This is a genomic window from Brachybacterium timonense (genome assembly GCF_900258505.1).
GTDB lineage: Bacteria > Actinomycetota > Actinomycetes > Actinomycetales > Dermabacteraceae > Brachybacterium > Brachybacterium timonense.
In genome coordinates, this window is record NZ_LT984895.1 from 748,031 (window position 1) to 805,526 (window position 57,496).

52 protein-coding genes and 1 tRNA gene (2 of these 53 cut by a window edge) are annotated in these 57,496 nt (G+C 68.4%); 22 read left to right on the plus strand and 31 right to left on the minus strand.

From position 1 onward, the window contains the following. Positions 1-203: the 5' portion of a maltose alpha-D-glucosyltransferase gene (treS, locus tag C8271_RS03180; RefSeq protein ID WP_106506084.1), read on the minus strand. Its footprint begins 1,579 nt before the window's first position; 203 of the gene's 1,782 nt are visible here — the first part of the coding sequence; the start codon lies at positions 201-203; the stop codon falls past the left edge of the window. Between the two features lie 135 nt (positions 204-338). On the opposite strand from treS, the gene C8271_RS03185 reads away from it, so the two are divergent. Together C8271_RS03185 and C8271_RS03190 are read left to right on the plus strand one after the other, a co-directional pair. Then, a complete protein-coding gene (locus C8271_RS03185; protein ID WP_245920823.1) occupies positions 339-1,679 on the plus strand; it encodes a TrkH family potassium uptake protein in 1,341 nt (446 codons plus the stop codon). Position 1,680: 1 nt separating this feature from the next. Beyond that, a complete protein-coding gene (locus tag C8271_RS03190; protein WP_106506085.1) occupies positions 1,681-2,397 on the plus strand; it encodes a potassium channel family protein in 717 nt (238 codons plus the stop codon). 37 nt (positions 2,398-2,434) lie between these two features. Here the strand turns inward: C8271_RS03190 and C8271_RS03195 are convergent, their stop codons facing one another. Beyond that, on the minus strand, positions 2,435-3,112 hold the full coding sequence (locus C8271_RS03195; RefSeq protein WP_106506086.1) for a uracil-DNA glycosylase: 678 nt from the start codon (positions 3,110-3,112) through the stop codon (positions 2,435-2,437). A gap of 184 nt (positions 3,113-3,296) precedes the next feature. Here C8271_RS03195 and C8271_RS03200 point away from each other — a divergent pair, with 184 nt between their 5' ends. The 4 genes from C8271_RS03200 (at position 3,297) to C8271_RS03215 (ending at position 6,929) form a co-directional block, all read left to right on the plus strand. Then, positions 3,297-3,542, plus strand: coding sequence for a DUF3263 domain-containing protein (locus C8271_RS03200; RefSeq protein ID WP_106506087.1), 246 nt, complete (start codon positions 3,297-3,299; stop codon positions 3,540-3,542). 59 nt (positions 3,543-3,601) lie between these two features. Beyond that, the gene (locus C8271_RS03205) at positions 3,602-4,225 is read left to right on the plus strand and encodes a LytR C-terminal domain-containing protein (protein ID WP_106507844.1); all 624 of its coding nucleotides are present in this window, start codon (positions 3,602-3,604) and stop codon (positions 4,223-4,225) included. Positions 4,226-4,533: 308 nt separating this feature from the next. Then, a complete protein-coding gene (gene groL, locus C8271_RS03210) occupies positions 4,534-6,171 on the plus strand; it encodes a chaperonin GroEL (RefSeq protein ID WP_106506088.1) in 1,638 nt (545 codons plus the stop codon). A gap of 89 nt (positions 6,172-6,260) precedes the next feature. Then, positions 6,261-6,929, plus strand: coding sequence for a hypothetical protein (locus tag C8271_RS03215; protein ID WP_138774509.1), 669 nt, complete (start codon positions 6,261-6,263; stop codon positions 6,927-6,929). Between the two features lie 72 nt (positions 6,930-7,001). On the opposite strand, the gene C8271_RS03220 is transcribed toward C8271_RS03215, so the two are convergent. The 4 genes from C8271_RS03220 to C8271_RS03235 form a co-directional block, all read right to left on the minus strand. After that, a complete protein-coding gene (locus C8271_RS03220; RefSeq protein ID WP_106506090.1) occupies positions 7,002-7,835 on the minus strand; it encodes an energy-coupling factor transporter transmembrane component T family protein in 834 nt (277 codons plus the stop codon). Further along, positions 7,832-9,646 (minus strand): ABC transporter ATP-binding protein, encoded by a 1,815-nt coding sequence (locus C8271_RS03225; protein WP_106506091.1) that lies wholly within the window; start codon positions 9,644-9,646, stop codon positions 7,832-7,834. The genes C8271_RS03220 and C8271_RS03225 overlap by 4 nt, the downstream gene beginning before the upstream one ends. Positions 9,647-9,659: 13 nt before the next feature. Then, positions 9,660-10,211, minus strand: a complete 552-nt coding sequence (locus C8271_RS03230; RefSeq protein ID WP_106506092.1) for an ECF-type riboflavin transporter substrate-binding protein — start codon at positions 10,209-10,211, stop codon at positions 9,660-9,662. A 76-nt stretch (positions 10,212-10,287) separates the two neighbouring features. Continuing rightward, positions 10,288-11,133: an SAM hydrolase/SAM-dependent halogenase family protein gene (locus tag C8271_RS03235; RefSeq protein WP_106506093.1), complete on the minus strand. Its 846-nt coding sequence runs from the start codon at positions 11,131-11,133 to the stop codon at positions 10,288-10,290. A gap of 121 nt (positions 11,134-11,254) precedes the next feature. Here C8271_RS03235 and C8271_RS03240 point away from each other — a divergent pair, with 121 nt between their 5' ends. Further along, the gene (locus C8271_RS03240; protein WP_106506094.1) at positions 11,255-12,064 is read left to right on the plus strand and encodes an endonuclease/exonuclease/phosphatase family protein; all 810 of its coding nucleotides are present in this window, start codon (positions 11,255-11,257) and stop codon (positions 12,062-12,064) included. A 58-nt stretch (positions 12,065-12,122) separates the two neighbouring features. On the opposite strand, the gene C8271_RS03245 is transcribed toward C8271_RS03240, so the two are convergent. From C8271_RS03245 to C8271_RS03265, 5 genes are all read right to left on the minus strand, one after another. After that, positions 12,123-13,133, minus strand: coding sequence for an LLM class flavin-dependent oxidoreductase (locus C8271_RS03245; RefSeq protein ID WP_106506095.1), 1,011 nt, complete (start codon positions 13,131-13,133; stop codon positions 12,123-12,125). Between the two features lie 28 nt (positions 13,134-13,161). Next, a complete protein-coding gene (locus C8271_RS03250) occupies positions 13,162-14,142 on the minus strand; it encodes a cation diffusion facilitator family transporter (RefSeq protein WP_106506096.1) in 981 nt (326 codons plus the stop codon). A gap of 67 nt (positions 14,143-14,209) precedes the next feature. Next, complete coding sequence (locus C8271_RS03255; protein WP_106506097.1) at positions 14,210-15,085, minus strand: carbohydrate ABC transporter permease; 876 nt, start codon at positions 15,083-15,085, stop codon at positions 14,210-14,212. Position 15,086: 1 nt separating this feature from the next. Then, a complete protein-coding gene (locus C8271_RS03260; RefSeq protein WP_106506098.1) occupies positions 15,087-15,968 on the minus strand; it encodes a carbohydrate ABC transporter permease in 882 nt (293 codons plus the stop codon). A 13-nt stretch (positions 15,969-15,981) separates the two neighbouring features. Next, positions 15,982-17,289 carry an ABC transporter substrate-binding protein gene (locus C8271_RS03265; RefSeq protein ID WP_170957784.1) on the minus strand — a complete coding sequence of 436 codons (1,308 nt, stop codon included), beginning with the start codon at positions 17,287-17,289 and terminating at the stop codon, positions 15,982-15,984. 298 nt (positions 17,290-17,587) lie between these two features. Here C8271_RS03265 and C8271_RS03270 point away from each other — a divergent pair, with 298 nt between their 5' ends. The 4 genes from C8271_RS03270 to C8271_RS03285 all read left to right on the plus strand — a co-directional run bounded on the left by C8271_RS03270 (position 17,588) and on the right by C8271_RS03285 (position 22,366). Next, entirely contained in the window at positions 17,588-18,658 is a 1,071-nt protein-coding gene (locus C8271_RS03270) for a LacI family DNA-binding transcriptional regulator (RefSeq protein WP_170957785.1), read from the plus strand. Between the two features lie 70 nt (positions 18,659-18,728). Continuing rightward, positions 18,729-20,714, plus strand: coding sequence for a glycoside hydrolase family 2 protein (locus C8271_RS03275; protein ID WP_170957739.1), 1,986 nt, complete (start codon positions 18,729-18,731; stop codon positions 20,712-20,714). Between the two features lie 78 nt (positions 20,715-20,792). Next, entirely contained in the window at positions 20,793-21,815 is a 1,023-nt protein-coding gene (locus tag C8271_RS03280) for a ribonuclease HI family protein (RefSeq protein ID WP_106506101.1), read from the plus strand. Continuing rightward, positions 21,812-22,366, plus strand: coding sequence for a DUF4031 domain-containing protein (locus C8271_RS03285; RefSeq protein WP_106506102.1), 555 nt, complete (start codon positions 21,812-21,814; stop codon positions 22,364-22,366). Before C8271_RS03280 ends, C8271_RS03285 begins: the two co-directional genes overlap by 4 nt. Here C8271_RS03285 and C8271_RS03290 read toward each other — a convergent pair. From C8271_RS03290 to C8271_RS03325, 8 genes are all read right to left on the minus strand, one after another. Further along, the gene (locus tag C8271_RS03290; protein ID WP_106506103.1) at positions 22,333-23,880 is read right to left on the minus strand and encodes a sensor histidine kinase; all 1,548 of its coding nucleotides are present in this window, start codon (positions 23,878-23,880) and stop codon (positions 22,333-22,335) included. The two genes, C8271_RS03285 and C8271_RS03290, sit on opposite strands and share 34 nt — an antisense overlap. Before the next feature lie 29 nt (positions 23,881-23,909). Further along, positions 23,910-24,629 (minus strand): response regulator transcription factor, encoded by a 720-nt coding sequence (locus tag C8271_RS03295; protein ID WP_106506104.1) that lies wholly within the window; start codon positions 24,627-24,629, stop codon positions 23,910-23,912. 184 nt (positions 24,630-24,813) lie between these two features. Next, positions 24,814-25,365 carry a LapA family protein gene (locus C8271_RS03300; RefSeq protein ID WP_106506105.1) on the minus strand — a complete coding sequence of 184 codons (552 nt, stop codon included), beginning with the start codon at positions 25,363-25,365 and terminating at the stop codon, positions 24,814-24,816. Between the two features lie 147 nt (positions 25,366-25,512). After that, positions 25,513-27,210 carry an HNH endonuclease signature motif containing protein gene (locus tag C8271_RS03305; RefSeq protein WP_106506106.1) on the minus strand — a complete coding sequence of 566 codons (1,698 nt, stop codon included), beginning with the start codon at positions 27,208-27,210 and terminating at the stop codon, positions 25,513-25,515. Positions 27,211-27,642: 432 nt separating this feature from the next. Continuing rightward, entirely contained in the window at positions 27,643-29,319 is a 1,677-nt protein-coding gene (locus C8271_RS03310) for a DNA repair helicase XPB (protein WP_106506107.1), read from the minus strand. 160 nt (positions 29,320-29,479) lie between these two features. Then, complete coding sequence (locus C8271_RS03315) at positions 29,480-30,589, minus strand: hypothetical protein (protein ID WP_106506108.1); 1,110 nt, start codon at positions 30,587-30,589, stop codon at positions 29,480-29,482. Positions 30,590-30,734: 145 nt separating this feature from the next. Continuing rightward, complete coding sequence (locus C8271_RS03320; RefSeq protein WP_106506109.1) at positions 30,735-31,526, minus strand: ABC transporter permease subunit; 792 nt, start codon at positions 31,524-31,526, stop codon at positions 30,735-30,737. Between the two features lies 1 nt (position 31,527). After that, positions 31,528-32,505 carry an ABC transporter ATP-binding protein gene (locus C8271_RS03325; protein ID WP_106506110.1) on the minus strand — a complete coding sequence of 326 codons (978 nt, stop codon included), beginning with the start codon at positions 32,503-32,505 and terminating at the stop codon, positions 31,528-31,530. A gap of 174 nt (positions 32,506-32,679) precedes the next feature. Between C8271_RS03325 and gndA the strand changes: the two genes are divergently transcribed. After that, positions 32,680-34,143 (plus strand): NADP-dependent phosphogluconate dehydrogenase, encoded by a 1,464-nt coding sequence (gene gndA, locus C8271_RS03330; protein WP_106506111.1) that lies wholly within the window; start codon positions 32,680-32,682, stop codon positions 34,141-34,143. Between the two features lie 169 nt (positions 34,144-34,312). Here the strand turns inward: gndA and C8271_RS03335 are convergent, their stop codons facing one another. Then, positions 34,313-34,609, minus strand: a complete 297-nt coding sequence (locus C8271_RS03335) for a hypothetical protein (RefSeq protein ID WP_106506112.1) — start codon at positions 34,607-34,609, stop codon at positions 34,313-34,315. A gap of 214 nt (positions 34,610-34,823) precedes the next feature. Further along, positions 34,824-36,770 carry a helicase-associated domain-containing protein gene (locus C8271_RS03340; protein WP_106506113.1) on the minus strand — a complete coding sequence of 649 codons (1,947 nt, stop codon included), beginning with the start codon at positions 36,768-36,770 and terminating at the stop codon, positions 34,824-34,826. Between the two features lie 38 nt (positions 36,771-36,808). On the opposite strand from C8271_RS03340, the gene C8271_RS03345 reads away from it, so the two are divergent. The 5 genes from C8271_RS03345 (at position 36,809) to cls (ending at position 41,758) form a co-directional block, all read left to right on the plus strand. Beyond that, positions 36,809-36,882, plus strand: a tRNA-Leu gene (locus C8271_RS03345). Between the two features lie 53 nt (positions 36,883-36,935). Further along, positions 36,936-37,685, plus strand: coding sequence for a YggS family pyridoxal phosphate-dependent enzyme (locus tag C8271_RS03350; RefSeq protein ID WP_106506114.1), 750 nt, complete (start codon positions 36,936-36,938; stop codon positions 37,683-37,685). Positions 37,686-37,853: 168 nt separating this feature from the next. Next, complete coding sequence (locus C8271_RS03355; RefSeq protein WP_245920826.1) at positions 37,854-39,134, plus strand: MFS transporter; 1,281 nt, start codon at positions 37,854-37,856, stop codon at positions 39,132-39,134. A gap of 94 nt (positions 39,135-39,228) precedes the next feature. Beyond that, entirely contained in the window at positions 39,229-40,155 is a 927-nt protein-coding gene (locus C8271_RS03360) for a Bax inhibitor-1/YccA family protein (protein ID WP_106506115.1), read from the plus strand. A gap of 115 nt (positions 40,156-40,270) precedes the next feature. Further along, entirely contained in the window at positions 40,271-41,758 is a 1,488-nt protein-coding gene (gene cls, locus C8271_RS03365) for a cardiolipin synthase (RefSeq protein WP_106506116.1), read from the plus strand. Positions 41,759-41,763: 5 nt separating this feature from the next. Here the strand turns inward: cls and C8271_RS03370 are convergent, their stop codons facing one another. Beyond that, positions 41,764-42,603 carry a hypothetical protein gene (locus tag C8271_RS03370; RefSeq protein ID WP_170957786.1) on the minus strand — a complete coding sequence of 280 codons (840 nt, stop codon included), beginning with the start codon at positions 42,601-42,603 and terminating at the stop codon, positions 41,764-41,766. A 49-nt stretch (positions 42,604-42,652) separates the two neighbouring features. Then, positions 42,653-43,633 (minus strand): hypothetical protein, encoded by a 981-nt coding sequence (locus C8271_RS03375; protein WP_245920830.1) that lies wholly within the window; start codon positions 43,631-43,633, stop codon positions 42,653-42,655. A gap of 126 nt (positions 43,634-43,759) precedes the next feature. Between C8271_RS03375 and thiD the strand changes: the two genes are divergently transcribed. After that, positions 43,760-44,638 carry a bifunctional hydroxymethylpyrimidine kinase/phosphomethylpyrimidine kinase gene (gene thiD, locus C8271_RS03380; protein WP_106506117.1) on the plus strand — a complete coding sequence of 293 codons (879 nt, stop codon included), beginning with the start codon at positions 43,760-43,762 and terminating at the stop codon, positions 44,636-44,638. Here the strand turns inward: thiD and C8271_RS03385 are convergent. Beyond that, the gene (locus C8271_RS03385; RefSeq protein WP_106506118.1) at positions 44,619-45,878 is read right to left on the minus strand and encodes a glycoside hydrolase family 3 N-terminal domain-containing protein; all 1,260 of its coding nucleotides are present in this window, start codon (positions 45,876-45,878) and stop codon (positions 44,619-44,621) included. The two genes, thiD and C8271_RS03385, sit on opposite strands and share 20 nt — an antisense overlap. Positions 45,879-46,059: 181 nt before the next feature. Here C8271_RS03385 and C8271_RS03390 point away from each other — a divergent pair, with 181 nt between their 5' ends. From C8271_RS03390 to C8271_RS03400, 3 genes are all read left to right on the plus strand, one after another. Beyond that, positions 46,060-48,267: a prolyl oligopeptidase family serine peptidase gene (locus tag C8271_RS03390; protein WP_106506119.1), complete on the plus strand. Its 2,208-nt coding sequence runs from the start codon at positions 46,060-46,062 to the stop codon at positions 48,265-48,267. Continuing rightward, positions 48,264-49,604, plus strand: a complete 1,341-nt coding sequence (locus C8271_RS03395; RefSeq protein WP_106506120.1) for an alpha/beta hydrolase — start codon at positions 48,264-48,266, stop codon at positions 49,602-49,604. Before C8271_RS03390 ends, C8271_RS03395 begins: the two co-directional genes overlap by 4 nt. Before the next feature lie 195 nt (positions 49,605-49,799). Beyond that, positions 49,800-50,594: a hypothetical protein gene (locus C8271_RS03400; RefSeq protein ID WP_106506121.1), complete on the plus strand. Its 795-nt coding sequence runs from the start codon at positions 49,800-49,802 to the stop codon at positions 50,592-50,594. Positions 50,595-50,727: 133 nt separating this feature from the next. On the opposite strand, the gene C8271_RS03405 is transcribed toward C8271_RS03400, so the two are convergent. After that, positions 50,728-52,140, minus strand: coding sequence for a DUF2079 domain-containing protein (locus C8271_RS03405; RefSeq protein ID WP_106506122.1), 1,413 nt, complete (start codon positions 52,138-52,140; stop codon positions 50,728-50,730). Positions 52,141-52,206: 66 nt separating this feature from the next. Between C8271_RS03405 and C8271_RS03410 the strand changes: the two genes are divergently transcribed. Next, positions 52,207-53,160, plus strand: a complete 954-nt coding sequence (locus C8271_RS03410) for a hypothetical protein (protein ID WP_138774511.1) — start codon at positions 52,207-52,209, stop codon at positions 53,158-53,160. Here the strand turns inward: C8271_RS03410 and msrA are convergent. The 6 genes in view from msrA to C8271_RS03440 are tightly spaced (at most 22 nt apart) and all read right to left on the minus strand, a layout consistent with a single transcriptional unit that may run on beyond the window. Next, a complete protein-coding gene (msrA, locus tag C8271_RS03415; protein WP_106507848.1) occupies positions 53,135-53,827 on the minus strand; it encodes a peptide-methionine (S)-S-oxide reductase MsrA in 693 nt (230 codons plus the stop codon). The two genes, C8271_RS03410 and msrA, sit on opposite strands and share 26 nt — an antisense overlap. 22 nt (positions 53,828-53,849) lie before the next feature. Next, positions 53,850-54,407 carry a hypothetical protein gene (locus C8271_RS13820; protein WP_170957787.1) on the minus strand — a complete coding sequence of 186 codons (558 nt, stop codon included), beginning with the start codon at positions 54,405-54,407 and terminating at the stop codon, positions 53,850-53,852. Further along, a complete protein-coding gene (locus C8271_RS03425; protein ID WP_106507849.1) occupies positions 54,407-55,771 on the minus strand; it encodes a DUF58 domain-containing protein in 1,365 nt (454 codons plus the stop codon). Before C8271_RS03425 ends, C8271_RS13820 begins: the two co-directional genes overlap by 1 nt. Next, positions 55,771-56,793 (minus strand): AAA family ATPase, encoded by a 1,023-nt coding sequence (locus tag C8271_RS03430; protein WP_170957788.1) that lies wholly within the window; start codon positions 56,791-56,793, stop codon positions 55,771-55,773. Before C8271_RS03430 ends, C8271_RS03425 begins: the two co-directional genes overlap by 1 nt. Beyond that, complete coding sequence (locus C8271_RS03435; protein WP_106506125.1) at positions 56,790-57,296, minus strand: hypothetical protein; 507 nt, start codon at positions 57,294-57,296, stop codon at positions 56,790-56,792. The genes C8271_RS03430 and C8271_RS03435 overlap by 4 nt, the downstream gene beginning before the upstream one ends. Beyond that, on the minus strand, positions 57,293-57,496 hold the final stretch of the coding sequence (locus C8271_RS03440; RefSeq protein ID WP_106506126.1) for a DUF4129 domain-containing protein. Its footprint extends 510 nt past the window's final position; 204 of the gene's 714 nt are visible here — the last part of the coding sequence; its start codon lies off the right edge, out of view; it ends in the stop codon at positions 57,293-57,295. Before C8271_RS03440 ends, C8271_RS03435 begins: the two co-directional genes overlap by 4 nt.

Consider the following 57,496-nt stretch of genomic DNA (forward strand, 5'->3'; position numbering starts at 1 on the left):
GGCGGCAGCCACAGGCAGTCGATGCCCAACCACTGCAGGTAGTCGAGGCGTTCGATGAGACCTGTGAAATCGCCGGTGCCGTCGCCGTTGCCATCGGCGAAAGCACGCACGAGCACTTCGTAGAAAACGGCCTTGCGATACCAGTGTGGGTCGTAATCGACGCCTGGACCCTGCAGGGCGAACTGTCCGCTGTTCAGGGGCATGTGGGACTCCGTCCGTGCGTGGCCTGGGCGTTCGCGCGCGCCCATGAACGCCACCACAGTAGTGCAGACGGCGCCGAGTGGTGACCCTGATCGCAGAGCATTCACGCGCCCCGCGGTAGGGGTAGGCTCCCCGCCGTGAAGCGTCCCCGCCGCACTTATAGCGGTGCTGATTCGGCGCGTCGGATCGCCCTCGCGGTGGCCGGCGTGCTGCTGGTGGGCACCATGGCGCTGCTCGCACCCGGCTCCTGGACAACGCACCGCCCGTCAGTGGTGGATGCCCTGTTCACTGCGGTTTCCGCACTGTGCGTAACGGGCCTGGCCGTTGTGGATACGCCGAGTGCCTGGACCGTCCAAGGGCAGGTCGTGATCGCGGTGCTGATCCAGATCGGCGGCACCGGCGTGATGACGCTTGCAACGCTGCTAGCGATGATGGCGGCGCACCGATTGGGATTGCGCCGCCGCATGGCGGCGAGCACCGAGACACGTGGCGGCCTCGCCGAGACGGCAGCGGTGGTGCGGGGCATCATCCTCACCAGTGCGGTGGTGGAGACACTCGTGGCGCTGATGCTTTTCGCACGGCTGCGTCTGCACTACGGGATGGGCACTGCGGAGGCAGCGGGCACAGCCGTGTTCCACGCGGTCTCCTCGTTCAACAACGCTGGCTTCGCGCTGTTCCAGGGCAATCTCACCGAAGTGCAGACCGACGCGTTCATCCTGCTGCCGCTGGCTGCGGCAGTGATTGTGGGCGGTCTAGGGTTTCCGGTGCTGGCGGAGCTGCGTAAACGCTATCGGGCACCGGCGCGCTGGTCGCTGACGACGAAAATGGTGCTTGCGGGCACGCCCGCTTTACTGGTGGGCGGTGCTGCGACCACGCTGCTGCTCGAGCATGCGAATCCGGGCACGCTCGGGCCACTGGGCTGGCCCCACAAGGTATTGAATGCCTTCTTCCACGCCACTGTTTCTCGCACGGCCGGTTTCAACGCGGTGGACGTCGGCGCCATGCATCCGGAAACCTGGCTGTTCACGGACCTGATGATGGTGGTGGGTGGCGGGCCTGCGGGCACCGCCGGCGGGCTGAAAATCACGACGGTTTTCGTGCTGCTTGCCGTGGTGCGCTCCGAGCTGCGAGGCGACCCGTACGTGCTCGTGTTCGGTAAACGCCTCTCGCGCGCTCAGCATCGAGAAGTGATCACCATCGTGGTGCTCATGGTCGGTGCGATCATCGTCGCGACCGTGGCGATCATGCTGCTGGAGAGCGCGAGCTTGGACCGCGTGCTGCTGGAGACCACCTCGGCGATCTCCACCACCGGCCTGTCCACAGGCATCACGTCTGGCCTGAGTGATGCATCGAAGCTAGTGCTGTGCACACTGATGTTCACGGGCCGCGTGGGGCCCATGACCCTGGGTACGGCGTTGGCGCTTCGGCGCCGGCCGCTGCTGTTCGAACCGGCGAAGGAGAGAGCCCTCATTGGCTGACATGACACGACCGTCGGGCCACGCGCCCTGGCGTCTTCGAGCCCGTTCCCGCCCCGACGAGGCACTGGTGCGCGGTGCTGCCGTTCTGGGGCTGGGCCGTTTCGGCTCAGCGCTCGCAACCGAGCTGGAACGCCTGGGTGTGGAAGTGCTGGGGATCGACGCCGACGAGGACACCGTCCAGCGTCATGACCCGTTGCTCACCGCAGCTGTGCGCGCGGACGTCTCCCGCGCCGAGGTGTTGGACCAGCTCGGGGTCACGCAGGCCGACCGGGTGGTGGTGGCCGTGGGCGGGCGTCTCGAGACGAGTGTGCTGGCCTGTTCGCATCTGTTGCGCGCGGGGGTTGAAGACCTGTGGGCGAAAGCGGAGTCCGCGGAGCACGCGCAGATCCTTGAGCAGCTCGGGGTGCGGCACGTGATCATGACCCAGCGTGCGATGGGTGTGCGCATCGCACACCGCTTGGTGGATCGCGCGGAGGACTGGGTGGATTACGGGCATGGCCTGCAGATGGGCCGCTTCGCGGTGCCGGTGCGGATGCTGCATCAGACTGTGGCTGCCTCCCGCGTTACCGAAGAGTGGGCGTTGCGCGTCATCGCCCGCCGCAGCGGCGATGCGCCGTGGGAGTACGTGACGGCGCAGACGGTGCTGCAGCCGGGCGATGAGTTGATCGTGGCCGGCTCCGCGGAGGAACTGGCCGCTTTTGGACGGCTTGACAGTTGATCCGATCGTGCGTGGGGCGTGGCGTCGTGGCGCACAGTCAGCGCTCGATGCGCCAGTCGATCGGCGGTGCTCCCTGTTCCTGAAGCAGTGCATCGGCCTGACTGAAGGGCCGCGACCCGAAGAAGCCGCGCGAGGCCGACAGCGGGCTTGGATGCGCGCTTGCGATCACTGGCACGGAGCCGAGCAGCGGTGTGAGGGACTGCGCGTCGCGGCCCCACAGGATCGCGACGAGTGGCCCGCCGCGAGCAGCGAGGGTGCGTACGGCAAGCTCCGTGACCTCCTCCCAGCCGCGCCGACGGTGCGATCCCGGTGCTCCCGGGCGGACGCTCAGCACCCGGTTCATCAGCATCACGCCCTGCTCCTGCCAGGCGGTGAGGTCGCCGTGGGATGCCGGGGGAATGCCCAGGTCTGCTTCGAGCTCGGCGTAGATGTTCGCCAAGGAGCGTGGCAGTGGGTGCACGTGCCGTTCGACCGCGAAGCTCAGGCCGATGGGATGCCCCGGGGTGGGGTAGGGATCCTGGCCGACGATCAGCACACGCACCTGCGCGAGCGGTCGCGTGAACACGCGTAGCACCTGGTCACCGGCGGGCAGGTAGCCAGCACCACTGTGTGCCTCCTCGCGCAGGAACGAGCCGAGTTCGTGGATGCGGCTCTCGACCGGGGCGAGCGCTTCCGCCCAGTCCGGGGCGATCAGGTCAGCGAGCGGTGCGGGCATAGGGGCAGTCTTCCACGGGTCCGGTCTGGCAGCGATCCACGGCGCTGGCAATGCTCCATAGTGTCGGCCGGGCAGTATCCCGCGGACGAGGTGGGCCGTTCTCTACCAGGCCAGCCGGTGGCAGTGAGGCGAGCCGTCGGCGCGGCGCCGACGGATCGGCGGCGCGTGAGCCTAGAGTCGATCTATGCCCGCTGATGACCCGACCTCGTTGAGTGACCTGGAACGCCGCATCCTGGAACTCGAGGCCCGGCCATTCCGTCACCTGGGCGTGAAGGAGCGGCGAATTCGTGAGGAGCTGGGGCTTTCCCCGGTGAGCTATCACGTACGGCTGAACCGCTTGCTTGATGACCCGGCCGCCCTCGCCGCAGCGCCTGCTGTGGTGAACAGGTTGCGTGCCCGCCGCGTCTCGGCCGAGGACCGCGTGGCCTGATCCGCACCCGCGGGCGTGTGCTGACCGTCTGGCTGCATCGCGCCTTGTTTAATGGGGCCGTGGCTGATTCCTCGTATCCTTTCGAGCCGGACCGCTTCGATGAGGAGGCAGATGCTGTCTCCTTCCATGGCGCTCACCGCGCCGAGGAGCCGTTCTGGCGGCAGAACCTGATCTACATCGTCATCATCGCTGCAGCGTTCATCACGCTGCTCGTGTTGCTGTTCCTGATCGGCGGCATGGGCAAGGGCGGCGACGGCGACGATCGGGCCGCGGACCCCACCGGCGAGCAGAGTCAGAGCGCGTCGCCGGAGCCCTCCGAGGAGGAGCCCACCGACGAGGCACCCGCAGAGCCGGATCGCTCCGTGCAGGTCGAGGTGATCAATGCCGCCGGCATCAACAAGCTCGCCGGCGCCTGGCGCGACACCCTGAAGGAGTCGGGCTGGCAGGACGTCACGGTCTCCACCGCCGACAACCGGCAGGAGCAGGCCGTCGTGTACTACCGCGACGAGGCCGATAAGGCCACCGCGCAGGCGCTCGCGGATGAGGTCGGCGCTGGGGAAGCTGTGCAGAGCGACGAGTACGACTCGCCGATCACCTTCCTTGCCGTGCAGCGTCCCGGTGAGCAGGGCGGCGACAACGGTGGCGATGGCGGCGAGGACAACGGCGAGGACCAGGACGGCTGAGCCTCCTTCTGAGCCTCCTTCTCTGCGCCGTCGGCGGAATTGACCCGTCGGCCCCTCCGGGAGTTAGCACTCTCCCCGGCAGAGTGCTTATGATGATCTGGCACTCGGGGTTCGAGAGTGACAGCCCAGCGGGTCTGCCGCACACGTACCCTGGATGCCTGATCGAGCGGCGAGAAGCGCCGCTGCGACCATGAACATTCCGGCCCCGTGAGGGACCCGTCGGCGTGGGACAGGAACACGTCGGCGCGCCCCGTCCGTCGCGGGCACTGGGTCGGGTGGACACCACACCACACGGGAGAGATTCCACAATGGCCAAGCTCATCTCTTACGACGAGGAGGCGCGGCGCGGACTCGAGCGGGGTATGAACCAGCTCGCCGACGCCGTGAAGGTCACCCTCGGCCCCAAGGGCCGCAACGTTGTGCTCGAGAAGTCCTGGGGCGCTCCGACGATCACCAATGACGGCGTCTCGATCGCCAAGGAGATCGAACTCGACGATCCGTACGAGAAGATCGGCGCGGAGCTCGTCAAGGAGGTCGCCAAGAAGACCGACGACATCGCGGGCGACGGCACCACCACCGCCACCGTCCTGGCTCAGGCCCTCGTGAAGGAGGGTCTGCGCAACGTCGCCGCAGGCGCCAACCCGATCGCGCTCAAGCGCGGCATCGACAAGGCCGTGGCGAAGGTCGCTGAGACCCTCCTCGCTCAGGCGAAGGAGATCGAGACCAAGGACCAGATCGCCAACACCGCTGCTATCTCCGCGGCCGACCCGGCCATCGGCGAGCTCATCGCCGAGGCGCTGGACAAGGTCGGCAAGGAGGGTGTGATCACGGTCGAGGAGTCCAACACCATGGGCCTCGAGCTGGAGCTCACCGAGGGCATGCGGTTCGACAAGGGCTTCATCTCGCCCTACTTCGTGACCGACGCTGAGCGTCAGGAGACGGTCCTCGAGGATCCGTACATCCTGCTCATGAACTCGAAGATCTCCTCGGTCAAGGACCTGCTGCCGCTGCTGGAGAAGGTCATCCAGTCCGGCAAGCCGCTCGCCATCATCTCCGAGGACGTCGAGGGTGAGGCTCTCGCGGTGCTTGTGGTGAACAAGCTGCGTGGCTCCTTCAAGTCCGTGGCCGTGAAGGCCCCCGGCTTCGGTGACCGCCGCAAGGCGATGCTCGAGGACATGGCCATCCTCACCGGTGGCCAGGTCATCTCCGAGGAGGTCGGCCTCAAGCTGGAGACCGCCGGTCTCGAGCTGCTGGGCCAGGCCCGCAAGGTCGTCGTCACCAAGGACGAGACCACCATCGTTGAGGGCGCGGGCGACGCCGACCGCATCGCTGGTCGCGTCAAGCAGATCCGCACCGAGATCGAGAACTCGGACTCGGACTACGACCGCGAGAAGCTGCAGGAGCGCCTCGCGAAGCTCGCCGGCGGCGTGGCCGTCATCAAGGCTGGTGCCGCTACCGAGGTGGAGCTCAAGGAGCGCAAGCACCGCATCGAGGACGCGGTGCGCAACGCGAAGGCCGCTGTGGAGGAGGGGGTCGTCGCCGGTGGTGGCGTGGCCCTGCTGCAGGCCGGCAAGGACACCTTCAGCACCCTCTCCCTCGAGGACGACGAGGCCACCGGTGCCAACATCGTGAAGGTCGCCATCGAGGCTCCGCTCAAGCAGATCGCTGTCAACGCTGGCCTCGAGGGTGGCGTCGTGGCGGAGAAGGTGAAGTCCCTGCCTGTGGGCCAGGGCCTGAACGCTGCCACCGGCGAGTACGAGGACCTGCTGGCCGCCGGCATCATCGACCCGGTGAAGGTTACCCGTTCCGCGCTGCAGAACGCCGCGTCCATCGCTGGCCTGTTCCTCACCACCGAGGCCGTCGTGGCCGACAAGCCGGAGCCGAAGGCCCCGGCCGCAGGTGGCGACGACATGGGCGGCATGGGAGGCATGGGCGGCATGATGTGATCCGCCACTGAGGCGATCGCATCGGCCACAGCCGAGCATCCACAGCGCCCCGTTTCGGATAGCCGAAACGGGGCGCTGTGCATGTCAGGATGAGGAAGAAGAACCACAGCGCATCGGGGGCGACGATGAGGGAACGACGCGAGGCGCGCGCCGGTCGAGGGCGCCATGAGGGCTCACCCTGGACCGTGCGTCGGCGCGCGGCGATTCTGCTGCGGACGATGCCCGTGCTGGCACTGGCTGCGTTGCTGACCGGCTGTGGAGCATGGCCCGGCAGCGCCCCCGAATCGCCCCTCGATGAGGAGGCGGTCACCTGGCAGTACGACGAGGCCTCCAGACGTTGGTACGTGCCGGCCAGCGTGATGACGCAGCAGGAGACGGTCCACGAGGCCCTGCCCACGATCGAGCCGACGCTGGGTGTGTGGACTGAGGGACGCTTCTCCGACCCGGGGGAGCGCATCGCCATGCCTGCGCCCGACGACTACTGGATCCAGCTCGTCGTGCAGCTCGATCCGCAGGCGACGCAGAGTCTGATCGCTGACAGTGTCGGCGAGACAGTGCCCGCCGACGATGTGGCAGCTGAGCTCGTCCCCACCATGGAGCACGCTGCCGCCACATGTGAGGGCGGCTGGATCGATGCTGTCGAGGCGTTGCGCATGAGCGACAGCTCTGCCCCGCACCTGGGAACGGGCGCCATGATCAGCCTGGCCGCGATCTGCCCGTCCACGGGCGTGCTGGTCGTCTCAGCCGTCGACAGCTGAGCGTCAACGGCGCCCTCTGCGCACTCGGTCATTGCGCAGGCCGTAGCTGATGATGTCCGGCGACGATGCCCCTCAGCCCGCGAACGGGTTCCAGAAACGCCCGCCGTTCACCCACAGGAGGGCGACGGGCACGAGGGCCAGCAGCACAGCCGCGGCGATCACCAGCCAGTCCGCTGCCCGCAGTGGCGTGCTCACCGCCCAGGTGCGTCGGCGTCCGCGGCCGAAGCCGCGCAGCTCCATCGCCGCGGAGACCTGCTCGATCCGGTCGAAGGTGCCCAGCAGCAGCGGCATGAGCACCGCGACCGTGTTCCGCACCCGCGTGCCGATGCCGACCTTGCGTGAGACGTCCAGCCCCCGGGCCTGCTGCGCCTGCGAGATGACCCGAAACTCGCGTTGCACATCGGGGATATAGCGCATAGTGAGCGAGACCGCGTAGGCAGCGCGGTACGGCACGCCGATCCGGTTCAGGCTCGAGGCGAACTCCGGCGGCCGGGTGGTGGTGATGAACAGCAGCACGGCCGGGAGCACCGCGAAGTATTTCGCGGTGACGTTCGCCTGGTAGAAGAGCTGCTCACCGGTCAGGTCCCAGTGCCAGGGGCCGTCGATCAGCAGGTGGTGGGTGCCGAACAGTTCCGTTCCGTACCCGGGGGCGAACAGGAAGATGCCGATGTTGTTCAGCACCATGAAGATCCCGATCATCCACAGCACGAAGGCGAGGTCCCGCAGCCGCACACGGGAGAGCGCCCACAGGATCGCGGACAGCACGCTCACCGCGAGCAGGTAGCGCAGATCGAAGCCGACCATGGCGCCGACCACCACGCCGATGGCGAGCGCGAGCTTGGAGACGCCGCTGAGGCGGTGCAGGAGACCGGGCCGGTCGACGTAGCCGAGGATGGGGCTGCTCATCGCTCCTCCTCGCCGGTGCTCGTGCCGGGCGCCTCGGCGGAGGCAGCGTCAGCTCGCCGCTGGGCTTTTTCGGTTCGTCGGCGAGCACGCTCGGCCCGGTCGACCTCGACGAAACGCCGCACGAGGGCGTGGGCGTCAGCGATCCCGCACCGCTGCGCGAGGGTGTGCAGGCCCGTGGTGACGAGGTCTGCTCGATCGCACACGTCCTGATCGGTGAGCACGCGGGCCGGGTCGTCGTCGGCGATGAGCCGGCCATCGGACATGACAAGCACCCTGTCGGTGTATTCGAGTGCGAGATGCATATCGTGGGTGATGAGCAGGACGGTGGTGCCGCGGGCGTTGATGCGGTGCAGGAAGTCCATGAACTCGGTGTAGTGAGCGAAGTCCTGCCCGGCAGTGGGCTCGTCCAGGATGAGCACGTCCGGGTCGAGGGCGAGCACGCAGGCGATGCTGACGCGTTTCTTCTGGCCGTGGCTCAGTGCGGAGATCGGCCAGGAGCGGAACGGGGCGAGGCCGCAGACATCGAGCATCTCGGCGGTGCGTTCCGCGATGCGGTGCTCATCCCAGCCGCGGGCCCGCATGCCCAGGGCTATCTCCTCAGCGATCAGGGGGCGCGAGAGCATCTGCCCGGGTTCCTGCAGCACGAAGCCCACCTGTTCGCCGCGCTCGGCAATGGACCACTGTGCGGCATCGGCCGACCCGATCCGCACCACCCCGTCGGTGGTCTGCTCGAAGCCGCAGATCACGCGGGCCAGGGTGGATTTGCCGGCGCCGTTGGAGCCGAGCACGCCGATCATCTCGCCGCGGTCCACGCGCGCGGTGATGCCGTCAAGGATGCGCACGCTGTGTTCAGGTCCGGGGCGCAGCGTGCAGCCGACGTCTGTCAGCGTGAGGGCGGGAGGTCGAGCGTCGGCCCGTGGGGGAGCGCTGCGATCAGCGCGCGCGACCCACGTACGCATGGCCTCGACCTGCTGCGGAGTCAGCTCGATCCGCTCGGCGCTGCCGGGGTGCTGCGCGGCCGTGACGGGTGCGCCTGCGTACCGCAGTGCCGCCACATGCAGCGGCGGCCGGATGCCGTGCTGTTCCAGCAGGCCGGAGGCGATGATCTGATCCGGGGCGTCGTCGGCGATGATCCGGCCCGCGTCCATGAGCACGATCCGGTCGAGATCGCGGTGGAGCACGTCCTCGAGGCGGTGCTCGACGATGATGACGGTGGCTCCCAGGTCGCGGTGCAGCGTGTCGATCAGCTCGACAGCGCTTCGCCCGGAGGCCGGGTCGAGGTTCGCCAGCGGCTCATCGAACAGCAACACCTCGACCTCGTCGACGAGCACCCCGGCGATCGCCACCCGCTGTTTCTGCCCGCCGGACAGGTTATGCGGGGAGGCGTCAAGGCGATGCTCAATGTGGGCGAGCTCGGCGGCGCGGCGCACACGCGGCGCCATCTGCTCGTGGGGGACTTGCTGATTCTCCAGGCTGAAGGCGATGTCCTCCGCGACAGTGAGGCCGACGAACTGGCCGTTGGAGTCCTGCAGCACGGTGCCGACGTGCCGCGCGGTCTCCACGAGCCCGGCCTGCGCCGGGTCGGCGCCCGCCACGCGGATGGTGCCGGTGGCAGTACCCGCGTAGCGGTGGGGGATCAAGCCGTTCAGGGCATGGATCAGCGTGGACTTGCCCGATCCGGAGGCGCCGACGATCGCCACCTTCTGCCCGGCCTCGATCCGCAGATCGATGTCGCGCAGGGTGGGTTCGGACTGGGTCCGGTACTGGAAGGAGTACCCGATCAGCTCGATCGGCGGCGCAGCAGGAGTCACAGCAGCGGGCAGGTCACTTCTCGACGGTCAGCGAACCGGTGCGCGTGCGGGTGCGGGAGTACACCAGCAGAATGAGCGTGCCGATCACGCAGGTGAGCACCGAGTTTGCGGCGAAAGCGAAGACGCCCTGCACGAACACCTTCGAGGCCGGCTCGGAGTAGATGAGGACGTCACCGAGCGGCGCGACCAGCAGCCACGCGACCGCGTGCGCGATCACCACGCCGATGGTGAACCGGGCGATCGTGCGGCCACCGAACTCGCCCTCGTGGATGAGGTGGCGCAGCATCACGAGGCCGACGATCAGGCCGAACACGGCGCTGGCGAGCTCCCAACTGAACCAGATGCCATATCCGGTGGCGTCGGTGAGCACGTGCCCGATGAGACCCGCGAGGGCGCCGACGACCGGGCCGTACAGCACAGCGAACACGGCGAGCACTGCGTACTGCAGCGCGATCGCGGTGTTCGGAATCGGGGAGGGAATCGCCACGAAGCGGGCGAGTACGAAGAACAGCGCGGCACCGATGCCGGTGGCGACGACCTGGGTGACGGGGGACGTGCGATGCACGGGAACTCCTGTTCGTGGGGTGGGGGAGTGGGGCGGCGCCTCAATGCCGGGCTGGCCGCGAGGGCGGGAGAGCTGGTCAGCTCGGCGTGACGGGGGTGATGCTCACGCGCCAGGATTCCCCGGTGCCCAGGGAGAAAGCGCGTGCATAGTGCCCGCGGTTGATGGCGATCGCGGCACGGTCGAGCGAGTTGATGTAGAGCAGGGATTCGCCGACCTCGACGTCAGCGAAGCTGCGGGCGTAGCTCATCTGTGCGGAGTGCACGGCGGACCCATTGTGGTGCACGCGCAGCTGCACCCGGTCGCCGTGGCCGATGCCGAGTTCGGTGAGCAGGGCGCGGGGAATGGAGGTCCACAGGGAGCCGTAGCGCACGTCCAGGGTGTCGATGCAGCCGTGCACGCTGCCGCCGGTGATCTCTGGCTCGGTGACCGGGAGCGTCACCAGGTGTGAGAGATCCACGGCTGGCCCGACCTGCTCGTAGCTGATCACGCCGGCGGCGAGTCGCGCCCCGGTGTAGGCGTAGATGTCGCGGCCGTGGAACGTGTAGGACTCTTCGGATCCGGCACGGCGGTTGACGGTCTCGTCGATCTGCCGCAGCTCGGTGATGCCGACGAAATGATGCAGGTGGGTGAGGGTGCCGTTGTCGGGCGTGACCACCAGATGTCCGGTTGCCGTGCGTGCCACGACGGAAAGCCGGTCGGAGCCGACGCCCGGATCCACGACGGACACGAACACGGTTCCCTCTGGCCAGTACGCGGCCACCTGAGCGAGGCGATAGGAGCCCTCCCAGATGTCGTACGGCGGGATGTTGTGGGTCAGATCCGTGATGCGCAGCGAGGGAGCGACACCGACGGCGACGCCGTACATGGCGCTCACGGCGCCATCATCGAGACCGAAGTCGGACTGCAGGACCAGGGTGTGCATGAGCGCAGTATGCGCCCTGTGCACGGTCGCGGCACGGCCTGTGCGTCACATGCCGTCATGTTGTGATCTGGGATGTGATCTGCGCGGCGTTCGGTGCCGCACAATGCCGCACAATGGGCTTATGTTTCCCGCTTCTGCTGCTGCGCCAGCCCTGACCGTGCTCACCCAGAACATCCGCATGGCCTCGCCATCCACGGCCCCGGGGGACCCCGACCATTGGGAGGATCGGCGCCATGCACTCGCGCAGCTGCTGACAGACAGCGCAGCAGATGTGGTGGCCACACAGGAGGTGCTGGCTGGGCAGATTCCGGTCCTGCATTCTGTTCTGGGACAGACGCATCTGCAGCTGGGTTTCGGCCGCGAGGGCGGTGGCCGGGGTGAGCACAATCTGCTGTTTCTGCGCCGTGACCGCTTCGAGGTGCTGGACTGGTTCCAGTTCTGGCTCTCACAGCAGCCGTTACTGATGGGGTCGACGGGCTGGGATGCGGCCTGCCCGCGGATCGCGGTGCTCGCGACGGTGCGGGACCGCGTCACTGACGAGACGTTGACGCTGGTCAACACGCATCTGGACCATGTCAGCGAGGATGCACGTGTGCAGGGCGCTCGGGTGATCCTCGAACAGATCGGCGCGATCAGCGAGGCCGGGCCGGTGGTCATCACCGGTGATTTCAATGCGGCAGCGGGCTCGAGCGAGACGTGGCAGCTGTTCCAGCAGGCTGGTTTCCAGGACTGTCATGACGGTGCCGGCGAGCACCTGGGCGAGGACATCGGCACGTTCCCGGACTATGAGGACCCTGTGGTCGGTGCCGATCGGATCGACTGGATCCTCACCCGCGGCGTCGAGACGGACACCTACAGTGCGCAGGCGTACCGGCACGACGGCGCCTGGGCGAGCGATCACGCCGCGGTGGCGGTGACGCTGCACTGCTGAGTGCGCTGGGATATCGCTGGATTCCCCCGGGTGCCGTTGACGGCCGTGACCGGCCCGGTCAGGCGCCGAGCCCCCACGCGTCGGCGAGCAGCTCGAGAGCGTGCAGCCGGTCAGCAGGGTCCGCGTAGTAAGCGGTCAGGATCAGTTCGTCGGCGCCGGTCGAGTCAACGATCTGCTCAAGCTGCTCCACAACGGTCTGTGGGGAACCGACGGCTTTGACCGCGAGCGTCTGCTCCACACGGTCGACCAGTTCCTGCGGGGCCACCTCGTGAATCGGGCGGGGCGGCTGGATCTTCTGCCGCTGACCGGTGACCACGCCCAGGAACATCTGCTGCAGCGTCGTGTACTGGCGCTGTGCTTCGTCGTCGGTGTCACTGACCACGAGGTTCACACCCACCATCGTGTGCGGGGTGTCGATCTGGGCGGTCTGCGCCTGCGCATCGAAACGGTCACGGTAGACGTTCAGCGCCTGCAGATGCTGGAACGGCGCGAAATGGCTGGCCACGGCGAAGGGCATGCCGAGCGTTGCGGCGAGCTGTGCGCCACTGACTGTGGATCCCAGCACCCACATCGGCACCTCGGTGCCTTCGGCCACCGCTGCAGAGATCTGCCGCGTGGTGGCGTGTTCGGTGCTGGACCACGCACGCATCTGCGCCACCGACTCGATGAACGCCGACGGTTCAGCGCTCGTGCGTGACAGCAGCTGCGCTGTGAGCGGGTCTGTGCCAGGTGCGCGGCCGAGTCCCAGGTCGATGCGGTTGCCGTGCATCTGCACGAGAGTGCCGAACTGCTCGATCACCGTAAGCGGCGCATGGTTGGGCAGCATGATGCCGCCGGAGCCGACGCGGATTCGTTCCGTCAGACCTGCTGCCTGCCCGATCAGGAGCGCGGTGGCGTTGGAGGCCAGGGAGCGGGTGTTGTGATGCTCGGCGAACCAGTAGCGGTGGTAGCCCAGGCGGTCGGCGGCCTGCGCCCCGTCCATGGAGGCGGTGATCGCCTGGGCGGTGCTCATTCCCTCGGAGATCGGCACCAGATCGAGGATCGACAGGGGGACATGCGGGGTGCTCATGCGGCGAATCTATCGCGGGGTGAGTCTTCTATCGCGCGGGCGGAGCCGTGGCTTCGCCGCCCTCGCCGCGAATCGGCACGTGAGCGTCCGGAATGTCGTCGTAGCTGGCGGGGTCGGAGATCGGCTCGAGGTGGGTGAGCACCACCAGCTCGGGCAGGGCATCGGTGAGCTCGTGCTCGAGTGACTCGATGTAGTCGTGGCCGCGTTTGACGGTCCAGTCGTCCGGCACGAGCACGTGAACGTTCATGAATTTCTGCTGGCCGGCTTCGCGGGTCTGCAGGCCGTGGAAGGCCACCGGGTCCTCGCCGTCGGCGCGCCGACGCAGAATGCCGGTGATCACCTCGTGGTCCTCCTCGCCGAGGGATTTGTCGAGCAGACCGGAGACGGATTCAGAGACGAGACCCACCCCGGTGACGATGATGTTCACACCCACCGCGAAGGCAACGATCGGGTCGAGCCGCTCCCAGCCGGTGAGCCAGACGAGGCCCACCCCGAGAATCACTCCGACGGACGTCCACACATCGGTGAGCAGATGTTTGCCGTCGGCCTTCAGAGTGATGGAGCGGTGCCGGCGCCCTGCCCGCAGTAGCACCATCGCTACGGCTCCGTTCAGCACGGAGGCGATCACCGAGATCCCCAGGCCCCAGCCAACGTTTTCGAGCGGCTCAGGGCGCACGAAGCGCTGCACGGCGGTCACCAGGATCACGGCGGCAGCGACGAAGATCATCGTGCCTTCGACGGCTGCGGAGAAGTATTCGGCCTTCGCCCGCCCGTACAGGAACCGCTCGGTGGCCGGCTGCGCAGCGATCTTCAGCGCGATGAGGGCGACTACCGCGGCGACCAGGTTCACGGTGGATTCGGCGGTATCGGAGAGCAGACCCACGGACCCGGTCATCGCCCAGGCGCCGCCCTTCAGGGCGATCGTGGCGATCGCCGCGGCGATGGACAGCCAGGCGAAGCGGGTGAGGTCCGTGGGGGTGTGCGTACGGGTTTCGGTAGGGGCGTTCACAGGGGTGTCACCTCGTCGAGAGCGGCTCTCGCGCCGAGAGTCGACCCCAGCGTACGCGCCGATGAGGTCACTGCCCGCCGCCGAGCCCCGTCGCCGTGAAGCCGCTGACGATCTGTCGCTGGAACACCGTGAACAGGATCACCAGAGGCAGGCCACCGATCACGGCGCTGGCCATCGACTGGGCGTACTGGAGGCCGTAGGCATCCTGGACGGTGCCCAGACCCACGGGGATCGTCATCAGCTCTGGCGAGTTGGTGATGATGAAGGGCCACAGGAAGTTGTTCCACGCGCCGATGAACACGAAGATCGCCACAGCCACGAGGATCGAACGCGACAGCGGCAGCACCACCGTGGCGAGGATCCGCAGGTTCGAGGCGCCGTCCAATCGGGCGGCCTCCTCCAGTTCGGTGGGCACCTGGTCGAAGAAGTTCTTCAGCACGATCACCATGAGCGGAGCAACGATCTGCGGCAGCGTCACCCCGGCCAGCGTGTCCGACAGTCGCAGCAGCTTCATCTGCTCGAACAGCGGCACGATGAGGATCTGCGGGGGCACCATGATCGCGGCGACCGTCAGACCGAACAGAACGCCGCGGCCGGGGAAGCGGTGGCGGGAGAAGGCGTAGGCGGCAGGGACCGAGACCAGCAGGGTGAGTGCCGTGACCGCGGTGGAGACCAGCAGGGAGTTCCAGAGCCAGCGCGGCAGGCCGGAGGCGGAGAGCACGGCGGTGTAGGCATCGATGCTCCACCCGTGCTCGGGCCAGAACCGCAGGGGAGTGGCCGCAGCGTCGGCCTCGGTCTTGAACGAGACGGACACGGCGAACAGGATCGGCAGCGCCCACAGGATCGCAGCGAGCGCGAGTGCGGCAATGGCGATCACTGTCACGGCGCGGGAGGAGCCGAGGGTGAGGCGGCGAGTGCGGGCGGTATCCGTGGCGGAGCTCATCTCAGGCTCCCTTCTGCTGGCGACGCATGATGGCGACCTGGGCCAGCGACAGCACGACGATCAGGGCGAAGAACAGGTACGAGATGGCCGAGGCGTAGCCGAGTCGGTAGCCGACGAATCCCACGTCGTAGATGTACTGGAGCACCGACCGTGTCGCGCCATCGGGCCCGCCCGCAGTGAGCAGAAAGATCTGGTCGAAGACCTTCAGCGAGGCGAGGATCTGCAACAGCAGGATCAGCACCGTGGTGGGACGGACCATCGGCAGGGTGACGGACACGAGTCGACGCCAGGGACCGGCGCCGTCGAGTGCTGCCGCCTCGTATACGTGATCCGGGATGCTCTGCAGAGCGGAGAGGTACAGCAGGAAGTTGAATCCGATCGTCCACCACACAGTGACCAGGGCGATCGCCCACATAGCCACGTTCGCATCGGACAACCAGGGGATGTTCGAACCGCCGAGGCGCACCAGGAGCCCGTTGATGAGGCCGAAGTCGTTCGCATAGACCATGCCCCAGATCCCGGTGACCACGGAGACCGGCAGGAGGAACGGTGCGAAGAAGGACAGACGCCACATCCACTGGCCGGGCAGCCCGGTGGAGACGAGGTAGGCCAGCGCAAAGCTCAGCACCACGAGCGGCACCGAGGTGATCACCGTGAAGAACACGGTGTTGCCAAGGCTGGACCAGACGTCGGGGTCGGTGAGCGCCTCGGCATAGTTCGCGAGCCCCGTCATCCGCACCCGCGGCGCGGCGAGGGACCGGTCGGTCAGGCTCATCCACAGGCCGTAGAGGATCGGCCAGACGAGAAAGAGTGCGAAGACGACGACGTAGGGGATTGTGAACCAGATCGCGCCGCGGGAGGCGAGTGGAGTACGGGTGCTCATCGGTGTGTCCTCCTCACGCCGTCGGGTCGGGGCTGGCGAGCATGTCGTTCAGGACGTCCACGAGCGACTCAGCGGCGCGGCCGGGTTCCTTTTGCCCGCGGAAGCCCTCGATGAGTGCCTGGGACATCCGGTTCTGGAAGTCGGTGCCGCCGCCGGCGAACCACACCGGCGGATCGAACACGGCGACCTCGGCGGCCTGCTTGTACGAGTTCTGAATGGTCAGCTCCCGGTATGTTGCGCTGTCCTGTGCGGGCAGGTAGGCGGGGATGTGTCCGGCGGTGCCCCACTGGTCTCCCAGGGCCAGGATTGCAGCGACGAACTCATAGATCCGCCGACGGTGCTCCTCGGAGACCTCGCGCTGGGCGGGCAGCACATAGGCGTGTGAGTCGGCGTAGTTGGCAGGGGTGCCGAACATGGTGGGCATCGGCATGGCCGCCACGTTCTGCTCGCCTTTGGTGTCCAGGAAACCGGTCAGCTCCCATTCCCCGGAGAGGATCATGCCGTTGCGGCCGTTGTTGAAGGCGGCCAGGGCCCCGCCGTAGTCCTGGTCCGGGGGCATCACGGTGCCGTCCATCCAGCTGTGGATGGCGTCGATGACAGAGGCAGCCGCGTCGATGTCGAGCTCTGCCGGGGAGCCGACCTCGATCGTCGCGTCGCCGCCGGTCTGGTGGTACAGGCCCCAGAAGAGACGCCACGCCTGGGCGGTGTCCAGCAGGAATCCGAAGCCGATCCCGGCGCTGCCGGTGACCTCGCCGAGCTTTCGCCCCACCTCAGCGAAACGTTCGGGGGAGTCGATCTCGATGGTCCCGTCGCTCTCGAGCACGTTCGCCTGCTCGGCGATCTCGGGGTCGAAGAAGACGATGAAAGGGTGCGTGTCCAAGGGAACTGCAAAGAGTTCGCCCTCGTATGTGCACGACGTCCACAACGCCTCGGTGAAGTCCTGCTGGGTCGGGCCGACGTTGGCAAGCTGTGTGAGATCCCAGGGTTCGAGCAGCCCACCGGGGGCGAAACCCGGCATGCGTGAGACGTGCATGATCGCCGTGTCCGGCGGGGACTGCGAGGATGCCGCCATCGCGAGTTTCGTGTAGTACGGGCTGCCCCAGGCGAGCGTCGTGGGGTCGACATTCAGGCCGTCACCGTCCGCGATGACGTCGGCGATCATTCCGCGCATGTTGGCGCCGTCCGCGCCGGAGAAGAGATCCCAGACAGCGACCGTGTCGGGGTCGCGACCGGTCGCTCCCGAGCAGGCGGCCAGCGCGGGCAACGTCGTGGCGAGCGCGGCGCCCCCGAGCAGGCGTCTGCGGCTGAGGTGGGGGAGCACGGGAATCTCCTCGGGCTTATACACATCTGACGCTGCCGACGAACTAAGCTGTCTAGACATCCGGGCGGCCTGTCCCGCTGAAAACCAAAAACACATCAGGNGTCGTGGGCGGGTGGGCATGAGCGGGCGACAGTGTTTCCCACGTGAGACTTTATGATGACCCCGGTCACGTCGATGCGGCAACCGGAAGCGCCCGATGCCCGCCGGGGCAGGGCCGCACATGATGGGCGGGGCCGCACATGATGGGATCGTGCGGCGAGAGGCGCGGGAGGAGGGGAGTGATCGGGTGGCGGCACGCGTGAGCATCAAGGATGTCGCGGCGCTCGCCGGTGTCTCCTGGAAGACGGTCTCGAACGTCGTCAATGACCGTCCGGTGGTGCGGCCCGAGACCCGCGCGCGAGTGGAACGGGCGATCGAGGAGCTTGGCTATGTGCCCAATGCTGTTGGTCGCGAACTGCGCGGGGGGAGCACGAAGGTGCTGTCCTTGGTGGTCCCCGAACTCGCCAACCCGTACTTCGCCCGATTGGCCGAGCAGATGCAGGTGCAGGCACGTCGTCGAGGCCTCCGCGTCAGCGTCGAAGTCTCTTTGGGGGATCGCGAGGTCGAGCGCGCGCACGCGTGTGGCCGTACGGCACGCCCGGTCGACGCCGTGATCCTCTCCCCGTCAGCGCTCACTGCCGCCGACCTCGCTGACAGGCGGTCGGGGCCTCGCCTGGTCCTGCTAGGCGAGTCGATGGCGGCGCTGCCTGACGTGGTGCACGTGGCCATCGACAATGTTGCCGCGGCTGTTGATGTGGTTCGCCACCTGGTTGAGCAGGGCTGCTCGCGGATTCTGTTCCTGGGGGCTGAGCAGGGGGCACGCTCCACGGGCGGTGAGCGGGTCGCGGGGTTCCGTGCCGCCCTTCGCTTCGCCGGTCTCGAGGATGATCCACGCCTGCTGGTTCCGGCTGCGCGCTGGGATGAGGCAGCCGGCCACGATGCCCTTGCCGAGGTGCTTGCGGCTGGGCTCGCACCTGATGCGGTGCTGTGCGCGAATGATCGGCTGGCCGTCGGTGCACTGGCTGCGTTGCGCGAGGCGCAGCTGTCCGTGCCTGAGCAGGTCGCGGTCACAGGGTGGGATGACCTGCCGTCGTCGGCCTGGATTGATCCACCGCTGACCACGGTCGCGCCGGACTTGGAGGCATTGATCTCCGCTGCGCTGGATGCGGCCCTCGCTCCGAGCGCGGAAGGGGCTGAGCGTGTGGTGCCCCATCGTCTGCTCGTGCGCACCTCGAGTCGCGGCGGGACTGGTAGGTCCGCGCCCATCGGCCGCAACGTCGGAGGCGAGGCGCCGGATTCTCACGTTGCACTTTCGCCGGAGATCCACTGAGATAGAGGGCGACCCTGAACCGCCTCGCCGCAACGCCGGCCACGTATCCCCGTCGAGTACAGGAGCCCTCGTGACCACGACATCCGAGTCCACCTCGTCCTCCCGTACCTCCGAGTCCGCCGAGTGCCCCGAAACGCTGCTCGCGCTCTTCGAGCGGGCCGACGCCCTCGCCGCCGTGCTCGAGCCGCCACGGTCCGACGTCGGCTCCGTGCCGCGCCCCGAGCATCCTCGTCCGCAGCTGCACCGCCCGACCTGGCTGAATCTCAACGGTCTGTGGGGTTTCGAAATCGACCGGTCTGACACCGGCATTGAGCGGGGCCTTCTCGAACGCGAACTCGCCGAGGAGATCACTGTCCCGTTTGCTCCTGAGTCGAAGCTCTCCGGCATCGAGGACACCGACTTCCTTGAGGCTGTCTGGTACCGGCGTGAGGTCACCATCCCGTCGGACTGGGAAGGGCTGCGTCCCGTGCTGCGGTTCGGCGCTGTGGACCATGACGCGACCGTCTGGGCGAACGGCGAGGAGGTCGCTCGCCACCGCGGCGGATTCACCCCCTTCGATGCCGACCTCTCAGGCGTCGTCGGCCCTGGCGAAACGGTGACGATCGTGGTGCGCGCCCGCGACCCGCGTGACGCCGTACAGGCCCGCGGTAAACAGGCCACCTGGTTCCACTCCACGCACTGTCAGTACACCCGCACCACCGGCATCTGGCAGACGGTCTGGCTCGAGGGCGTGCCCGAGGCGGAGATTCGCCGCCTGCGCATCCTGCCGCAGGTGGCCACCAACTCCTTCAGCATCGACGTCTCGCTGCGGCAGAACCCGCGAGGCTCCCGTGTGCGCACCGAGGTGGGCGTTCCAGGCGGTGAGACCATCGCTGCCGCCGAGGCACGAGCGGATCTGGACCTCGCCCCGCAGCTGACGGTCGCCATCCCCGAGGAGCATGTACGCCTGTGGCGCCCCGGCAGCCCGGAGCTCTACACCGTGACGGTCGCCCTGGTGGACGCCGACGGTTCCGTGCTGGACGAGGTCTCCTCCTACGCTGGCCTGCGCTCGACCTCCCTGGAGGGTCAGGAGTTCCGGATCAATGGGGAGCGGATCTTCCAGCGTCTGGTGCTGGATCAGGGCTACTGGCGTGATTCGCTGATGACGGCACCGAATGACCGCGCGATCATCGATGACATCCGTATCGCGCTGGAGGCCGGGTTCAACGGCGCACGTTTGCATCAGAAGGTGTTCGAGGAGCGCATGCTCTTCTGGGCCGACCTGCACGGCTACCTCACCTGGGGTGAGTTCGGTGACTGGGGCGTCTCGGGCCAGGGGCCGCTGGGTCATAACCAGAAGCCCACCGCTTCCTTCATCGCGCAGTGGGTGGAGGCGGTGCGTCGCGACATCAATCATCCGTCGATCATCGGCTGGTGCCCGCTGAACGAGACCCACCAGGTGCTCCACGACGAGATCACGGTGCTCGACGACGTCACCCACGCCATGTATGACGCGACGAAACTTGCTGATCCCTCTCGCCCGGTCGTGGACGCCTCCGGCTACTCGCATCGAGTGCGCGGCGCAGATATCTATGACTCCCACTCCTATGAGCAGGATCCGGAGCGCTTCGCCGCTGAGCAGTCGGGTCTTGCCGACGGGCAGCCGCAGGTCAACCGCATCGAGCTGCCGCCGAACACGAAGCCGTACGCCGATGGTGCCTTCTCGATCCCGTACGACGGGCAGCCGTTCTTCGTCTCCGAATACGGCGGTATCTGGTGGAACGAGGAGGAGGCCCGGGCGGCAGAGAAGGCTGCCGCCGAGACCGGCACAGACCAAGCGGTGTCCTGGGGGTACGGCGATCGGGTGCGCAGCGAGGACGAGCTGTATGAGCGCTTCGAGGGCCTCACGCGCGTCCTGCTGGAGGACCCGCGCATGTTCGCCTACTGCTACACGCAGCTCACCGATGTCTTCCAGGAGAAGAACGGCGTGGTGGACTTCGACCGCGGCCGGAAGCTGGATCTTGCCCGCCTGCGCGCCGTGCAGGAGCGGCCCGCGGCCTATGAACAGGAGGGCTGAGCCAGCGGCGCTGGATCGTGCCGGGCGGCATGCCGCCCGCTGGCCAGGTATGTCAGGGTGCTGTGGAACCATGCGCCCATGACGATCACCGCTGCCGCAGACGGCTCCGCACTGGGCAACCCCGGCCCGGCAGGCTGGGCCTGGTACATCGACGAGCATTCCTGGCGGGCTGGCGGCTGGCCGCACGGCACGAACAATATGGGCGAGCTGAAGGCTGTGCTGGACCTGCTGGAAGCCACCGCCGCGGATGCGGATCAGCATCTGATCGTGCTGTGCGACAGCCAGTATGTGATCAACTCGGTCACCCGCTGGATGCCCGGCTGGAAACGCAAAGGCTGGCGCAAGAAGGACGGCAAGCCGGTGCTGAACGTCGAACTATTGCAAGCGATCGACCGTGCGCTCGCCGGGCGCAGTGTCGAGTTCGAGTGGGTGAAAGGCCATGCCGGGCATGCGTTGAATGAGGCGGCCGACGAGCGTGCACGAGCCGCGGCGACAGCGTTCTCGAAAGGCCAGGATCCGCGCATCGGCCCGGGCTATCGGGCGTCGACCTCGCAGGCGACCGCTGCCGTTGCCCCGTCGGCGCCCGAGATTGCAGCCCCGACGGCGCCCGCCACCATCGCGCCGTCAGCGCCTGCCCCCGCGCCCACCCTGTTCGACGACCTTGCCGCGACTGAGGCTCCCGCTGCTACCCCCGCCACAGCCACGGTCGCCACTACGCCCACCACAGCCGAGACCACCGCTACTCCCGCCACATCCATCCCTCTCACCACCGCGCTGGAGGACGTCGTCGCCCGGGAGCTGCTCCTGCTGCGCCCCGACGTGCGCGGCGATCGTGATCGCGCCCGCCTGCTCCTGCATCCCGCCTACACGGGGATCCGAGCATCGGGTGACGCTGATGACCGTGAGCAGTTCCTCGACGCCCTCGCACCGGTCACGGCGCTGGAGGCTACGGACATCGTGGCGGACGAGATCGCATCGGGCGTCGTGCTCATCCGGTACGTGTCGCGCTCGGCGGACGGCGTCACGGCACGCTGCTCATCGATCTGGGTGCAGACCGACGGGGAATGGCTGCTGCGCCACCACCAGGGCACGCCCACGTGAGCGTCTTTGCCGATGAGCCACGCTGGGCACGGCATGGCACGCTGTGGGGCCACCTCATCTCCGACGAGTCACTGGAGGAACTCCACGCCGCGGCCGAGGCGGCGGGCCTGCCGCCGCGCGCCTTCGACCTGGATCACTACGACTGGCCGGCGGCTGCCCGAGCAGACCTCGAACGCATCGGCATGCGGTTCGTCAGCTCCGGGGAGCTGACCCGTCGGCTGCTCGCGTCGGGTCTGCGGATCCGTGCTACCGATCGGCCACGAGCTCGCCGGCATCGTGCCGTGCAAGGCGCGCAGGCGCTGGGTCTGGAGTCGGTGCCGACGGACCTGGTGGTCGGGCGCCGCGGACATGTTGAACCGCTGCCCGCGATGCCCGGGGCGTTCCGCCTGACGCGGGATACGCCCAGCGGTGATGCCGTTATCCAGGCAACCGACGCCGTCGGCGAGCAGGCGGCGCAGGCGTGGATCACCCGCGTCGATGCCGGGCTTGCGCGGCGGGGTCGCGAGCCGTTCGTCGGTCAGGCGCTCGTGCTGCCGATCGGGCGGGTCTGATCCGGCGGAGCGTCGTCGGCCTGTGAGGCTGGCTGTAGCCGGAACCAGAAGGTCGCGCCGCCGCCGGGCGTCTTGTCCACGCCGATGCTGCCGCGATGCTGCGCGACGATCGTGGCGGCGATTGACAGGCCGAGCCCGGCCCCACCGCCCTGCGTCGCCGAGCGAGCCCGCGACGCGTCGGTGCGGTAGAACCGCTCGAAGACCTGCTCCCGCTGGTCAGCGTCGATACCAGGGCCATGGTCGCGCACCTCGATACGCACCATCCCGTCGGCGTCGGTGCCAGCGGCGATCTCGACGGGGGACCCCTTCGGTGTGTGGCGGTTGGCGTTACCCACGAGATTGAGGATCACCTGACGCAGCGATGCCTCATCACCGAGCACGCGCACCGGCACATGCGGATGCGTGCTGAGTGGCGTACCGGCGAGCGACGTGACCATCACCTGCCGACTGGGATCGAGGGCACGCAGATCCTGGGCGGCATCGAACAGGGCATCGCACAGGTCCACGCCCACCAGGTCGATACTGGGGTTCTCGTCCAGTCGAGCGAGCTGCAGCAGAGTCTCCACCAGGGATCCCATGCGTCGTGCCTCGTCCTCGATACGGCGCATAGCCTGGGCGACGTCGTCATCGGTGCGCAGCGCCCCCATCCGGTACAGCTCGCCGAAGCCGCGGATCGCCGCGAGGGGGGTGCGCAACTCATGGGAGGCGTCGCCCACGAACCGACGCATCTTCGCCTCGGATCGAGTGGCGCGCTCCTCCGATTCGGACTGTGCGGCGAAAGCCTGCTCGATCCGCACCAGCATCTCGTTGAGCGACAGCGACAACGCCTGCACTTCGAGGCTGGTGTCGGTCACCGGCACGCGACGGGTGAGATCCCCGGCAGCAATCTGGGTGGCCGTCGCCTCGACGTCCTGAAGGGGGACCAGGGAGCGATGCGTCATGTAGCCGCCGGCGCCCACGCCGACGAGAACCACCAGGGTGCCGACCAGCACGATGATCAGTGCCATCTCGTGCATGGTGCGGTCCACGCCGGCGAGCGGCAGGGCGACGAACACGCTGCCTCCGCTGTCGCCGGCATTGACCATGGCAGCGACGCGCCACCGGTTCTCTGCAGAGTCGACGACGGTAAACGGCTGCCCCTGACGCTGCACGATCTCGCGATCGGTCATGTCCGGGAAGTCGACGACGATGGCGGCATCCCCGTGGTGGTGAACGACCTTCTCCAGCGTGTGGCCGTTCTCATCGCGGATCTCGACAATGAAGTCCACTGGCGCGTAGCTCATCTCGCTGACGGCGTCGGGTTCCCCGGTGATCTCGATCGCGGCGAGGTTGAGCATCTCGTTCATGCCCGAGCGCAGGTTCGAATCCACCGACTGGATGAGGGTGCGGTTGAGCAGGAAGAGGAACACGCTGCCGGTAAGCAGCGTGCCTGCGACCAGGAGCAGGGTGATGAGCGCGACGATGCGCGTCCACAGCGACAGCGGACGGCTGGTGCGCCAGGTGGGTAGGGCCATGGTGCTCGGCGACGATCAGCCGACGGGGTTCAGGACGACTCAGCTTCGCGCAGCACGTAGCCGATGCCACGCTTGGTGTGGATCATCGGTTCGCCCACCACGTCGATCTTGCGCCGCAGGTAGGAGATGTATGACTCGACGATGCCGACTTCGCCGGACCAGTCGTAGTCCCACACATGGTCGAGGATCTGCGTCTTGGAGACGACGCGGCCCGCGTTGAGCATCAGGTAGCGAAGCAGCTTGAACTCAGTAGGGGACAGCTCGATGGGGGTCTCCCCGCGGTGGACTTCGTGGGAGTCCTCGTCCAGTCGCAGGTCGCCGACGACCAGGGCGGCGTCGACCTCGGCTTCGGATCCGGGATGTGTGCGCCGCAGCACGGCGCGGATCCGCGCGACGACCTCCTCGAGGCTGAACGGTTTGGTGACATAGTCGTCGCCGCCCACAGTGAGGCCCGTGACCTTGTCTTTTGTCTCGTCGCGGGCAGTGAGGAACAGGATCGGGTACTGCTCGCCGCGATCGCGCAGTCGGCGGGTCACGGTGAAGCCGTCCATGTCCGGGAGCATGACGTCGAGCACGATGAGGTCGGGCTGGTTCTCGGTGGCCTCGCGGATCGCTTCGTTTCCGGTGGCGGCCGTGAACACCTCGAATCCGGCGAAGCGCAGAGAGGTGGCCAGCAGGTCGCGGATGTTCGGTTCGTCGTCGACAACGAGCAGTCGTGCTTCGAACTCGGAGGCAGTCTCGGTGTTCATGTCTCCACGATCCTCCCCAGAGGTGGGAATCGGCTGGGAGTCAGCTGGGCGTGAGTGTGAGTGGCGGTGCTGTGAGCTGTTGGATGAGCTGAGCGGGCAACTTGGGGTTCGGCGCGTCACGCGTGAAGTCAACGCTGCCCGTGGAGTCAGCCCTCGCCCGTGGAGTCAACGCCGCCCGGCCGGCTTAGCGGGTTGCCCGGCGAATCTTCTCCTGGTTCTTGCGCAGCTTCCGGATGCTGAGGCCCATCTGGATCATGCGCACGGAGCCGACCAGCGCCATGACCAGCGCGCCCGCCACAGCGGCGAGCAGCATGGCGACGCCGAGCGGCAGCTGGAACTGGGCCCCGAAGTACTGGAACTGCGTCGTGACGTTGTTCTGGATGACGAAGATCAGCAGTAGCACCAGCACGATGGCGCCCAGGATGAGCGCGATCCACAGACCGATGTGCATGCCGCCGCTGGACACGTCGTCGACTGCTGGGGCAGAGGTGGAAGCGGAGGTGCGGGAATTGCGGGCAGCGGCACTGCGTGGGGCAGGGTCGCGCGGTGCGGTGCTGCCCGGTGCGGGGTCGCGCGGTGCGGTGCTGTCCGGTGCAGGGTCGCGCGGTGCGGTGCTGTGGGGCAGGTCGGCACCGTGACGAGCGTGGGGCCCCTGGTCGCCGTCCCGGTGGAGGTCAGTGTTCTGGGTGGAGTTCGCATCGCGCGGCTGGCCGCGGTCAAGTGGTCCGGTGCTCATAGTGATCCTTCGACGGAGGTGGCGAGACGTGGCTCAGCCTAGTGTCCCTGTTCTGCCTTCTCGATGTTCGGTGACGAGTAGGTGTGTGCAGTCGGTGCTGAGTGGCTCGTGCCCGAATCGGCGCGGCCGGCGTTAGAAGGGCCTGCGTTAGAAGGGTGGTGCATTCGGGCAGTCTCGTCCTCGGCACGTGAGGTCATACAGGGGGTGTGCCTGATCGATGTCCTGCCCGGTCGGGTCCGGCAGGATGCAGGTGCAGAGGCCCTGACGTCGGCGTCGTTCCTGCTCGCGCAGCAGCTCCGCGAATCGCGCATCCCGCGCTTCAGCATCGCGTCGTGCCGCTTCACGGGCTTGTTCGAGGTGCTGATGCGCTGTCCACGCAGCGGTAAGGGTTGCGACCATCTCTGGCGTCGCCAGATCACGGCTGTCATCGACCAGGAGCTGCACATCGGATCCAATCCGCCAGCGCGTGGCGGCGTTCGGAGCTGTGTCTGGTTTCGACTGCCGGGGAGGTGCTGCAATGCTGGGGGATTCTCTGGTCGTGTGAGCGGCACTCGGTCGGTGCGACTGTGGGGGCGGCTGGGGCGGTGGGTCTTCGACGCTTTCGGGATCGATGCGTTCGGGGTCGATGCGTCGATGCGTCTTGAGCCGGTGATGCCGTTGACACAGAAGGTGCAGGTTCGACAGTGCAGTCGGCCCACCGCGCAGCGGGTCGGCGTGGTTGAACTCTTCGATGTGATCGGCCTCTGACTCGCGGCGCGTGCTGCGAGTACATCCCGGAACTGCACACACTGGATTGCGTAGGCGCAGGTGTTCGAGCATCTGCGCGGTGGGCCTGTATGCATCAGCCGCCGCGGGTAGGTACATGCCCGTCGCGGGATCGGTGAGGATCCGATACCAGGTGCGCTCCTGCGCAGCGAGGGCTCGCGCCATGGGAGCGGGAATCGGATGCGTGCCCTCGACCATGCCGGGCGCATCGGATACGCCGAGCAGCGTGAGGGCAGGAACGACCACGTTCATGCGGAAGCGGTCGGGCGGTACTTCGACCCCACCGGTATCGAGAACCGTCCGGGTCAGCGCGGCGTAACGCAGAGCCGCTCGACGCAACGGCATGCCCGTCGTGCGTGCGGCTCCGTCCAGGCCGAAAGGGATCTCGGTGCCGTGCTCCAGGGCGTCGCGCTGGGCACGCTGCAGGGAGCGCGCGGCCGCATCGAGCCGGTGAGAGAGCGACAAGATCTCGGGGATTGGGCCGACGATGTGCATCGTCGCCGTCCCAGCGATCGAGTCAGTATCGATCAGGGCGACGTTCCGGAAGGACTCCGGGGGCGGGGGAGCTGCGGCCTCGTCGACCGTGGTGAGCCAGGTGATCAGCAGCCGCAGCTCACGGCGGAAGCGGCTCACTGCGATCGAGTGCAGGTCCCATTCCGCCACGCGTTCATCGATCAGGCTGAGCGTCTCGCCGGGCAGATCGCGGACCGATCGCAGCAACGTGGCGAACCAGCTGGGCGGCATGTCTCCGTGCGCGAGGCGTTCCAGAGTTCGCGGCAGGTGGGCAGTTGCCACATGCCCGTCGCGGATCAGAGCGGCAGCCTGTGTCGTGGTCACACGAAGGGCTGTTGCGACGGCGAGATCCGCCTCCTCGACGTCATCAAGGGCGCCCTCGGACAGCGTTGACGCGTCGCGATCCGCCCAGAATGGCGCGGCCGCCCGCAAGCGAGCAGCGAAGAGTGCGGACTCCTCGCGGCGAAGATCCCACAGGGCACGAACACGAGCAGAAGCCGTGGCATCGTTCTCGACACCAGCTGCGGCAGGTGCCTTTTCACGCGTGAGCGGAGTGCGCCCGCGCACCGTTCGGCGAGGGCCCGGGCCGAGTTCATGTGAGGGTCGGGGGCGCCGGGGGCCGTGTGATCGCGCACGTGAGCGATCCGGCTGTACATGCTCGAACGGGATACGTGTCGGGAGAGGCGCAGCGGAGCGACGCCGCGGTGCCTTGTATTCCATGGCCTCCCCCTTCCCCGTCTATCGAATGTGTGTTCGAGTGATGGATTCACTCTACGGAAGCCGACTGACAAACGAACCACCATCCGCCGGATGTGGATGACGACGAGTGGGGAGAAAACACGGGGTAGCGGAGGGGATGCGATAGGGGATGGAAATGGAGCAGGCGCGGGTGGCGTGGCGATGGGAGCGAAAGGACGCGCGTGGCGTGGTGATGGGGAGGGAGGGGCGAGTGCGGTACGGGAACGGACGCGCGCGACACGGCACCGCAATCACCGCCGCTCAGTCCGCTCCGACCTCACCCTCCGGCAGATCCTGCCCCGCCGCACAATCCTCCGCGTCGACAATCCGGTACGCATACCCCTGCTCGGCGAGGAACCGCTGGCGGTGCGCCGCGAAGTCCTGATCCTGCGTATCGCGCGCAACCACGGTGTAGAAGTGCGCCGTCCGGCCGTCGGCCTTGGGGCGCAGCAGACGGCCGAGCCGTTGCGCCTCCTCCTGACGTGACCCGAAAGCGCCGCTGACCTGCACTGCCACCGACGCCTCGGGCAGATCCACAGAGAAGTTCGCGACCTTCGAGACCACCAGGCGTGACAGCTCGCCGCTGCGGAATGCCGCGAGCAGCTCCTCGCGTCGCCTCACCGGTGTGCGGCCCGTCAGCAGTTCGCAATCCAGCCGTTGCGCGATCTCCTCGAGCTGATCAAGGTACTGCCCGATCACAAGCGTCGGCTCCCCCTCATGGCGAGCCGCGATCGCCGCGACTACGTCAAGCTTCGCCGGATGCGTCGCACCGAGCCTGGCCCGGTCCGTTGGCTCCGCCATCGCGTACGCCATCCGATCGGCCGAGGGCAGCGTGACCCGAACCTCCGTGCACACCGCCGGTGCGATATATCCCTGGGACTCGATGTCCTGCCATGGGGCGTCGTAGCGCTTCGGGCCGATCAGCGAGAACACCTCGCCCTCTCGCCCGTCCTCCCGCACAAGCGTTGCGGTCAGCCCGAGGCGCCGACGGGCCTGCAGGTCAGCGGTCATGCGGAAGACGGGCGCTGGCAGCAGATGCACTTCGTCGTACAGGATCAGCCCCCAGTCGCGGGCACTCATGAGCTCCAGATGAGGATGCACGCCCCTCCGCTTCGCCGTGAGCACCTGATACGTCGCGATCGTGACCGGCCGTACCTGCTTCGACGTGCCCGAGTACTCGCCGATCTCGTTCTCGGTCAGGCGTGTGCGCGCTAGCAGCTCCGCCTTCCATTGACGCGCCGAGACGGTCGAGGTCACCAGGATCAACGTGGTGCGCTGCATGGCAGCCATCGCCCCGGCGCCCACCAGCGTTTTGCCGGCGCCGCACGGGAGCACGACCACGCCGCTGCCCCCGTCGGCGAAAGCCTGCACAGCCTCCCGCTGGTAGGGCCGCAGCTGCCAGCCATCCTCACGCAGAGACACCGGATGCGCCTCCCCATCGACGTATCCGGCGTGGTCCTCCGCAGGCCAGCCCAGCTTCAGCAGTGCCTGCTTCAGGGCGCCGCGCTGCGAGGGGTGCACAGCGACCCGTGTGGGATCGATGCGCTCGCCGAGCATGCCCGCGACGCGGCGCGAACGCATGACCTCCTCGAGCACAGCCTGATCGACGCCATGCAGCACGAGTTCCCATTGGAGGTCGGCCTCCAGGCGCAGCCGACCGTAGCGGTCCATGGTGTCCGCGACGTCCACGAGCAGCGCATGCGGGACGGGGTAGCGCGAATGCTCGACCAGCGCCGCCACCACCGTCTCCGCGTCGTAGCCGGCGGCACGTGCGTTCCACAGCCCAAGGTTGGTGATGCGGTAGGTGTGCACATGCTCGGGCGCGCGTTCGAGCTCGGCGAATGGGGCGATCGCGGCCCGCGCTGCCGCGGCGCGTGGATGCGCTGTTTCCAGCAGCAGCGACTTGTCGCTTTGAACGATGAGAGGCCCGTCGGTCACCAGGCCAGGGTTTGACTCGTATAACCATCTGACGCCGCCGGCGATCAACACGCAGGATACTTTGGGGGCGTCTGCCACAGGAGGAAACACATCTGCACAACTCAGTAATTTCCATGGNGTGGCCGACGGGCGGGGGCCGCCGGACGCACAGAACGCTCCCTCAGGCCACCGGTGTGACCGTGCCCTGCCCCGACGTCTGAGCCTGCTCCTCGGCGCGCGGATCCGGCAGCTCACGACCATTCATCCGCTCGAACATGGCCAGCTCGAACAGGTACGCGGCCGGGATCACGATCACAAGCGTGATCACCAGCGATCCGCCCACGCTCGCGATCACCTGCACCACCAACCAGGTCAGCAGCGCTGTCCCGAGATTCGATCTCACGAGCGCAATAGACTCTTTCACCGCTGCCACAGGCGAGGCCCCGCGGGCCGCAGCCGGCACCGCGAAGATCAAGAACGCGCTGGCCACAAGGCCAGGCAGATAGCAGAGCAGCATGCCGACGGTGGTGATCAGCCCTACCAGAAGCGCCGTGAGGATCACGCGACCCGGTGCGAGCAGACTGTCACGGATCGAGGGCTTGGTTCCTTCGACGATCTTGTCGCCCGCGGCCGCGGCGCCGGTGCTCCACAGCAGACTGAACGGCATTGCGAGCAGAGCGCCAACGAACATGATCGCGTACAGGATGAGCAGCGGACGCAGGGGAACGTCATCAGAACCGCTTGCGACCCACGCGTCGACGGAAGAGAAGAACACCACGAAGCCGACAATCACCGAGCTCACGATGAGCCCCAGGATGACCACGAAATAGATCACACCCGGCACGATGAAGGCGAGCGGATTCGCCACGAAGGCGCGGTAGGCGAAGTTCAGCGCGGCGCCCACATCGGAGCTCAGGTCGGTGCCCGGAGCGGGCTTCGGCGGATGCGCCGGATCGAACGACGCATCGCCGCCGGCGGCGCCGTCGCCCTCGCGGGCGTCGTGGCCGGTGTCGGCGTACGGATCGGTCGGGGCGCCCGTGGATGAGGGCGTGCTCGCGTGAGAGACGGCGGGGCCATGGGCATCCGCAGGCGCCGGGAGACCGTACTCGCGAGAGCCGCGGGTCGCGCCGGCGGATGCGGGCGCCGACGGTGCGGCGGCGGCCGATTCCTCCGGGGGAGCACCCGCGCCCGGCTGCGCGGAGGATGCACCGTCCGTCGCCGGGGCCGACGACTGCGACGCCGGATCGCTGCTGTTCGGATCGCGGTGATCGTACGAATAGGACTCGGGCATGAGGACTCCTCGGGACGGGCGCGCGTCGACGCGAACGCGAGGACGGGTGCGGCGGCGACGATGCCAGCGTAGGTGCTGACCGCGCGGAGAGGATCCGCCGAGGGTCGTCGCCGGGCGACGACGAACGTCGCGGGCTCCGGCCGTCTCAGCGGCCGATGTCCCGCACCGTGATCCCCACCAGCGCGATCACCAGCATCACGGCGGAGACCCCGTACAGCAGGGCGAGCCCCGTCCCGTCCCAGCCGTTCGCGAGCGGCGTGTGGCGGAACGCCCAGGCGTACGGGGAGACGCCCAGCAGCACGTCGTAGTCCGGGGACTGGGAGCCGACGGCGTTCAGCAGATACCCGACGACCGCGACGCCCACGCCGGTGCCGATCGCCGCGACCCGCCGTCCCGTCCAGGCGCCGGCGGCGATCCCCGCCGTGGCGCACAGCAGGCCCAGCCCCATCCAGGACACGATGCCGGCCGGCAGGTTCTTCCACGGGATGTCGAGCCCGCCCCACTGGTTGAACGCCGCGATCGTCGCGAGCGCGACCGCGCCGAGCACGATCACGCGCAGCAGCAGCGCGAGGGTCCGCTCGAGGATCACCTGCCGACGGGTCACCGCGTGGGCGAGCGTGAGCTCCAGCTCCCCGGTCTCCTCCGGGCCGGCGCTCACCGCCGCCGCCCAACCGGTGCAGGCCGCCACGAGCAGCACGAGCCCGAGCAGCCCGAGGAACGCGGCCTGGGCGTAGTTCGCGCCCTGGGAGAGATCCTCCATCCCCAGCGCCTTCAGCATGCCCGGGGAGAAGGCCTGCATCATCGCGCTCTTCTCGCTCAGGAGATCGGACATCGAGGAGAAGAACGCCAGGTAGAACGAGCCGATGGCGGCCAGCGCGATGCTGTGCAGCACGAGCGACAGCGCGCTCGCCCGCAGGGAACGGGTCAGCAGGGCCATGTCAGCGGGCCTCCGTCGCGTCGTACATCGCGAGCACGGACTCCTCGAGGTCCTGCTCCTGGACGGCGAGCTCCACCACCCGGAAGCGCGCCAGGGCCTTGACGAGCTCGTCGGCGTGGCCGTCGAGCACACCGCTCACGTCCACGACGTCCGCGTCGCTGCCCGTCGGCAGCAGTGTCGGGTCCGGGCGGGCCACCGTCAGCGCGGCGAGCGCCGGGACCGCTCCGAGTGCCTGCGAGACCTCCGCCTCGGCCGCGCCCGCCAGACGCGCCGCGACACGGCGGGACTGGGCGCGGCGCAGCGCGTCGATCGACGAGACCGTCACCAGGCGCCCCCGGTTCAGCACCGCGGCGGAGTCGGCCACGTGCTGGATCTCCGAGAGCACGTGCGAGGAGAGGAACACGGTGCGGCCCGCGTCGCGCGCCTCGCGCACCAGGTCCAGGAAGGTCTGCTGCACCAGCGGGTCGAGTCCGCTGGTCGGCTCGTCCAGCAGCAGCAGATCGGGGTCGTGCGCGAACGCCTGGATGATGGCGATCTTCTGCTTGTTGCCCTTGGACAGGGTCCGGATGCTGCGACCGAGGTCCACGTCCAGGCGCTCGGCGAGCTCCTCGCTGCGCCGGTCGGCCGTCGACGAGCCGGTGAGGTCCGCCAGATGGCGCAGCACCGCCCGTCCCGTGCCCGGCGGCAGGGTCACCTCGCCGGGCAGGTACCCGATGCGCCGACGCAGCCGCGCGCCGCCGCGCCGCGGGGACCGGCCGAGCACGCTCACGCTGCCCGCGCTCGGGCGCAGCACGTCGATGAGCATGCGCATCGTCGTGGACTTGCCCGCGCCGTTCGGCCCGATCAGCCCGAACACCGATCCGGTGGGCACCTCGAGGTCCAGGGCGTCCACCGCGGTGCGGGAGCCGAAGCGCTTGGTCAGGCCCCGGGTCCGCACAGCCGCGTCGGTGCGCGGGGACCCGCTGGTGACAGTCGACATGGCGCCGCTCCTTCGTGCCCTGAGGCGCCCTTAGTATAGGCGCCGCAACAGCCGGGACAAGGGACCGTTCGTCAGGGGCCGATCGTAGGATGCATGTGACGATCACGACCCCGCGTCATCGCCGCCGCACCCCCGTCGGCCGCGCGACCGGGACCGACCCCGAGGAGATCACCCATGGCATCCTTCGCACCCTCGCCCGCGGACGTCGCCGATATCGGCGTGACTGGCATGGCGGTGATGGGCTCTAACCTGGCTCGCAATCTGGCCCGCAACGGCTTCAAGGTTGCGATCCATAACCGCTCCGTGGAGCGCACCGAGAAGGTCATCGCTGACCATGGCTCCGACGGCGAGTTCTACCCGTCGGAGTCGATCGACGATTTCGTGGCTTCCCTGCAGAAGCCGCGTGTGGCGATCATCATGGTCAAGGCAGGCGGCCCGACCGATGCCGTGATCGACGAGCTCGCCGCCCGCATGGAGCCTGGCGACATCATCGTCGACGCCGGCAACGCTCTGTTCACCGACACTCGTCGTCGTGAGGAGGCCCTGCGTGCGAAGGGCCTGCATTTCGTCGGCACCGGTGTGTCCGGCGGTGAAGAGGGCGCCCTGAACGGCCCGTCGATCATGCCCGGCGGCACCAAGGAGTCCTACGACCGCCTGGGCCCCATGTTCGAGACGATCGCCGCGAACGTGGACGGCGCCCCGTGCTGCACCCATGTGGGGGCCGACGGCGCCGGGCACTTCGTGAAGATGGTGCACAACGGCATCGAGTATGCCGACATGCAGGTCATCTCCGAGGCTTACGACCTCATGTCCAAGGCGCTCGGCATGAGTGCTTCGGAGATCGGTGACGTCTTCGCCGAATGGAACACAGGCGACCTCGAGTCCTTCCTCATCGAGATCACCGCCGACGTGCTGCACCAGGTCGACGCCGACACCGGCAAGGCATTCGTCGACGTGATCCTCGACCAGGCCGCCCAGAAGGGCACGGGCGCGTGGACCGTGCAGACCGCCCTCGAGCTGGGCGTTCCCGTCACCGGAATCGCAGAAGCCACCTTCGCGCGATCCGTCTCCGGTTCTGTGCCGCAGCGCGAAGCCGCTCGTGGTGTGCTGCCGGCGAAGGCAGAGGCGCCCGAGATCGCAGACCGCGCCGCCTTCATCGATGACCTGCAGAAGGCGCTGTACGCCGCGAAGCTCGTCAGCTACTCGCAGGGTTTCGACGAGATCGCCGCCGGCGCCGACCACTACGGCTGGGACATCAACCTCGGCGACATGGCACGGATCTGGCGCGGCGGCTGCATCATCCGCGCCCGCTTCCTGGACCGCATCACCGAGGCCTACGAGCGCAATGGTGACCTCGCACTCCTGCTGGCCGACGAGTACTTCACGCGGGAGATCACCGAGTGCATCCCGGCATGGCGCCGCGTGGTGGCCTACGCCGCAACGGCCGGCCTGCCGGTGCCGGTCTTCGCCTCGACCCTGTCGTACTACGACTCGGTGCGTGCCGAGCGTCTGCCCGCCGCACTCGTGCAGGCCCAGCGCGACTTCTTCGGCGCCCACACCTACCGTCGGGTCGACGCTGACGGGACCTACCACATCGAGTGGACCGGGGATCGTAGCCAGACCCGCCAGGACGGCTGACCAGAAGGACGGCTGACCGGGAGGACAGCTGACCCTGACGCGGAACCCCGCGGCATTCTCAGCGGGGCGCTTCCTTCCAGTACAGTGCCCCGGACAGCAGAAGGCCCGGACCACGTGGTCCGGGCCTTCTGCGTCGTGGCAACCCGCCAGCCGGCGGGCGCTCAGATGATCACATCGACGAGCCTGCGGTCGCGCCGACCAGGACCACAGCGAAGATGATGTAGAGAATCGTCAGGAGGATCGTGAGACCCCAGATGATGGCAAACGCGATCCACGCCCACTTGGTGAACTTGCGAGCGGTGTCAATCTCGGTGTCGGCCTTGAGGTAGCCGAGCAGACCCAGCACACCGGGGATCGCGCCACCGCAGACAAACCCGACGATAGTGGCGATCAGAGCATTCTTCTTGACGGCCTCCGTCTCGGGGCTGGAACCCGAAGCAGCAGGCGAGTTGAAGGAATCGGTCATGAGGTACCCCTTGATGTGATGTCTCGGGCGCCGTGGCGCTGGAGCTGACTGGGCCCGGCTGACTCTCCACGGTCCCCGTGGATGCTCCGAGCCTGCGTCATCGTACCCGGCCAGAGACGATGACATCGACGGGGAGAACTCCCCAGCCCCGGGGCGACGTGCGATACGGGTGCACAGCCGTATCGCCACGGACACAAAGCCGAGCTGCCCACTGTCAGGCCAAGGTCACCCGATGCACGAGCACGGTGAACTCCTCCCCGGAGTCATCGCGTGCTCGCAGCCGCCCTCCATCCAGGGCCAATGGCACGGCGCGGCGCCGCTCCACACCGCCGCGGCCGTCGACCACACCGAGCTCGAGCATCGCGGATTCAGCGATCGCCGCCAGCAGCCGGTCGCTCACGCTCTGCTCGTGCTGGCCCGCATCGGCGGCGCGGATCCGCGCTACCGCCTCATCCGGGGGCACCCGCAGGTCCGGGCCGTCGGCGGTCACAAGGTCCGTGGCGGGAGAGCGGCCATGCAGCAGATGCGCGGCCTGGCCCGCAGAGCGTCCGTCGGCGCCGACGGCAGCGGGGGAGACGCCAGCGCGCCGCAGCACCTGCAGCACGAACCCCGCATCCGATGACGTCACCGCAACAGTGGGCGCAAGACGGCGCAGACTGAGCGCAGCCGCGCTCTCGGAGACGGTCAACAGATCCAGCACGTCCGGCTCGGCGGTCAGCACGGTGGAGGCGCGTGAGACCTCGACACGGCCATGGCGCCGCATCTCATCGCGCACCAGGTAATCGACGGTCTGCGGTACTGGGGTGCGGCTATGCGCCTGCAACAGGTCCAGCAGCGCCAGCGGATCACGGCCGGCACCGAGCGCCTGCCGCACCGATGACGAGGTCAGGCGCAGTGTGATCCCGCCGCCGCGCGAGACCACCTCGGACCACGCCAGCAGCGGATGCAGCGCGGGGGCGGGGCGGCCAGGGATCGTGACGGTGCCATCCGAGTCGATCAGCAGCTCGTCGACCGGGTCCGGTGCTGCCTGCGCGAGAGCCTGGGTGAGGCGGGTATCGGCGCGATCGACCGACGCCCTCAGCGAGTCCACAACAGCGATGCCCAGCTCCGTGAGGGCTCCCGTGTCGATCACGCCTAGCGTCTGGCCCTCGAGCAGAACCGCCTCCACCTCCTCCGCAATCACCGCGGGCGGCACGAGCGGGAACGACCAGGCCAGAGCCCTCATGATCGACGTCGGTTCCGCCGCGATGCCGGGAGACTCATAGAGGAAGCGGAGCACAGCCAGGCGGCGGGCGCGGATACCGTCCCGGTGCAGGTCATCAGAGAGGAGCGCCCGCGGAGCGGAGGCCGCCGCTGTATCGGCGGATGAACCGGGCGCGGGTGTGCCCACCGGCGCGGCCAGATGGTGGCCATGCGTCCACGCCTGCACCAGCTCTGCCCAGCGCTGCGTCTCCGGCAGCTCGCAGAGCGTGTCCCAGTCCCGGGTCGGATGCCATTCCTCGCCATCGTGCCCGATCAGCCCCGCGAGCCAGGCTGACTGCAGCACGGTCGCGAGCACCGGGACCTCCACACCAGCTCTCAGGGCAAGACGACGCAGGTCCCGCTGGGGGATGCCTCCCTTGCGCAGAACCCCCGGTGGATCATCATCCATCTCCGCGAATCCGGTGAGCAGGCGCACCGCCTCCAGTGCACGGTCCACGGCCTGCGCTGTGCGCGTACCGGGAATACGTTCGCTGATTGGCTCGCCCTCCAGCGGCGGGCGCAGCGGCGTGTAGGTGCGGCGCACTCGGGCAGAGCGCAACCCCTCGCGCAGGGGGCGCAGCAGATGCAGCTCGTCCTCACCCCAGACGAGCGCGAGCGTTTGCAGCCGCTCCAGGGCGGGGCTGATCTCCTGCGGCGTCGCGGAGACCGCCTGCGCGAGCGACGACGGCGAAACCCCGTCCTCCATTGCGGCGAGCGCCTCCACCAGGTGCAGCTGCGGCAGCGTGAGGGCGCCCAGGGCTCGACGAGCCGACCCCGCTCCGGCCGCGCGCGCAGCCAGCGGTGAGATGCCCTGCGGAACAGGCGAGGCCAGATCCGGGCGTGCGCGCAGAAGCTCCACCAGTCGGTCATCGCCGAACCGGCGCAGCGCATCGGCGAGAGACCTGATCGCAGCGCACATGACCGCTCCAGCATAGGCTGGGGGCTCGCATAGCGAATGCCCCTATAGCCCAATCGGCAGAGGCAGCCGACTTAAAATCGGCGCAGTGCGGGTTCGAGTCCCGCTGGGGGCACGACGTTGGACGCGCGACCCGCACCCGCGACACATCCTGCTGCAGAGGAGACCATGGCCCCCGCTACCGATCACGCCGACCCCGACCGCAATACCACTGCCGTTCTGCCCGAACGCGTCGATGCCGTGCTCGACCGCATCGCGACCGCGTCGAACCGCGCTGGTCGTGACAGTGCTGAGATTCTGCTGCTGCTGGCCACCAAGACCCGCACGCCGCAGCAGATCGCGGCAGCCGTTGAGCTGCTGGGTGAGCGCGGACAGAGAATCGCCGTCGGGGAGAACCGCGCTCAGGAGATCGCCAAGCACAACGACCCCCTGGTGCGCGACAACGGAGTGCCGCGGCACTTCATCGGACGCCTGCAGACGAACAAAGCCCGCGACGTGGTGGCTTTCGCTGATCTGATCCACAGCGTTGACCGTGACGACATCGCCGCAGCACTCTCGCGTCGTGCGGGCCTTGCTGGCACGCCCAAGGACGTGTTGATCCAGGTCAACACCTCGGGCGAGGAGTCCAAGGGCGGGTACGCCCCGCGTCCTGAGGTGATCGCGGATGTGGCAGCGCGTCTGCATGAGGATCCGTGGCTGCGCCCCGTCGGCCTCATGACCATCGGTGCGAACACGACCGACGAGCAGGCCGTTCGCGCCTCATTGCGTCTGCTGCGCTCCCTGCGCGAAGACCTCGCCGATCCGGCGATCGCCGAGCTGTCCATGGGCATGAGCGCCGACCTCGAGATCGCGATCGAAGAAGGGGCCACCATCGTGCGGCTCGGGTCGGCCGTGTTCGGCGCGCGTCCGTCGGCCTGATCCGGCTGCGCCAGGGGCTGGTGCGCATGAGGGGGAAGCGCCGTGCACACGAGGGGGACGCTCGCACTGCACAGGCACCGGCCAGCACTGTGGCTGTGACGTATTCGACGTGGTCGAGAGGGCAACAGGCCCTTCGCTGATGACCGTCTGCGGTTCTATCGTGACGCCGTGAGTGCATCGATCGTCACCGGCGCGATCCCTGGTCCGAGCCGGCGGCGAATGGCACTGTTCGCCCTGGCGCTGGGCGGATTCGGGATCGGCTGCTCAGAGTTCGTGACCATGGGTCTGCTGCCGCAGCTCGCCCACAGCCTGCTGCCTGACCTCATGGCATCCGCGCCCGAACAGGGGCTTGCCCAGGCCGGGCACGCCATCAGTGCCTACGCACTGGGGGTCGTCGTCGGCGCCCCGCTGCTGTCCCTGCTGGCGGTGCGCTGGAACCGTCGGGCGCTGATCATCCTGCTCGCCGGGATGCTCGTCGTCTCCACTGCGCTGTCCGGACTGATGCCCTCCTTCGACAGCACCGTTCTCGCCCGCTTCCTCGCCGGGCTGCCGCATGGCGCCTACCTGGGGGTCGCGGCGCTCATCGCCTCCTCGCTGATGGGCCCCGGCAGCCAGGGCAAAGGCGCCGCGCTCGCGCTCAGTGGCCTCACCGTCGCGAACCTCGTGGGCGTTCCCGCCCTCACCGCGATCGGGCAGGCCGTCGGCTGGCGAGCCTCCTACCTGCTGATCGCTGCTGTCTTCGCCGCCACCGCCGCGATGCTCGTGGCCACCGTTCCCGAGCATCACCGCCCCGAAGGCCGACGGGTCATTGACGAGCTGCGCGCCTTCCGACGCGTGCAGCTGTGGGCCGTGGTGCTCATCGCCGCGATCGGCTTCTCCGGCTCCTTCACCGTCTTCAGCTACATCGCCGACATCTCCACGCAGGTATCGGGCACATCCCCGGCGTTCGTGCCGTGGCTGCTTGCGGCCGCCGGTGGCGGCATGACCATCGGCAACGTGGTCGGCGGCGTGCTGGCCGACCGCTCCTTGAACGGCACCCTGCTGGGGGCCTTCCCGGTGTACATCGTCGCGATGATCGCGCTGGTTCTCTCCGTCGGCTCCCCGGCAGGACTGCTCGTGACCTTCGTGCTGGTGAACCTGGCGCACGCCATGCTCAGCCCCGCCATGCAGGCCTGGCTCATGCGGGTGGCGGGCCGGTCCGAGATGCTCGGCGCCTCCCTGCACCATGCCGCCTTCAACGTCGCCAACGCTCTCGGGGCGCTGCTCGGTGGTGGAGTGATTGCGGCGGGCTTCGGTCTCACAGCGCCGACGGTGGTGGGTGCGCTTGTGGCCACCACCGGTTACGCCGTGCTCATCGTGGTGCTGGTCCTGATTCGTATCCGCGCTCGACGGCGGCAGGCACAGCTCAGCGCCGTGCACCTCGAGATGCGCGAGCCGGTGCGCCCGTGACTCTGCGCTCATGGCGAATACCCAGCGCACGGACAGACACGGCAGACCACCTGCGGTTACAGTGGCCCTGGAGCCGCATCGACGAAGGAGAGCCATGGCGCGCCACAACATCATCTTCGGCCGCGATCAGGCCGTGCAGCAGGGGGCACGATACGGGGACGCATCGCACGATGCGCCACAGCAGGGCGGCCCGCACTATGGCGGGCCCCAGCAGACGCAGTGGGCCAGCGAGTTCACGCCGCAGCAGACCGGCCGTACACAGAACGGTTACGACAACCTCGAGGCCATGTACGCCCGCCCGTCGGCCACCGGACACGACACCGGCCGGATGACCATGCGGGACGCGCTCAACGCCATCAGCGTCACCCTCGGGATCATCGTGGTGACCGGATTCGCTGTGGGCCTCCTCCCGCTCGTACTGTCCCTCGTCGGCGGCCCCACCGGCATGCAGATCGGGCTGGTCATCGCCATGGGCGCGAGCATCATCGGTGTGATCGGTGGGCTCATCACCGGGCTGATCAACGGCTTCAAGAAGAAGCCCTCGGCGATTGCTGTGATCGCCTACGCCGTGTTCGAGGGGCTGCTGCTGGGCGGTATCAGCTCCGTGTTCGAGTACACCGCCTACCCCGGCATCGCGCTGCAGGCCGTGGTCGCCACCTTCATGGTGGCCGGCGTCATTCTGCTGCTGACCAACCTGGGTATTCTGCGCACCTCGCCGCTGCTCACCAAGGTGTTCAGCTTCGCGATCCTCGCATACCTGGGCTTCGTGCTCTTCAACATCGTCTATCTGCTCATCACCGGCAATGACCTCCGCAGCGGCCTCTTCGGCCTGATCATCGGTGGTCTCGCAGTGGTGATGGCGTCCTACAGCCTCACCAGTGACATCGAGCAGGTGCGCGACGCCGCCCAGGGCGGTGTGCCGCGGGTCTACGCCTGGCGCTGTGCCTTCGGTGTGGCCGCCACCCTGGTGTGGATGTACATCGAGATCCTGCGGATCATCGCCATCTTCCGCGACAACTGACCCGTAGTCGCCGCGGCTGAGCAGCCGCGGCCATCGTCCGGCGGGTTCCGAACTCTCGGAGCCCGCCGTCGTCGTTTTGAACCGTGAGCGCTGACGGCAAGCGCTGGAGGAGACCATGGCCGAGTTCTGGCAGTGGGTACAGGAGCACTGGCTCGGCCTGCTCACCTACGGATACTGGGCGCTTGACGCCGTGCTGCGCGTGATCGCGATCGTGGTCGTGCCGCGCAACCGCCGCCCCGGATCCGCACTTGCCTGGCTGCTGGCGATCATGGTGGTGCCGATCGTCGGCTTCCCCCTCTACCTGATGCTGGGCAAGGCAGAGCTGCCACGCAAACGCCGCGAGAAGCAGGTGGCGATCAACCGCCTCATGCGTGTGCGAGCCGAGACCATCCCAGACGGCGAACTCGATGAGGACGTCCCCTCCTGGCTGCAGTCCGCCGTCCGGCTGAACAAGGAACTCGGCGCCTTCCCGCTCACCGGCAACAACAGCGCGGACCTGGAGATCGACTACGCCGCCTCGCTCGCCGCTATGGCCGCTGACGTGCGCGACGCCGAGGACCAGGTGCACGCGCTCTTCTACACGATGGTGCTCGACGACGCGACCAGCGAACTGTTCGAGGCCTTCGCGGATGCTCGCGCGCGCGGCGTGGACGTGCGTGTGCTGTACGACCACTTCGGTTCGCTCCATCACGGCAAGCCCTACCGGCGCATGCGCCGTTTCCTGGACGAGCACGGTATCGAGCACTACCCGATGATGCCGCTGAAACCGTTCAGCGACGGCGCCTTCCAACGCCCCGACCTGCGCAACCACCGCAAGCTGCTGCTCGTGGACGGCCAGGTGGGATGGATGGGCAGCCAGAACGTCATCGCCTCGCACTACAACTCCCGGGCGAACAAACGCCGCGGGCTGCACTGGCAGGAGACGATGGCGCGGCTGCACGGCCCCATCGTCTCCGAGATGAACCTGCTGTTCGCGATCGACTGGTACTACGAATCCGGGCAGACCCTCTCGCTCGAGTCCGTGGTGCGCACGCCACGCGACACCTCCGGCACCTATGAGTGTCAGCTCGTCCCCAGCGGCCCCGGCTTCGTCTTCGAGAACAACCTTCTGCTGTTCAATCAGCTCTTCTACTCCGCGTCCGAACGGATTGTGGCGGTGAGCCCGTACTTCGTGCCTGACGAGTCGATGCTCGGCGCCTTGATCACGGCCGCACGGCGCGGTGTGGACGTCGAGCTGTTCGTCTCTGAGATCGGTGATCAGTTCCTGGTCTTCCACGCCCAGCGCTCGTACTACACGCAGCTTCTCGAGGCTGGGGTGCGGATCCAGCTGTATCGCGCGCCGACGATCCTGCACGCCAAACACATCACGATCGACGAGTCCGTCACCGTGATCGGCTCTTCCAATATGGATATCCGCTCATTCCTGCTGCAGATGGAGAGCTCGATGATGGTGGGAGGCAGCGACTTCATGCAGAAGATGCGCGAGGTGGAAGCCGCCTACCGCGCCCGCAGCCGGGAGCTCACGCTCGAGGAATGGCAGCGCAGGCCGCGCGTGATGGCCCTCCTGGACAACGTCTGCCGACTTGCCTCGGCGGTCGTGTGAGCGGCTCAGCGTACTTCGGTCACCGATTCCACGACTGAGTTCAGGCCCTCCTCGTGAGCCTTCACCCCGGTCGCGATCTCGGCAGCGAGCACGCTCGGCCCGCCGTCGGTGTCCAGCACGTACACCGTCAGCGTGTAGGAGTCGGTCGCCTTCAGCGGCGGCGGATCCCCCAGAGACAGGGTTGCCGTGCTGCGGTAGCCGCCGATGCCGTTGATCGTGACCGGCTCCGTCACGATGTCGCTCAGTTTGCGGCCCTTGCCCGACCCCCACACACCCGGTGACGTCGAGACGCAGTTGATCAGACGCTGCGAGGCGACCTCATCGCCGGGGTACTCGTAGCCGTCCTGCCACTGGAGGCGCCCCACCGTCACCGATGAACTCCAGGTCGACTCGACGGCGATACCTGCGGTCTGCGCATCGGTGGTGAACGCCCATAGCGGTACTGAGGTGCGCATGTCGAACGTGGGCGGCGGGATGATGTCCAGGCTGCCGCCGCGCAGTTTGCCGGAAGGATTCGTTGAGACCCGCTCCTGATTCTCTGGCGACCAGCACCAGTCGCCGTCCTCACTCGGCTTGAGGGAGGCCGAGGGTGTCTCCGAGCTCGGCGACGGGGTCGGGCTGTCCGAGTCCTCCGGCGGGGTCGACGTCACCTCGCCGCCGGTGCGCCCCCCGGCACCGGGAGATCCGCCACCGCTGCGCAGCACCAGGAACATCACGGTGCCGCCCACGATCAGCAGAAACACCAGCGCGAAGGCGATGCCGCCGATCAGCAGCGCATGGCCGCTCGACCCCGGCGTGGTGCTGCGTCCCTGGTTCGGCCCGGTGACCGGTCCCGTCGTGTTCATCGATGCTCCCTCCCGTGCTCCCCGTGCTCCCTGTGCTCGGATGTCCCGCTCACGAGACGACCTTCAGACTGCTGATGATCTCCTCGAGCTCCGCCACGTGGTCCTCGTGATCGGCAGCGACGTCGCTGGCCAGCGCACTGGGGCCATCAGGGCCCTCCACCACGATTGAGGTGACGACCGACGCGCTCGTGCTGCTGAGCATGTCGGGGTCCTCGAAATGGTACGTGGCTTGCACGATCCAGGCCGGATGACCGTCCACCGTGGTCGACTCGGTCCGATAGTCGGTCACGGTGGGATGCTCACCGAAGTGTGAGATGACGCCCGCTGTGGTGGCGTAGCACTGGAAGATGGCCACGGCCGCGCGCTCCATGCCCGGGTACCCGCCCTCGGATTCCGGGAACTCCACGGCTCCCACGTTGACCACGCTGTACCAGCTGCCCTCAACATTGCGTGCCTGCGCACCGATATCCGTCAGATAGGGGACGCCACCGCCGTACCACGGATAGTCCCATGTATCCGGGTAGGTGAACTCCAGGCCGCCCCCACGCATGGTGTTCTGACTGCTGCCCGTGCCCGTGCGGCCGCTGCTGGGGACGTAGCAGTCGGTCGTGGGAGCCTGGGTGAACAGCGGCGGGGGAGGCGCCAGCTCGGGGTCGTTCGGATCCGGCACATATTCGCCGCCGCCCTCTGCGTTGCGCGGCGAGGCGGAGCCACCGCCCGCCGTCGTCGGCGGATCCTCGAGCACGGAGCGGAACACGGTCTGTGACAGCACGAGGGCCAGCACGCCCAGCAGTACAACGCAGCCGCTGATCACGGCGATGATCGTGCCTCGGGCACGGCGGCGTGCCCGCTCCGTCGGTTCCCCGAGGGTCGCCGGGCCATGGGCGCCGACGGCAGACGCGGAGCCCTCATAGCGATGCGAGCCGCCGGCGGCGAAGTCCGGCAGTGCCGACGCGTCGGAGGATGACGACCCGTCGTGCGAACCACGGCCCATGTCACGGTCATCCTGCGGTGAGTGTCCCTCGGCCATCACACCTCCCCTTCCCCTGTGGTGGACCCGCGGTTGATTGTCGCACGAGCATCCATGACCCCTTGGTACGCTCACCGATGCCGCTCACCGACCGTGCCGCGCGCACCGACCACGACAGGAACCAGCATGCGACCGCCGCTTGTCCTCACGATCTCGGCTTCGGACTCGGATGGGGCCGCCGGTATTCAGGCGGACCTGAAAACCTTCACAGCCCTGGGCGTCTACGGTGCGTCCGCCGTGAGCATGATCAGCGCGATCAACACGCGCGGCCTGCGTGGGATCCACTACCTGCCCGGTGACGTGGTGCGCAGCCAGATCGACGCCGTCGTCTCCGACCTGTACGTCGACGCCACCAAGATCGGTGCACTCGGCTCCGCAGCCGTGGTGGAGGCTGTTGCCGACGCCATCACGGCGCACCGGGACAGCCTGGGAACTCTCGTGTGCGACCCGGTCATGCTCTCCACCGACGGGTCCCCGCTGATCTCCGAAGAGGGTGCCCGTGCGCTGCGCGAGCGCATCGTGCCGATCGTGGACCTGATCACCCCGAACATCGCTGAGCTCGCCCAGCTGCTCGGCCGCCCCGTGGCCACGGATATCGAAACCGTGCGCGAACAGGCGCTGGCGCTCGCCGGGCTCGGCCCGAAAGCCGTGCTCGTCACCGGTGGTGGGCTGCCGGGCGAGGATGCCGTGGACGTGATCGTGCATGAGGGCGGCACCGATCTGCTGCGTGCCGAGCGCGTGCCTGGGCGTCATCCCCGCGGTGCCGGCGACACGCTGTCCGCCGCGATCACCGCTCAGCTGGCGCGTCTGGAGGAGTTCGATCGCGCCGGCGAGCTCGACGAGATCGGAGAAGAAGGCACCGCCGACGACATGTTCACCGTGGTGGCCTCTGCACGCGAATTCTTGGCCAGCGCCATCGACAACGCCCGCGACTGGGAGATCTCCCGTGCCGGGCACAGCGCCCACAGCCCGGTCAATCACCTGATCACCCTCGACGGGGACTGAGCTTCACCCCCAGCATGCGCAGCGCTGATTCGCGCACCCGCTCCCGCTTAGCCGGATCCGCTGCCGCGTAGGCCTCCACCGCATCCACGAGTTCTGCGGTGATCGACGGATCTGCCGTCAGCACGGCGTCACCGCCAGCGTCGAGCAGGCGGGTGATGCGTTCGGCCACCGGCACGTGCGCCACGGCCGCCGCGGAACCGATGTCATCGGTGATCACGAGTCCGTCGTAGCCCATATCGCCGCGCAGCAGATCTGTCACCGCGGCACGGGAGAACATGGCGGGCACCTCCGGCTCGATCTGCGGGTAGATCGCGGAAGAGACCATGACGAGCTCGGCGCCGGCGTCAATGCCCTCCGCGAACGGCGCGAGCATCGGATCACCGGGTGCGGTGGCGTCATCGATGATGCCGTCGGCCGCATGATCGGTGTTCTCGGCGACGCGGCCAAGGCCGGGGAAATGCTTCACGGTCGCGGCCACGCCCTGCGCGGTCAGCGCCTCCACAGCAGCGCGCACGCACCCGGCGACGTGATCAGGATCGGTGCCGAATCCGCGGCCGAGCTCACCCACCGGGGCGTTGTCATCGCCCAACGCCTCATCCACCACATCCGCGACAGGCGCCAGTGCGCAGTCGAGACCCAGCTCAGCGAGGTCCTGGCCGATCGTTGTGTATGCCTCGCGGACCGCCTCAGGTCCTTGCGTTCCGAGGTCTTCCGCTGACGCTGTGCGCGTGGCGGCGTCGCCGCGCAGCATGCGGACGCTGCCGCCCTCCTGATCCACGGCCAGCAGCGGCGCAACCCCGTTGGCGTGCGCATCACGCGCCGCAGAGACCACATCGCGCACTGCCTGGGCGCTCTTCCAGACGCCGAGCAGGAAATACCCGCCGACGTGATGTTCGGTGGCGAGCGTCGCGGAAGGTGCAGAACCGGCCATGACGCCGACGAGCACGAGCTGCCCCGCGATCTCGCGGTCGCTCATCGCCTCGAGCGCAGCGCGGGCAGGATCATCCGTGTCGCCGCCGCTGTCCGATGCGAATCCTTCTGTCCCGTCGTCGGAACCACTGGGGGAGGTGCCCGTTGCTGAGCCGTCATCCGACGGGGCGGCGCCGCTGTCCGACGGCGCCGAGCCCTCGGAGCCACCGCCTGCGCCATCGCCGCCCGTCGAACCGTCGGGTCCGGCGCAGGCTCCCAGCGCCATCAGCGCGACAGGTGAAGCGAGAGCGAACAGGTGACGGCGTTCCATGCGCGCAGTCTCCCATGCGGACCTCACACCCGTCGCTGTTCAGTAGGCTGGAGCGCATGACCTCGCCGGATGGGTACCAGCGCGCCACAGTCGTCGCACGTGCCACGTCCGCTGACTCTCGACCGGGTGGCGCCTGGCGGATGCGCCATGACCACCTCGAAGGACCTGAAGGAGCACAGAGATGACCGACGCCGCCCTGCCCGCGCCCGACGGCAGCACCGACCCGCACCAGTGGCTCGAAGACGTCACCGGTGAGGATGCGCTTGCCTGGGTGCGCGAACGCAATGCCCGTGCCGAGCAGGAGCTCGACGGCGTACCGGACCCGCGCAGTGCCGACGGCGCCTCCCTTGCAGGGGTGCTGCAGGAGGAGATCTGCCAGATTCTCGATGCCGCCGATCGCATTCCAGCGGTCACCAAGCGCGGAGATCTGCTCTACAACGTCTGGACCGACGCCGAGCATCCGCGCGGCCTGTGGCGACGCACCACCCTGGAGTCCTATCGCACCGACGACCCCGAGTGGGAGGTGCTGCTTGACCTCGACGCCCTGGATGCCGACGAAGGGGAGAACTGGGTGTGGCATGGCGCCTCCCTGCTGCGCCCGGCCGAGGGCGAGCCCTACCGCAGGGCGCTGGTAAATCTCTCGCGCGGCGGCTCCGACGCCGACGTCACCCGTGAATTCGACCTCGAGACGAAACAGTTCGTGACCCCGCTCGACGAGGGCGGAGACGGCTTCTCCCGCCCCGAGTCCAAAGGCAGCGTGGCCTGGCTGGATGCGGACACCGTGCTTGTCGCCACGGACTTCGGTGATGGCACCATGAGCTCCTCCGGCTACCCCCGCCAGGTGCGGATCTGGCGGCGCGGCCAGCAGCTCGCCGATGCCGAACTCGTCTTCGAGGCTGATGTCAACGACATGTCCGTGTTCGTCGGACACGAGTCCACCCCCGGGTACGAGCGTGACTGGATCATCCAGATGCACGCCTTCTACGACGCAAGCTTCCACCTGCTGGACCGCACCCAGAATCCGCCCGCAGTTGTCACCATCGATGTGCCGCGCGACCTCGAAGTTAACGCGCACCGCGACCTCGCCGTGTTCACCCCGCGCAGTGACTGGACGGTGGGGGAGCGAACCTTCCCCGGCGGTTCCTTCGTCGTGGGCGACTTTGACGCCTACCTGCGTGGCGAGACCGACTCGCTGAGCTGCCTGTTCGAGCCGACGCCGAACAGCTCGCTCGAGAACGCGACGCTCACTCGCAACACCGTCGTCCTCACCATCCTCGAGGACGTTGTGCATCGTCTGGAGGTGCACACTCGTCAGGCCGACGGCACGTGGCGAGGCCGCGACCTGTTCCCCGACCTGGAGGGATCGCTCGTCGTCGCCGCCGTGGACGGAGACGAGACTGACGAGCTGTGGCTGACCGTCACCAGCTTCATCGAGCCGACCCGACTGCTGCTCGCCGACCTTGTGCCCTGTGTGGCCGGGGCCGACGGGGCAGTGGCGGAGGGCGGCCCCGACGGGGCAGCGGCAGCCGGAACGGACCCGGCAGCCCCCGAGGTCATCAAATCCGCCCCCGCACGCTTTGACGCCGACGGCCTGCAGGTCACCCAACACTTCGCGACCAGCGACGACGGCACCCGGATCCCGTACTTCGAGATCGGCCGCGCCGACCGGCCCGAGGGTGAGCCGTCGCCCACCCTGCTGTACGGCTACGGCGGCTTCGAGATCTCCGTGACTCCCGCATACCTGGGCGTCGTGGGCAAAGCGTGGGTGGAGCGCGGCGGCACGTACGTGCTCGCGAATATCCGCGGCGGCGGCGAGTATGGCCCCCGCTGGCATCAGGCGGCACTCAAGGAGAACCGCCACCGCGCCTACGAAGACTTCTCGAGCGTGGGCCGTGACCTGATCTCGCGCGGCGTGACCGATGCGCAGCATCTTGCCGTGCGCGGTGGCTCCAACGGCGGCCTGCTCACCGGCAACATGCTCACCCAGTATCCCGATCTGTTCGGTGCGGTCATCATTCAGGTGCCGCTGCTGGACATGAAGCGCTACTCGCACCTGCTGGCCGGCTACTCGTGGATGGCCGAATACGGCGACCCCGACACCGCCGACTGGGAGTACATCCGCACCTTCAGCCCGTATCACCTGCTGCGTGAGGGTGTGCAGTACCCGCCCGCCTTCGTGCTCACCTCCACGCGCGATGACCGCGTCCACCCCGGTCATGCCCGCAAATTCACCGCCGCGCTCGAATCGCTCGGCGCGAACGTGCGCTCGTGGGAGAACATCGAGGGTGGTCACGGCGGCGCCGCCACGAATGAGCAGGCGGCCCGCATGAACGCACTCATGTACACGTTCCTGTGGAACACCATCGGGAGTGAGCGCCCCGCATCATGAGCCGCGCTCGCGAGCTGCTGGACCGTGCAGGACAGGATGACCTGCTGCAGATCCGCAATGACCTGATGACGGTCTACCGCGAGATCTCCCGCGAGGACACCCGCCTGTTCCCGCTGCGGTACGCACGGATGACCCCGCGCCCCGGCCAGCGGCGCCCGGATGCCGTGCCCGTGCTCGTGTTGCCCGACGGCCCCGCCGCAGCCTCCGTGCTGCCCTACGATGCGCTGCGGCGTTCCCTCGCAAGCGCTGGCGTGGACGTGCTCATGATGGAGCATCGCGGCGTGGGCCTGTCCCGCCTCGACGCCGCCGGGCACGACCTCCCGGCCCGCTCGATGCAGCTGACGCAGGTGCTGCGTGACATCGTGGCCGTGCTCGACCACGCCCGCGTGACGTCGGCGGCGGTGTACGGCGTGGGCTACGGCGCGTACCTCGCGCAAGCCCTCGCAGCGCTGCACCCCGAGCGCGTGCACGGTCTGGTGCTCGACTCGCCGCTGACATCCGCGGATGACGAGCTGGTCTCGCAGCAGGCGCTGCGCGCCGCGTACTGGGAAGGCACCGTGCCGGGCACCGACACCCTGGCGGCGACCGTGCGACGGCTTGTGGCCGACGGCAGTCTCGACGGCCGACGTGCAGGGCCTGTGCTGCTCGCCGTGCACGAGCACTCCGGCCTCGACGCGGTGCGTGATCTGGTGGACCTGCTCGGGCTCGGGCGCGGTCAGCTCACCTTCGCCAGCGTGCGGCAGGTGCTCGCCCAGGGGTGGCTGCAGTCCACGCCCTATGTCACCGAGCATGATCTGGTGGCGCGGATCCTCCACACTGAGCTCGGCAGTGGGCACCACGCCGACGGGCAGCCGCTGGACGCACTGCAGCTGGCTGGCGAACGCTCCCGCGCTGTGCCGCCTTTCGACGGTGAACCGTGGGACCTGCACGCTCTGTCGAGGCAGATCGCTGCGCCTGTGCTCGTCCTCAGCGGTCGGCGTGACCTGGTCACCCCGCCGAGCATCGCGCATGACCTCGCCGAACGCCTGCCTGCGGCGAGCATCCTCGATGTGCCCGGTACCGGTCACTCGGTGCTCGACACCCACAGCCGCCTCGCCCAGGTGGCCATCCGTTGGGCGAGCGTCGGGGCGCAGCGCGAACTCACCGCACACGCCGCGGAACTGGCGCGGCTGCCGCGTACCCCGCTCACGCAGGCACTTGTGACTGGTGTGCGCCTTGCACTCGCCGCTGAGCGCTACTCGCCGATCCGGTTCTGGGTCGAGGCGGCGCGCAGTCGGCGTCTCCAACAGCTCGCCGCCCCCACGTCACGTCACAGCCGTACCGTGCACGTGCCCTGAACGCGGCCGGGTTCATGACCTGAGCCGTAGGGGCGGTGTCGGCGAGGTCACGCTGTGACCGAACGCATGCCGAAGGCAGGACCTCTGCGGGTTCTCCAGTGCTGGTCAGCGGGGCTAGCCTGGACTTCGCGGACCTGTGTAAGGTTCGGGCCAACGGCATGTCGCCGGGGCACAGCATCGCAGAAGGGGGAGGACGTGCGTCGTCGCGTCACCGGAGTGCGCCTGAGCCAACCGATCACGCAGAACCGTCGTATCGGTGGCATCATCGCCGCTGGCAGCTCGCTTGCGCTGGTGGGGGCGATTGTGGCCCTGGGTCTGACGGGCGTCGGTCCGCTGAGCGGGCTGGCAGGGGAGAGTGACGCAGCGACCCCCGCCGCCGTGACCGCGCCGGCGACACCGCCGAGCGACGCGGAGCCCGCCTCCGCTGAGTCCACGGAGGATGCGGCGAGCGAGGCTGCGACGGCTGACACTGATGCGTCGGCCGAAGCGCCAGCAGCGGATGAGCAGAACCTGAGTGATGCCACGCCTGCCGACGAACAGCCCAGCGCGGACCAGGGCGAGGGTGCGGCCACGCAGCCCGCGCGAATCTCCGGGAGATCCGGAGGTGACCGCGAGGAGTCGACGCGCCGCGAACAGCAGGGCAGGACCCGGAACGGAGCGAATGAGAGGCGTCGTGGATCCTCCGACCACAGGGGTGCCCGCGGCGGATCGTCATCTGACGCTGATAGTGACGGGAGCGACTCCATCGGAAATGAACCATCGACCGCTCCGACGCCTGAGGAACCGCCCAGCACCACGCCGACTGCGGACCCCGCTCCGACCTCCCCGAGCACCGGCGACGAGGGCGGATCCCACACGCCATCGAACCCCGCCCCGAGCACTCCGGGTGATTCCTCCGATGAGCCCGAGGGCCCGGCTAAGCCATCACCCAGCACACCGGATTCCACGGCGGATTCCAGCGAATCCGGTCCTGCAGACACCGCCGACTGACATCCCGCGGGCTCATCGTGCACCCCGCGGCCGTATCGCGCGACCGAGGCAGTATCTGTTCCGGGCCGCAGCCGGCCTCGATGCGCGCTGGGTGCCGAGCCGGTGACCCGTTGGGTGCCGGCACAGGCAGCTGTCAGTCCGCGCGGCAGACCGTTGTGAAGCCGCCATCGTCGACGACCACGCGGACGGGGACCTGCCACTGATCCGCTGCCCACTGGGCCGGATCCTCCGGGGGCTGACCGCCCCAGGAGAACGCGTACCGATCGATGATCGCGCAGTCCGGCACACGCGCATTCCCGCCGTGCAGCCACTGCACATCATGGTCAGGCACAGCCTTCGCCAGCAGCGTGATCTCGGTGGCGAGCACAGCCCCGTCCGGCACCGCCTCGAGCGCCCGCTCCGCGGGCGCTGCGCGCCAAGTCAGATCCCATTTCTGCGGACGCGCCAGATCCAGCAGCGGGATCCGGGCCAGTGGCACCAGGGTCACGGCGACCATCGCCGTGATGGCGACCAGGCGTGTCCACCGGGACGCGACGCGGTCTGTGCGCCGATCTCCGAGCACATCCAGTAGCGCAGCTGCAGCGATCGGCATCAGCACCGCGTTGTAGTGCCAGTACCAGTCCCAGTAGAACTCCACCGACCCCGCGAAGCGCCACGCGAGCGTGGGCAGCATCAACAGGATCAGCGGGGAGCGCGCGCCGATCACTCCCGCGGCCATCACCAGCATCGCAGCGGTAGCCCACTTCACCGGGGGCCACAGCAGGGATGTCGGATCCGCAAGGTTGTCGGTGTAGTCGTACTGCCCTCCTGTGTTCAGCAACGGCAGGATCACGAAGGTAGACAGCACGAACCAGCCCACACCCCAGCAGGCCAGCCCGATCCCCTCACGTCGATACGGCCGGTGCCACAGCGCGATCACGCCGCCCAGCATGGCGACCGTGAGCCCCAGGTCCTCTTTGACCAGGACGAGCGGCGCCGCCCAGAGAACCGCGGCCGCCATTCGCCTCTCTACGAGCGCCACGAGTGAGAAGGCGAGCATCGGCACCGCGAAAGCGATCTCATGGAACTGCACCGCCGCGGCTGACTGCAGGCCGAAGCTCAGCGCGTAGGCCACGCCCACCACCAGGCCGGGCCAGCTGCCAAGGCGCTCCATGGCACAGCGGGCGATCGGCACAGCGCTCAGACCGAACAGCGCCGCCTGCGTCCATAGCAGCGCAAGACCTGAGGGCCAGATCCACCACACCGGGGCGAGCAGCACGAGGATCGGATGGAAATGATCGCCCAGCAGATTCGCGCCGTCACCCTTGATCGGCACGATCGGTGCTCGCAGCTCCCCGTACGCCTTTGCTAGCTGCGTGAAGATCCCTAGATCCCAGGACGGGGCGACCAGGTTCCGCCACTGCTGCCACCCCAGCAGCCCGTACAGCACCATGGCGATCACGCCGATGAGCACGGGCACCGCCATGGGGCGCAATCGAGCGGTCAACGACGGGTGCGCCGGTGACTCAGCAGCAGCCGAATCAGCATCCGTGGCGGCATGTGTCATGACGTCCACGGTAGTAGACGAGGAACGCTGGTCATGGCGGACGTGTGGGGGAAGTACGATCCGCACATGAGCCTACGTCTGCTCCTCACCTCGCCCGCCGTGCGCCTGGGGCGCGCCGCCCGGCTGATCGGGGACGTTCCCCTGAGCTCCCGAGTGCTGCGCGGCACCGCTTTCTCCCTTGCACTGGGGGCGTTCAGCCTGGTGGATCCGCACCGTCTTGACCCGTGGCAGCGCACAGGGCATCGCATGATCTCCGGCGCCCTGGCGGGCGCCGTGGGCGCGGACCTCGCCCGGGAGGACCCGATCGTCGACCCGGTCACCGATAGCGTGCTGCTCGCCGGTGCGGCGCTCGCCCTCGCCGGGCCCGCGGAGGAGCTCGACGGGTGGGCGCAGAAGCGCCTCGGGGAGCTCGGCATCACCCATCCGCGGTGGATCTTCGCTGCCCTCGGCGCCGGCATGACCGCGGCGACCTACGCGCTCGCATCCCGTCAGGTGGAGGACGAGCAGGCCTGGCACGAGCTTGCCCACACGATCACGGACGAGCTTCGCGGCGAGCTCGACCCGCGGCTGCGCGCCGTGATCGAGGCGATGCTCGCGCCCGCCGTCGACGGAGCCGACGGAGCTGATCTGCCCGGCGCAGCCGCGCTCCGTGAGCAGCTGGGGCACGTCAGGCAGCTGGGCGATCGGCCGTTCTTCGACACCATGCTCGTGTTCGAGGATCCGCAGCTTCAGACGCTGCCGCGAGCTGTTCCCCGCCAGCAGACCTGGCCGGTCTCCGCCTGTTTTGACCGCGACGGCCGCGTCTACCGGCTCGAGTTGCTGATCAGCGACGGGTTACTGGCTGCCGTCACTGCCACGACGGACCAGGCGGAGACCCCGGTTGGTTGGGATATGGGGGAGGCGGAGCTGGGCGCGCTTGTCGATGACCCGACGCCACCCGCGGTCGATGAGCTGGAGCTGGTGGTGGAGAGCGAGGATCCCAGCTCACGCGCCGTCACAGGCGGCATGCCACGCCGGTGAAACCGTGGTTGCAGTAGCCCATCGGGTTGCGCGCCAGATACTGCTGATGTTCGGCCTCGGCGGTGTAGTAGACGCCGCAGCCTGCCTCTGCTAGCGGCGCGAGCTCGGTGGTGATCTCCCCGCGGCCCGCCTCGCGCAGCGCTTCCTGGTACGCGGCGGCGGAGGCACGCACGAGCTCACCTTGCGCGGGCGTCGTCCAATACACCGCGGAGCGGTACTCGGTGCCGACGTCATTGCCCTGGCGCATCGCGGTGGTCGGATCGTGCTGCTGCCAGAACTCCTCGAGCAGGCGACGCAGCGTGGGCTCCCCGCCACGGTAGATCACGCGCACCGCCTCGGCATGGCCCGTGCGGGCGGAGAACACCTCGTCGTAGGTGGGATGCGGTGTGAAACCGCCCGCGTATCCCGCGGAGGTCGTGTGCACCCCCGAGACCTGCCACGCGATCCGTTCGATCCCCCAGAAGCAGCCGCCGGCCAGAATGATCTCCTCGGTGTCTTCCGGCCAGGGCGTCGGATTCGCGGGTGCGTCCGGGCCCAGCATGTCGGTGCCCAGCACGAGATGCTCGCGCGCGAGCGGATACGGGTACGCCTCGCGGCCCGGCAGCGCATCAGCCGCCGCAACCATCTGCTTCTTGTGCCCGTACAGGAGGTCCATCATCTGCCACATGGCGGCCACGGTACGCCGCTCGTCAACGCCGACGGGAGGGCACGACGAGCGGGGTGAGCACGACTACGAGCGCCACCAGCGCGATCGTTCCTACCAGCACCATCCATGACGGCATCGTGATCAGGCCGATCCCCAGCACCACCGCGCCCGCCGCGATCGAGGCGACCACCACCGGCACCGCGGCGCGGCCCCACAGTCGCCATGCGGAGCGGCCGACCCGCCCATGCACAGGGACGGTCGCTGCCCATGCCCACGCCATGTGCGCCACCAGGAGCAGCAGCCCGGCTAGGGCGAGCGAGGCAGCGCCCTGCTCGGGCAGCACCGCAGCCAACAGGGCGAGCGCTACGAACAGCACCCAGCCGGCATCGGAGTCGGGGTCCAGGCTCTGCGCCAGCAGCAGGATGAGCACCAGCAGCGACACCGTCGTCTCCACCATCCCCACGAAGGGGCCGCCTGGCACGATCAGCAGCAGAGCGCCGATCACCGCGGCAGCGGCAAGGCCGCGCAGCAGCCACTGGGACCTCGAGATCTCGGTGATCCGCCCGAGCTGTGACGCGATCGCGTCGACAACGGCGTGCATCAGGACCTCCTCATCCGGGGAGCGGACCGCATCTGGGCCAGAGACAGCAGCACCGGGGCGAGCGATCCAGGGCCATCCCACCGGGTGACCGGCACGCCCGCCTCCCGCAGCTCCCGCAGAATGCGCTCACGCTGCAGGCGCCGCAGCGCCCAGGCCTCCGCCCAGTAGCGGCGTGCCCGCGGCGGTTCGTGCGAACGGGCTGAACGCGCAACATGCTCCGGCGATCCGAGCGACGGCGGCAGGGTATCGATCACCACGACATCGCCGCCGAGCGCCAGCAGCGTGGAGACCTGCTCGATTGCCGCTGGTGCCAGTAGCGGCGAGCACACCACCACGAGCGTTCCGGTCCGCACCGAACGCAGCCGACGGGCGGTGGCGGTGCGACCCGTGCTGCCGCGCTTCGCCCGCGACAGCACGTCCACCAGGACGCGTAGCTGCCGCGGCCCCGTTCCCGGACGAACCGGCCCGATCAAGTAGCCCAGGTCGTGCAACGCCACCCGGTCGCCGATGCTCAGATAGTGGCGGGCGACAGCAGTGGTCGCCCGGATCGTGAGGTCCAGGCTCGACGGGGGATGCGTACCGACGCCCGGGGCCGGTGGGATGTCCGCCAGGGTGTCGGTGACGACGAGGACGTCGGTGTCCTGCTCCGTGTAGGTCGCATTCGTGTGCATTCGGCCCGTGCGGTTGGTGACCCGCCAGTTGATCCGGGCCAGACGATCGCCGGGGCGGAACTCGCGCACGTCAGCGAGCGCCGTCCCGTCGCCGCGGCGTGAGGACAGGTGTACGCCGCTGATCCCGATCGGCGTGGGCACCGCTGTGGTGGCCTCCAGCACGGATGCCGCGGGGATCACCTGCAGCGCGGCGGCTGCCAGCTCTGTCTGGGCGCGGTGGGCGGCCAGCGGATCCAGCACCATCACGTGCATCGGCCCCACCTCGAGCCGCCCCCACCGGTGGGCGAGCAGGGAGAACCGCGTCTGCCCGTCGGCGCACAGCGAGCCGTGCGGCGGGTTGAGGTCTGCCGCCGGGGACAGCGGCAGCGTCACGCTTGTGAGCAACCCCGAGACGGTGGTCACCTCGATCGCCGCCCCGGACCCCTCGGTGAGGGAGCGGGCGCTCGTGCGCACCAGCGGGCCGGGCACCCCGTGGTCCTGGTGGGTGGCTGTGTGGCGCGCACGGGCGATCGCCGCCCAGGCCAGCAGCGGCACCGCAAGAAGCAGCAGGGCCGGCCGGCCAGCCAGCAGCGCGAGCAGCGCCACCGAGCAGCCAGCGACGACGGCGCGGGTGAGCGCCGGAGTGGGACGTGGCTGAAGCGGGGCGGCGCTGCGGCTGAGCGGCACCAGGTCCAGAGTGTCGGTGCGGCGCATCACGGGCGGTGGGGCGTCTCAGCGGTCGCCGCGGTGTCATCGGCCGGGCGGGCTGCCGGCACGGGGACGTCGGCCAGCACGGAGTCGATGATGGTGCTGCCCGTGATCGACTGCAGCCACAGCTCAGGCCGCACCGTGACACGGTGATCCAGCGCCGGATGGGCCAGATCCTTCACATCCTCCGGGATCACATAGTCGCGGCCGCGGATCACCGCGAGCGCTCGCGCACACGTGACCAGGGCCAGAGTGCCGCGCGGCGAGGCGCCCACGAGCGCATGCGCATGCGACCGCGTGGCCGCGACGAGCGAGACCGCATAGGCGCCCACGGCATCGTCAATGTGGACATCCTCGACAGCGCCCTGCGCCCCCATCAGCCCGGCAGGGTCGGTGACCTGCGGCACCGACTGCTCCTCGGTGCGTCGACCGATGCGGCGGGCGACCACCTCCCACTCCTGCTCCGCGGTGGGATACCCGAAGGAGAGCCGCAGCAGGAAGCGGTCCAACTGGGCCTCCGGCAGAGGATAGGTGCCCTCATGCTCCACCGGATTGGCGGTGGCGAGCACGTGGAAAGGACGTGGCAGCGGGCGCGTGGTGCCCTCCACCGTGACCTGTTTCTCCTGCATCGCCTCGAGCAGGGCCGACTGGGTCTTCGGCGGGGTGCGGTTGATCTCGTCGGCCAGCAGCAGACCGGTGAACACCGGCCCGGGGCGGAAGGTGAAGTCACCGGTGCGCTGGTCGAACACCTCGGAGCCGGTGATGTCTGCGGGCAGCAGATCCGGGGTGAACTGCGCGCGGGTGAAGGGCAGCCCCAGCGCCTGCGCGAAGGATCGCGCGGCCAGGGTCTTGCCGAGGCCCGGCATGTCCTCCAGCAGCACGTGGCCGCCCGCGAGGATGCCGGCGAGCACCAGCTCGAGCGCCGGGCGTTTGCCCACCACAGCCTGTTCGACGGCGTCCAGCACCGCGCTGCTGAGCGTCGAGGCCTCCGGGATGGTCATCGCCTGCGGGGTGGGCTCGGTGGTCATCGGTCCTCCTGAGGTGGTGCGGAGAGTTCTCTCAGATAGCGGTGCAGGGTGCGCTGGTCGATGGCGCCGATCTCTGGAGCGTCCGGATCGGTCGAGCGAGCGTCACGAATGAGGCGGGCCAGGGGAGCGCTCAGCGGTGCGGCGCCCTCGCGATGCTCCCGGTCATCAGCGATATCGCCGAGCACCTGGCCGAGTGCCCGCCCGGTCATGCGTCGGTGCGGCTGGGCGCCGTCGATCATGTCTTCCAATCGGCGCACGGCCAGGTCATCGCCGTGCGGCGGGGTATCGGTCACATCGGTCTGCAGCGATGGTGTGCCGAGGGCGTCGTCGCGATCCGTCGGCGCGGAGGCGAGCCACACGATCGTGGCCAGCGCCAGGGCGATGCTCACCGGGATCACCGGATCGAGCACCAGGGCGAAGCGGGAGAGGACCACCACGATGAACGCAACAGCCAAGCTCAGGATCAGCGCCCACCGCAGCAGGACGCGCAGCTCATGGATCATCGCGTCGCCTCCTGCCGCAGCTCGCGGATCTGGGTGGTGAGATCCTCGAGCAGTTCACGCCCCTGGTCGAGGTCCGCGTCCGTGAGCGGGTTCGCGTCGAACAGGGCACGGCGGTACAGATCCGCGAAACGCCCAATGGTGTCGGTATCCAGCGCGAGGCCGCCCAGCACCGTGACCACGTACTCGCGGGTGGTCTGCGA

Excerpts from the sequence above, each read along its gene's own strand:
- C8271_RS03295 (WP_106506104.1), bottom strand. The coding sequence starts at position 24,629 with ATGAACACCGAGACTGCCTCCGAGTTCGAAGCACGACTGCTCGTTGTC.
- C8271_RS03190 (WP_106506085.1), top strand. The coding sequence starts at position 1,681 with ATGACACGACCGTCGGGCCACGCGCCCTGGCGTCTTCGAGCCCGTTCC.
- C8271_RS03435 (WP_106506125.1), bottom strand. The coding sequence starts at position 57,296 with ATGATCCATGAGCTGCGCGTCCTGCTGCGGTGGGCGCTGATCCTGAGC.
- C8271_RS03300 (WP_106506105.1), bottom strand. The coding sequence starts at position 25,365 with ATGAGCACCGGACCACTTGACCGCGGCCAGCCGCGCGATGCGAACTCC.
- cls (WP_106506116.1), top strand. The coding sequence starts at position 40,271 with ATGGCCGAGTTCTGGCAGTGGGTACAGGAGCACTGGCTCGGCCTGCTC.
- C8271_RS03200 (WP_106506087.1), top strand. The coding sequence starts at position 3,297 with ATGCCCGCTGATGACCCGACCTCGTTGAGTGACCTGGAACGCCGCATC.
- C8271_RS03245 (WP_106506095.1), bottom strand. The coding sequence starts at position 13,133 with ATGAGCACCCCGCATGTCCCCCTGTCGATCCTCGATCTGGTGCCGATC.
- msrA (WP_106507848.1), bottom strand. The coding sequence starts at position 53,827 with ATGTGGCAGATGATGGACCTCCTGTACGGGCACAAGAAGCAGATGGTT.
- C8271_RS03430 (WP_170957788.1), bottom strand. The coding sequence starts at position 56,793 with ATGACCACCGAGCCCACCCCGCAGGCGATGACCATCCCGGAGGCCTCG.
- C8271_RS03255 (WP_106506097.1), bottom strand. The coding sequence starts at position 15,085 with ATGAGCTCCGCCACGGATACCGCCCGCACTCGCCGCCTCACCCTCGGC.
- C8271_RS03315 (WP_106506108.1), bottom strand. The coding sequence starts at position 30,589 with ATGCCCGAGTCCTATTCGTACGATCACCGCGATCCGAACAGCAGCGAT.
- C8271_RS03340 (WP_106506113.1), bottom strand. The coding sequence starts at position 36,770 with ATGTGCGCTGCGATCAGGTCTCTCGCCGATGCGCTGCGCCGGTTCGGC.
- C8271_RS03240 (WP_106506094.1), top strand. The coding sequence starts at position 11,255 with ATGTTTCCCGCTTCTGCTGCTGCGCCAGCCCTGACCGTGCTCACCCAG.
- thiD (WP_106506117.1), top strand. The coding sequence starts at position 43,760 with ATGCGACCGCCGCTTGTCCTCACGATCTCGGCTTCGGACTCGGATGGG.
- C8271_RS03410 (WP_138774511.1), top strand. The coding sequence starts at position 52,207 with ATGAGCCTACGTCTGCTCCTCACCTCGCCCGCCGTGCGCCTGGGGCGC.
- C8271_RS03280 (WP_106506101.1), top strand. The coding sequence starts at position 20,793 with ATGACGATCACCGCTGCCGCAGACGGCTCCGCACTGGGCAACCCCGGC.
- C8271_RS03385 (WP_106506118.1), bottom strand. The coding sequence starts at position 45,878 with ATGGAACGCCGTCACCTGTTCGCTCTCGCTTCACCTGTCGCGCTGATG.
- C8271_RS03320 (WP_106506109.1), bottom strand. The coding sequence starts at position 31,526 with ATGGCCCTGCTGACCCGTTCCCTGCGGGCGAGCGCGCTGTCGCTCGTG.
- C8271_RS03425 (WP_106507849.1), bottom strand. The coding sequence starts at position 55,771 with ATGCGCCGCACCGACACTCTGGACCTGGTGCCGCTCAGCCGCAGCGCC.
- C8271_RS13820 (WP_170957787.1), bottom strand. The coding sequence starts at position 54,407 with ATGCACGCCGTTGTCGACGCGATCGCGTCACAGCTCGGGCGGATCACC.
- C8271_RS03260 (WP_106506098.1), bottom strand. The coding sequence starts at position 15,968 with ATGAGCACCCGTACTCCACTCGCCTCCCGCGGCGCGATCTGGTTCACA.
- C8271_RS03235 (WP_106506093.1), bottom strand. The coding sequence starts at position 11,133 with ATGCACACCCTGGTCCTGCAGTCCGACTTCGGTCTCGATGATGGCGCC.
- C8271_RS03215 (WP_138774509.1), top strand. The coding sequence starts at position 6,261 with ATGAGGAAGAAGAACCACAGCGCATCGGGGGCGACGATGAGGGAACGA.
- C8271_RS03290 (WP_106506103.1), bottom strand. The coding sequence starts at position 23,880 with ATGGCCCTACCCACCTGGCGCACCAGCCGTCCGCTGTCGCTGTGGACG.
- C8271_RS03375 (WP_245920830.1), bottom strand. The coding sequence starts at position 43,633 with ATGGCCGAGGGACACTCACCGCAGGATGACCGTGACATGGGCCGTGGT.
- C8271_RS03390 (WP_106506119.1), top strand. The coding sequence starts at position 46,060 with ATGACCGACGCCGCCCTGCCCGCGCCCGACGGCAGCACCGACCCGCAC.
- gndA (WP_106506111.1), top strand. The coding sequence starts at position 32,680 with ATGGCATCCTTCGCACCCTCGCCCGCGGACGTCGCCGATATCGGCGTG.
- C8271_RS03395 (WP_106506120.1), top strand. The coding sequence starts at position 48,264 with ATGAGCCGCGCTCGCGAGCTGCTGGACCGTGCAGGACAGGATGACCTG.
- C8271_RS03370 (WP_170957786.1), bottom strand. The coding sequence starts at position 42,603 with ATGAACACGACGGGACCGGTCACCGGGCCGAACCAGGGACGCAGCACC.
- C8271_RS03405 (WP_106506122.1), bottom strand. The coding sequence starts at position 52,140 with ATGACACATGCCGCCACGGATGCTGATTCGGCTGCTGCTGAGTCACCG.
- C8271_RS03335 (WP_106506112.1), bottom strand. The coding sequence starts at position 34,609 with ATGACCGATTCCTTCAACTCGCCTGCTGCTTCGGGTTCCAGCCCCGAG.
- C8271_RS03220 (WP_106506090.1), bottom strand. The coding sequence starts at position 7,835 with ATGAGCAGCCCCATCCTCGGCTACGTCGACCGGCCCGGTCTCCTGCAC.
- C8271_RS03350 (WP_106506114.1), top strand. The coding sequence starts at position 36,936 with ATGGCCCCCGCTACCGATCACGCCGACCCCGACCGCAATACCACTGCC.
- C8271_RS03325 (WP_106506110.1), bottom strand. The coding sequence starts at position 32,505 with ATGTCGACTGTCACCAGCGGGTCCCCGCGCACCGACGCGGCTGTGCGG.
- C8271_RS03195 (WP_106506086.1), bottom strand. The coding sequence starts at position 3,112 with ATGCCCGCACCGCTCGCTGACCTGATCGCCCCGGACTGGGCGGAAGCG.
- C8271_RS03360 (WP_106506115.1), top strand. The coding sequence starts at position 39,229 with ATGGCGCGCCACAACATCATCTTCGGCCGCGATCAGGCCGTGCAGCAG.
- groL (WP_106506088.1), top strand. The coding sequence starts at position 4,534 with ATGGCCAAGCTCATCTCTTACGACGAGGAGGCGCGGCGCGGACTCGAG.